The sequence below is a fragment of the Nakamurella sp. GG22 genome, assembly GCF_052976845.2.
The window spans coordinates 1-55,989 of sequence record NZ_JBRIIO020000030.1 but is presented as its reverse complement, the minus strand read 5'-3'; the positions used below and the strand labels follow the sequence as shown (position 1 = coordinate 55,989).

44 protein-coding genes and 2 pseudogenes are annotated in these 55,989 nt (G+C 68.9%); 25 read left to right on the top strand and 21 right to left on the bottom strand.

The window, feature by feature from the left end:
• On the bottom strand, positions 1 to 303 hold a 303-nt coding region (locus ACVBEQ_RS23450), incomplete at its 3' end, for a hypothetical protein (RefSeq protein WP_447155813.1).
• 18 nt (positions 304 to 321) lie between these two features.
• Here ACVBEQ_RS23450 and ACVBEQ_RS23445 point away from each other — a divergent pair.
• The 4 genes from ACVBEQ_RS23445 to ACVBEQ_RS23430 all read left to right on the top strand — a co-directional run bounded on the left by ACVBEQ_RS23445 (position 322) and on the right by ACVBEQ_RS23430 (position 5,877).
• Positions 322 to 1,494 carry a TetR/AcrR family transcriptional regulator gene (locus ACVBEQ_RS23445; RefSeq protein WP_447155812.1) on the top strand — a complete coding sequence of 391 codons (1,173 nt, stop codon included), beginning with the start codon at positions 322 to 324 and terminating at the stop codon, positions 1,492 to 1,494.
• Positions 1,495 to 1,497: 3 nt separating this feature from the next.
• Positions 1,498 to 2,172 carry a DNA alkylation repair protein gene (locus ACVBEQ_RS23440; RefSeq protein ID WP_447155811.1) on the top strand — a complete coding sequence of 225 codons (675 nt, stop codon included), beginning with the start codon at positions 1,498 to 1,500 and terminating at the stop codon, positions 2,170 to 2,172.
• 445 nt (positions 2,173 to 2,617) lie between these two features.
• A complete protein-coding gene (locus ACVBEQ_RS23435) occupies positions 2,618 to 3,304 on the top strand; it encodes a TIGR00266 family protein (RefSeq protein WP_447155810.1) in 687 nt (228 codons plus the stop codon).
• 110 nt (positions 3,305 to 3,414) lie between these two features.
• Positions 3,415 to 5,877 (top strand): protein kinase domain-containing protein, encoded by a 2,463-nt coding sequence (locus tag ACVBEQ_RS23430; RefSeq protein WP_447155809.1) that lies wholly within the window; start codon positions 3,415 to 3,417, stop codon positions 5,875 to 5,877.
• Between the two features lie 53 nt (positions 5,878 to 5,930).
• Here ACVBEQ_RS23430 and ACVBEQ_RS23425 read toward each other — a convergent pair whose 3' ends face one another.
• Positions 5,931 to 7,100, bottom strand: coding sequence for a thiolase family protein (locus tag ACVBEQ_RS23425; protein ID WP_447155808.1), 1,170 nt, complete (start codon positions 7,098 to 7,100; stop codon positions 5,931 to 5,933).
• Between the two features lie 446 nt (positions 7,101 to 7,546).
• On the opposite strand from ACVBEQ_RS23425, the gene rpsF reads away from it, so the two are divergent.
• The 4 genes from rpsF (at position 7,547) to rplI (ending at position 9,146) form a co-directional block, all read left to right on the top strand.
• Positions 7,547 to 7,855, top strand: a complete 309-nt coding sequence (rpsF, locus tag ACVBEQ_RS23420) for a 30S ribosomal protein S6 (RefSeq protein ID WP_447155807.1) — start codon at positions 7,547 to 7,549, stop codon at positions 7,853 to 7,855.
• 11 nt (positions 7,856 to 7,866) lie between these two features.
• Positions 7,867 to 8,376, top strand: coding sequence for a single-stranded DNA-binding protein (locus tag ACVBEQ_RS23415; protein ID WP_447155806.1), 510 nt, complete (start codon positions 7,867 to 7,869; stop codon positions 8,374 to 8,376).
• 62 nt (positions 8,377 to 8,438) lie between these two features.
• On the top strand, positions 8,439 to 8,675 hold the full coding sequence (rpsR, locus tag ACVBEQ_RS23410) for a 30S ribosomal protein S18 (protein ID WP_205261871.1): 237 nt from the start codon (positions 8,439 to 8,441) through the stop codon (positions 8,673 to 8,675).
• 15 nt (positions 8,676 to 8,690) lie between these two features.
• Entirely contained in the window at positions 8,691 to 9,146 is a 456-nt protein-coding gene (rplI, locus tag ACVBEQ_RS23405) for a 50S ribosomal protein L9 (RefSeq protein ID WP_447155805.1), read from the top strand.
• A gap of 37 nt (positions 9,147 to 9,183) precedes the next feature.
• Here rplI and ACVBEQ_RS23400 read toward each other — a convergent pair whose 3' ends face one another.
• Positions 9,184 to 10,215: a universal stress protein gene (locus tag ACVBEQ_RS23400; protein WP_447155804.1), complete on the bottom strand. Its 1,032-nt coding sequence runs from the start codon at positions 10,213 to 10,215 to the stop codon at positions 9,184 to 9,186.
• Complete coding sequence (locus ACVBEQ_RS23395; RefSeq protein ID WP_447155803.1) at positions 10,212 to 11,672, bottom strand: amino acid permease; 1,461 nt, start codon at positions 11,670 to 11,672, stop codon at positions 10,212 to 10,214. Before ACVBEQ_RS23395 ends, ACVBEQ_RS23400 begins: the two co-directional genes overlap by 4 nt.
• Positions 11,673 to 12,474: 802 nt before the next feature.
• Between ACVBEQ_RS23395 and dnaB the strand changes: the two genes are divergently transcribed.
• Positions 12,475 to 14,913 carry a replicative DNA helicase gene (gene dnaB / locus ACVBEQ_RS23390; protein ID WP_447155815.1) on the top strand — a complete coding sequence of 813 codons (2,439 nt, stop codon included), beginning with the start codon at positions 12,475 to 12,477 and terminating at the stop codon, positions 14,911 to 14,913.
• Here dnaB and ACVBEQ_RS23385 read toward each other — a convergent pair.
• Positions 14,883 to 16,091 (bottom strand): serine hydrolase domain-containing protein, encoded by a 1,209-nt coding sequence (locus tag ACVBEQ_RS23385; protein ID WP_447155802.1) that lies wholly within the window; start codon positions 16,089 to 16,091, stop codon positions 14,883 to 14,885. The genes dnaB and ACVBEQ_RS23385 overlap by 31 nt on opposite strands.
• Positions 16,092 to 16,179: 88 nt before the next feature.
• On the opposite strand from ACVBEQ_RS23385, the gene ACVBEQ_RS23380 reads away from it, so the two are divergent.
• On the top strand, positions 16,180 to 16,359 hold the full coding sequence (locus tag ACVBEQ_RS23380) for a hypothetical protein (protein WP_473163202.1): 180 nt from the start codon (positions 16,180 to 16,182) through the stop codon (positions 16,357 to 16,359).
• Positions 16,360 to 16,368: 9 nt separating this feature from the next.
• Here the strand turns inward: ACVBEQ_RS23380 and ACVBEQ_RS23375 are convergent, their stop codons facing one another.
• The 3 genes from ACVBEQ_RS23375 to ACVBEQ_RS23365 form a co-directional block, all read right to left on the bottom strand.
• On the bottom strand, positions 16,369 to 16,974 hold the full coding sequence (locus ACVBEQ_RS23375) for a hypothetical protein (protein WP_447155801.1): 606 nt from the start codon (positions 16,972 to 16,974) through the stop codon (positions 16,369 to 16,371).
• Positions 16,971 to 19,673: an ice-binding family protein gene (locus ACVBEQ_RS23370; protein WP_447155800.1), complete on the bottom strand. Its 2,703-nt coding sequence runs from the start codon at positions 19,671 to 19,673 to the stop codon at positions 16,971 to 16,973. Before ACVBEQ_RS23370 ends, ACVBEQ_RS23375 begins: the two co-directional genes overlap by 4 nt.
• 201 nt (positions 19,674 to 19,874) lie before the next feature.
• A complete protein-coding gene (locus ACVBEQ_RS23365; protein WP_447155799.1) occupies positions 19,875 to 20,351 on the bottom strand; it encodes a hypothetical protein in 477 nt (158 codons plus the stop codon).
• Between the two features lie 699 nt (positions 20,352 to 21,050).
• Between ACVBEQ_RS23365 and ACVBEQ_RS23360 the strand changes: the two genes are divergently transcribed.
• A complete protein-coding gene (locus ACVBEQ_RS23360; protein ID WP_447155798.1) occupies positions 21,051 to 21,443 on the top strand; it encodes an ArsR/SmtB family transcription factor in 393 nt (130 codons plus the stop codon).
• Complete coding sequence (locus tag ACVBEQ_RS23355) at positions 21,440 to 21,943, top strand: SRPBCC family protein (protein ID WP_447155797.1); 504 nt, start codon at positions 21,440 to 21,442, stop codon at positions 21,941 to 21,943. The genes ACVBEQ_RS23360 and ACVBEQ_RS23355 overlap by 4 nt, the downstream gene beginning before the upstream one ends.
• Before the next feature lie 66 nt (positions 21,944 to 22,009).
• Here ACVBEQ_RS23355 and ACVBEQ_RS23350 read toward each other — a convergent pair whose 3' ends face one another.
• The gene (locus tag ACVBEQ_RS23350) at positions 22,010 to 24,082 is read right to left on the bottom strand and encodes an MDR family MFS transporter (RefSeq protein ID WP_447155796.1); all 2,073 of its coding nucleotides are present in this window, start codon (positions 24,080 to 24,082) and stop codon (positions 22,010 to 22,012) included.
• Positions 24,083 to 24,181: 99 nt separating this feature from the next.
• Positions 24,182 to 24,532 carry an iron chaperone gene (locus tag ACVBEQ_RS23345; protein WP_447155795.1) on the bottom strand — a complete coding sequence of 117 codons (351 nt, stop codon included), beginning with the start codon at positions 24,530 to 24,532 and terminating at the stop codon, positions 24,182 to 24,184.
• 123 nt (positions 24,533 to 24,655) lie between these two features.
• Here ACVBEQ_RS23345 and ACVBEQ_RS23340 point away from each other — a divergent pair, with 123 nt between their 5' ends.
• Positions 24,656 to 28,186 (top strand): alpha-amylase family glycosyl hydrolase, encoded by a 3,531-nt coding sequence (locus ACVBEQ_RS23340; protein WP_447155794.1) that lies wholly within the window; start codon positions 24,656 to 24,658, stop codon positions 28,184 to 28,186.
• Positions 28,187 to 28,275: 89 nt separating this feature from the next.
• Here the strand turns inward: ACVBEQ_RS23340 and ACVBEQ_RS23335 are convergent, their stop codons facing one another.
• On the bottom strand, positions 28,276 to 28,638 hold the full coding sequence (locus ACVBEQ_RS23335; RefSeq protein WP_447155793.1) for a DUF3140 domain-containing protein: 363 nt from the start codon (positions 28,636 to 28,638) through the stop codon (positions 28,276 to 28,278).
• Between the two features lie 180 nt (positions 28,639 to 28,818).
• On the opposite strand from ACVBEQ_RS23335, the gene ACVBEQ_RS23330 reads away from it, so the two are divergent.
• Positions 28,819 to 30,897 (top strand): Ig-like domain-containing protein, encoded by a 2,079-nt coding sequence (locus ACVBEQ_RS23330; protein ID WP_447155792.1) that lies wholly within the window; start codon positions 28,819 to 28,821, stop codon positions 30,895 to 30,897.
• Positions 30,898 to 31,111: 214 nt separating this feature from the next.
• Here ACVBEQ_RS23330 and ACVBEQ_RS23325 read toward each other — a convergent pair whose 3' ends face one another.
• Positions 31,112 to 31,549, bottom strand: coding sequence for a hypothetical protein (locus ACVBEQ_RS23325; RefSeq protein ID WP_447155791.1), 438 nt, complete (start codon positions 31,547 to 31,549; stop codon positions 31,112 to 31,114).
• A gap of 95 nt (positions 31,550 to 31,644) precedes the next feature.
• Here ACVBEQ_RS23325 and ACVBEQ_RS23320 point away from each other — a divergent pair, with 95 nt between their 5' ends.
• Entirely contained in the window at positions 31,645 to 32,721 is a 1,077-nt protein-coding gene (locus ACVBEQ_RS23320; protein ID WP_447155790.1) for a magnesium and cobalt transport protein CorA, read from the top strand.
• Positions 32,722 to 32,723: 2 nt separating this feature from the next.
• On the opposite strand, the gene ACVBEQ_RS23315 is transcribed toward ACVBEQ_RS23320, so the two are convergent.
• The 6 genes from ACVBEQ_RS23315 to ACVBEQ_RS23290 are packed head-to-tail and all read right to left on the bottom strand — an operon-like array spanning position 32,724 to position 39,963.
• Entirely contained in the window at positions 32,724 to 33,389 is a 666-nt protein-coding gene (locus ACVBEQ_RS23315) for an HAD family hydrolase (protein ID WP_447155789.1), read from the bottom strand.
• Positions 33,390 to 33,408: 19 nt separating this feature from the next.
• Positions 33,409 to 34,035: an isochorismatase family protein gene (locus tag ACVBEQ_RS23310; protein ID WP_447155788.1), complete on the bottom strand. Its 627-nt coding sequence runs from the start codon at positions 34,033 to 34,035 to the stop codon at positions 33,409 to 33,411.
• A complete protein-coding gene (locus tag ACVBEQ_RS23305; protein ID WP_447155787.1) occupies positions 34,032 to 35,903 on the bottom strand; it encodes a hydantoinase B/oxoprolinase family protein in 1,872 nt (623 codons plus the stop codon). The genes ACVBEQ_RS23310 and ACVBEQ_RS23305 overlap by 4 nt, the downstream gene beginning before the upstream one ends.
• Positions 35,904 to 35,906: 3 nt before the next feature.
• On the bottom strand, positions 35,907 to 38,018 hold the full coding sequence (locus ACVBEQ_RS23300) for a hydantoinase/oxoprolinase family protein (RefSeq protein ID WP_447155786.1): 2,112 nt from the start codon (positions 38,016 to 38,018) through the stop codon (positions 35,907 to 35,909).
• A 53-nt stretch (positions 38,019 to 38,071) separates the two neighbouring features.
• A complete protein-coding gene (locus ACVBEQ_RS23295; RefSeq protein ID WP_447155785.1) occupies positions 38,072 to 39,307 on the bottom strand; it encodes a CaiB/BaiF CoA transferase family protein in 1,236 nt (411 codons plus the stop codon).
• Positions 39,304 to 39,963 carry a GntR family transcriptional regulator gene (locus ACVBEQ_RS23290; RefSeq protein WP_447155784.1) on the bottom strand — a complete coding sequence of 220 codons (660 nt, stop codon included), beginning with the start codon at positions 39,961 to 39,963 and terminating at the stop codon, positions 39,304 to 39,306. The genes ACVBEQ_RS23295 and ACVBEQ_RS23290 overlap by 4 nt, the downstream gene beginning before the upstream one ends.
• Before the next feature lie 112 nt (positions 39,964 to 40,075).
• On the opposite strand from ACVBEQ_RS23290, the gene ACVBEQ_RS23285 reads away from it, so the two are divergent.
• The 6 genes and pseudogenes from ACVBEQ_RS23285 (at position 40,076) to ACVBEQ_RS23260 (ending at position 46,499) form a co-directional block, all read left to right on the top strand.
• Entirely contained in the window at positions 40,076 to 40,978 is a 903-nt protein-coding gene (locus ACVBEQ_RS23285) for a hydroxymethylglutaryl-CoA lyase (protein ID WP_447155783.1), read from the top strand.
• A gap of 163 nt (positions 40,979 to 41,141) precedes the next feature.
• On the top strand, positions 41,142 to 42,581 hold the full coding sequence (locus ACVBEQ_RS23280; protein WP_447155814.1) for an FAD-linked oxidase C-terminal domain-containing protein: 1,440 nt from the start codon (positions 41,142 to 41,144) through the stop codon (positions 42,579 to 42,581).
• Positions 42,582 to 42,585: 4 nt separating this feature from the next.
• On the top strand, positions 42,586 to 43,776 hold the full coding sequence (locus ACVBEQ_RS23275; RefSeq protein ID WP_447155782.1) for an FAD-binding oxidoreductase: 1,191 nt from the start codon (positions 42,586 to 42,588) through the stop codon (positions 43,774 to 43,776).
• Between the two features lie 10 nt (positions 43,777 to 43,786).
• Positions 43,787 to 45,196: a (Fe-S)-binding protein gene (locus ACVBEQ_RS23270; protein WP_447155781.1), complete on the top strand. Its 1,410-nt coding sequence runs from the start codon at positions 43,787 to 43,789 to the stop codon at positions 45,194 to 45,196.
• Positions 45,197 to 45,220: 24 nt separating this feature from the next.
• Entirely contained in the window at positions 45,221 to 45,859 is a 639-nt protein-coding gene (locus tag ACVBEQ_RS23265) for an SIMPL domain-containing protein (protein WP_447155780.1), read from the top strand.
• A gap of 158 nt (positions 45,860 to 46,017) precedes the next feature.
• Positions 46,018 to 46,499: pseudogene (locus tag ACVBEQ_RS23260) on the top strand (nucleoside deaminase).
• Positions 46,500 to 46,556: 57 nt separating this feature from the next.
• Here ACVBEQ_RS23260 and ACVBEQ_RS23255 read toward each other — a convergent pair.
• The 3 genes from ACVBEQ_RS23255 to ACVBEQ_RS23245 are packed head-to-tail and all read right to left on the bottom strand — an operon-like array spanning position 46,557 to position 51,140.
• Entirely contained in the window at positions 46,557 to 49,640 is a 3,084-nt protein-coding gene (locus tag ACVBEQ_RS23255) for a bifunctional FdrA/YlbE family protein (protein ID WP_447155779.1), read from the bottom strand.
• A 4-nt stretch (positions 49,641 to 49,644) separates the two neighbouring features.
• The gene (locus tag ACVBEQ_RS23250; RefSeq protein WP_447155778.1) at positions 49,645 to 50,565 is read right to left on the bottom strand and encodes an oxamate carbamoyltransferase subunit AllH family protein; all 921 of its coding nucleotides are present in this window, start codon (positions 50,563 to 50,565) and stop codon (positions 49,645 to 49,647) included.
• Entirely contained in the window at positions 50,550 to 51,140 is a 591-nt protein-coding gene (locus ACVBEQ_RS23245) for a YdeI/OmpD-associated family protein (protein WP_447155777.1), read from the bottom strand. The genes ACVBEQ_RS23250 and ACVBEQ_RS23245 overlap by 16 nt, the downstream gene beginning before the upstream one ends.
• Positions 51,141 to 51,275: 135 nt before the next feature.
• On the opposite strand from ACVBEQ_RS23245, the gene ACVBEQ_RS23240 reads away from it, so the two are divergent.
• The 4 genes and pseudogenes from ACVBEQ_RS23240 to cutA form a co-directional block, all read left to right on the top strand.
• A complete protein-coding gene (locus tag ACVBEQ_RS23240) occupies positions 51,276 to 52,598 on the top strand; it encodes a threonine/serine exporter family protein (RefSeq protein ID WP_447155776.1) in 1,323 nt (440 codons plus the stop codon).
• Between the two features lie 139 nt (positions 52,599 to 52,737).
• Positions 52,738 to 53,598, top strand: a complete 861-nt coding sequence (locus tag ACVBEQ_RS23235; RefSeq protein WP_447155775.1) for an FAD binding domain-containing protein — start codon at positions 52,738 to 52,740, stop codon at positions 53,596 to 53,598.
• Positions 53,595 to 54,149 (top strand): (2Fe-2S)-binding protein, encoded by a 555-nt coding sequence (locus tag ACVBEQ_RS23230; RefSeq protein ID WP_447155774.1) that lies wholly within the window; start codon positions 53,595 to 53,597, stop codon positions 54,147 to 54,149. The genes ACVBEQ_RS23235 and ACVBEQ_RS23230 overlap by 4 nt, the downstream gene beginning before the upstream one ends.
• Positions 54,149 to 55,942 (top strand): annotated as a pseudogene (gene cutA / locus ACVBEQ_RS23225) (aerobic carbon-monoxide dehydrogenase large subunit); the annotation flags it as partial. The gene ACVBEQ_RS23230 and the pseudogene cutA, both read left to right, overlap by 1 nt.
• Positions 55,943 to 55,989 lie beyond the last annotated feature (47 nt).

Sequence of the window (55,989 nt, the reverse complement as noted above, 5' to 3'; positions counted from 1 at the left end):
GGGGGTGGTCCGGCCGCGGTGGGTGGTCCGGCCGCGGTGGGTGGTCCGGCCGCGGTGGGTGGCCTCGCTGCCGTCGCCGATCAGGCGGCCGTTGTTGATCAGGCTGGTGTCGCTGATCAGGCTGGTGTCGTTGATCAGGCTGGTGTCGTTGATCAGTCTGGTGTCGTTGATCAGGCTGCGGAGGACGCGCCCGCTGCCGGAGTCCGTCGGCCGCCCTACGGACGAAATCCGTCGCTGGCCGCGGTGGGGGTCCGTGCGCGAACGGAGATCGTCGACGCCGCCCGGGAGTTGTTCGCGCGGCACGGGTATCAGGCGACCACGGTGGAATCGATCGGCGAGGCGACCGGCCGGTCCGGCGCCGCCGTCTACCAGTACTTCGAGAACAAGGCGGGGATCTTCGCGATCTTCCTGCGCGAAGCGGGCAGCGGGCTCGCCGCTGCCGGAGACAGCTTTCCGGTCCTGAGCCACGACGAAGCGGGCCGTGACGCCCTGCAGGCCTGGCTCGGCGAGCTGATCGACGTGTTCAGCCAGAACCCGGGCACGTTCCTGCTGTGGGCCCAGGTGCAGTTCAATGAGCCGACCCTGGCCGCCGTGGGGCAGCGCAACCTGACGTCGTTCCAGAACACCGTCCTCGACCGGCTGGTCAGCGCCGGTGCTGTGTCGCCGGTGCCGGCCATCGCGCCGCTCGGCATCCTCTCGGTCGTGCAGTGGTCGTACTTCCTCTTCGTCGCCAGGTTCCCGCAGCTGGGCCGGCAACGGCTCGAACGCGCGCTCGCCGACATCCTGCTCGCCTACTTGTTCGCGCCACCGGCATCGACCCGGCCGCCGACCGCGATCGACCCGTCCGAGCTGCCGCAGATTCCCCTGCCGCAGATTCCGCTGGGCAACACGATGGGACTGCGTCGGCCGGTCACCGCGCGGGGAGCCGGCACGGTGCAGCGAATTCTGGTCGCGGCCGCCGACCGCCTGGGTGAATCGGGCTACCACGGCACGAGCCTGACGGACATCGCCGCCGCCGCCGGGGTCAGCCACGGCAGCGTCTACACCTACTGGACCGACCGCGAGGCGCTGTTCGGCACACTCGCGCGGGAAACCCTCGCCGCTGTCGAACTCCGGGTCGCCGCGCTCCCCGCCGCGGTCAGCTCCTCGGAGGGTCTCGGCGGCTGGCTGGACGACTGGGTGACGATGCTCGGCCAGCACGGCGCCGTGCTCTACGTGTGGACGCACGAGCTGGACAGCCCCGCGCTTGCCGACCTGACCTTCCGGATGAACGCATCGCTCGACGACGCGGCCGCGTTCATCGCATCGTCCGCCGGAACCCGCCCCGAGGATCCGTCGGCGGCGCATGTCGTGCTCAGGGCCGTCCTGACGGACGTTCCGTACGTGCTGTCCGCACAGCTCGGGATCCTCGAACGCGAGCACGCCTCGGCGTTCGTCGCCGACCTGCTGCGGGCCAGCGTGGGCGCACCCGCCCGGCGGCCCTCGCTGGACTGACCCGTGGCGGACCTTGTCGGCGTCGTTCGGGCGGAGCTGCGGGCCGCCGCCGACCCGACCCGGGCGCCGCAGATGCGGGCCTACATGAAATCCGCGATGCCCTACCTCGGCGTTCCGCTCCCGGTCACCCGGCGGATCGCCAGGACGGCCGCGAAGGACGACCCGCCGGCCGACCTGGGTGATCTGGTCGGGTCGGCCACCGCTCTGTGGCGTGCCGCCGAGTACCGCGAGGAGCGTTACGCCGCAACAGAACTGACCGGTCTACCGATGGCGGTCGGCAGGCTGGAACTCCTGCCGCTGTGTACGGAGATCATCGTCACCGGTGCCTGGTGGGACCACGTCGACGCGGTGTCGCACCGGATCGGCGCGATGCTGCTGGCCCATCCCGATGAGGTCGAGCCGCTGATCCGGGCCTGGTCGACCGACCCCGACTGCTGGCTCCGCCGGACGAGCATCATCTGCCAGTTGGCTTTCGGCGCTCGCACCGATACCGCGCTGCTCAGCGACGTCATCGTGCCCAACCTGCCGGACCGGGAGTTCTTCATCCGCAAGGGCATCGGCTGGGCCCTGCGGCAGTACGCCCGCACCGACCCGGACTGGGTGCGAGCCTTCGTGGCCGAGCACGCCGCCGAGATCAGCCCGCTGTCCCGCCGGGAGGCGCTGAAGCATCTGGGCTGAGGCCGGGCTGCGTCGGCGGGTGTTCGGGGCCTGGGCCTCGCCAAGGTGCCGGCTCCCGCAAAGTCGCGACCCGGCCACGGTCGCGGCCCGGCACGGCGCCCGGTCGAGTGTCGTTTCTGCAGGGACTTTCGGGTCTGGGAGCCCTCCGGACCCTGCTGGTGTGGCAGTGGGCGCGCGGGGTGGGCTGCGGTCGCCGCGCGGCGGCCGTTTCGGTGACCCCGGCGAAGGGTCGGGGCGACCTTCAGAGCCACTTGGGGTTTGAGGTCGAGTGTCGTCTCAGCAGGGACTTTCGGGTCTGGGAGCCCTCCGGACCCTGCTGGTGTGGCAGTGGGCGCGGCGCGGGCGGCGAAGTGCCCCGGCGTGATGGGTACTTTTCCCCGTTCTCGTGCCTCTTTGTCTCTATGGTGAGGGCGCTGTCCGTTGCCCCTTTCGTGCTGGAGGATCGATGCAGGTCGAATTGCGTCACAGCCCGTCCTACGCCGTCGCCAGGTTGCACCTTGCGCCCGGCGAGCAGTTCCAGGGCGAGGCCGGGGTGATGGTGATGCAGTCGTTCGGCGTGACCGTGCAGTCGCAGATGCAGGGCGGCTTCATGAAGGCGCTGAAACGTTCTGCGCTGGGCGGTGAGTCGTTCTTCGTCACCACCTTCATCGGTCACCCGCAGTCGCCGACCTGGGTCGACGTCGCGGCGCGACTGCCGGGTGACGCGACGGTGCTGGAGTGCAGCCCCGGCCGTGGTCTGGTCCTGACCCGGGGCGCGTGGCTCGCGTCCGAGGTGGGGGTCAACCTCGATACCAAGTGGGGCGGCGGCGCGATGCTGCTCGGCGGCGAGGGCGGTTTCGTCGTGCACTGCACCGGCCAGGGCAAGATCATCGCCGGCTCCTTCGGTGCGCTGGATCTGCTGGAACTGCCTGCCGGACAGGGCTTCACGATCGACACCGGGCATCTGGTCGCCTATGACGACGGCATGCAGGTGTCGGTGCGAAAGGTCGCGAAGGGCTGGATCCAGACCGGAAAATCCGGTGAGGGCCTGGTAATGGACATCCAGGGCCCCGGCCGGGTCTGGACGCAATCACGGAACGCCGGCGCGCTGGTCGACTGGCTGACCACAGTGTTGCCGTTCACCCGTGCCTGACACCGCGTTCGGGCAACAGGGCAGCGACACCGGCTGTCCTGTTGCCGCCGGTCACGATCTCCCTGCGCTGTTTGGGTTGATCACGACCGCCGACTGGCAGAATGCCTGGCATGTCGCTTCAGCCGGGTGAGGTTTTCGCCGGTTACACCGTCCAGCGCGAATTGGGCGCGGGCGGAATGGGCGCCGTCTACCTGGCGCACCATCCGAGGCTTCCACGAAATGACGCCCTGAAACTGCTGCGCCCCGAACTCTGCTCCGATCCGAGTTTCGTCGTCCGGTTCGAGCGGGAAGCGGACATGGTCGCCCAGCTCGACCACCCGAACATCGTCGCGGTGCACGACCGCGGTTCGCAGGACGGCCAGCTGTGGATCAGCATGCGGTTCATCGACGGCACCAATGCCGAGGCCGCGCTCCGCGAGTACCCGGCGGGGATGCCTCCGGCCCGGGCGGTGCGCATCATCGGCAAGGTGGCGTCGGCGCTGGATTACGCGCACAAGCACCGGCTGCTGCATCGTGACGTCAAACCGGCGAACATCCTGCTCACCCCCGGCCCCGATGACGACGAGGAGAACGAACGCGTCTTCCTGTCCGATTTCGGGGTCGCGAAGGCGATCGGTGAGGCTGCGGACAGTGTCTCGTCGCTGACCAGCACCGGAAGTGTTGTCGCAACGCTCGATTACGCCTCGCCCGAGCAGATCAAGGGCCAGCCACTCGATCACCGTTCGGACATCTACGCGCTCGGTTGCGTGCTCTACAAACTGCTGACCGGCAGCGTTCCGTACCCGGCCGATTCCGTTGTCGCCCGGGTCTATGGCCACCTGAACAAGGACATTCCGCGGCCGTCCGACTCGGTGCCGGGCCTCCCGCCCGCCTTCGACGAGGTGGTCGCGAAAGCCATGGCGAAGGAGCCCGACGACCGCTACCCCACCTGTCGCGCCCTCGCATTGGCGGCACGGGCGGCCCTGAGCAGCCCGGCGATGGAGACGGCCGCGCGCCCGGCCGAGGACGGGAGCCTGCCGACCACGGTGGTCCCACCTGATCAGGTGAGCCGCCCGATCGATCCGATGCCGGAGTGGTTGGGACACAGCGGTGCGCAGGAGTTGAGCCCGGCTCCAGCCGCGGGATCGGCGCCGGCCGACCCGCACGGTCCCGGCCCGGGTGAGTGGCCCGGGCCCGGTCAGCAGGGAACGTACGGTGCTCGCGCCGGCGACGGCGGGACCAGAGCCGAGTACCTGGCGGGAGTGTCGGGGCAGCACGGGCCGCCCTCGAATCCCGGTCCCGTGCACCAGCCGCCGGCCGACCGACCACCGGGCACCAGCCAGGGAGCCGGCCAGGGCACGGGGCCGGGCACGGGCCAGGGTGGACCACCAGCAGGCAACCGCGGCGGACCCACCTCACCACCGCCTTCGGTCCCGGCGCCCGCGGCTGCCTCCCCGGCGGCGGGAAAGCCTCCTCGACGGATGGCGATCCTGGCCGCGGTGATCGGAGGCATCGTGTTGATCGGCGCGGTGACCGCGGCGCTGCTGCTGCGGGGTGGCGTCGCCGGAACCGCGAGCCCGGGCGCGCAGACCAGCCGGGCCTCGACAGGCGGGCCGGCTTCCAGCCCTGCGGCCTCGAGCGCCGATACGGCGGCGAGCAGCTCCGCGGACGCCAGCACCGAGCCTGGACCGGTGCCAGGACTGCCGCATTCCGATCCGCTGCCGGAAGAGGTGCTGATCGCCCCCAGGGTGGTGGACGGAACCCCGAACCTGTTCCTGATGGACGCCTCCACCGGTGCCGTCGGAGAGCAGGTCACCGATGGGCCGGGCATCAAGAATGTGGTGCTCTCACCCGACCGCGGCTCGATGATCTACCTGCAGGCCGCCGACGGGGCGCCGGACGAGCTGCGCACCGCATCCGTCGCCGGAACCGACGACAGACCACTGTTCGAGACCATGCCCGACGGTTGTGACAGCTTCGAACGGCCGGGCTGGAATCCCGTCGATCCGACCGAGATAGCGCTGCCCTGCACAGGTTCCGACGGCACGGTGACACTTCACCGGCTGACCATCGACGGCACCGACAAGGGCGTGATCCCCACCGAACTCCCGGCGATCGACGATGTCACCTACGCGCCCGACGGCGCGATCGTCGCCTTCTGGGGCCGCGACGAATCTGGGGCGGCACGGATCTACACCCAACCGTCCGACGGCAGTGAACCACCGACGCCGGTCACCGATCCGCCGGATGATGCCGGCGACGTCGACCCGGTCTTCTCGCCGGACGGCAGCACCATCACCTTCAGCCGATCCCAGAAGGACAGCGACGGCAAGTCCACCAGCCAGCTGTTCTCCGTCGGCGTCGACGGCTCAGATCTCACTCAGCTGACGGACGAGCCGAGCGGCGGTAATCAGGGACCGATCTACTCACCGGACGGCCAGAGCATCGCCTTCAAGAGCAACCGGCCGAATGCCGCCGGCACGGCGAACAGCCAGATCTGGGTCATCGACGCCGACGGCGGGAACCCGCGCGAACTCGGCATCGGCGACCCCGGCTTCGTCCAGGCCGGTTCACCGGCGTGGGGTCACCGCTGAGTCGTTCGGCCAGGCCCGCCCGCAGCCGGCCGTATTCGCGAGCCCGGAAAGCTTCAGAGCAATTCGAGAATGGTGGCGTTCGCCTGCCCGCCGCCCTCGCACATCGTCTGCAACCCGTAGCGGATCCCGGCAGAGCGCTGGTGGTGCACCATCGTGGTCATCAACCGTGCGCCCGACGCGCCGAGCGGGTGGCCGAGGGCAATGGCTCCTCCGTTGGGGTTGAGCGACTTCTCCAGCGCCAGGTCGCCGCCGCCGATGTCGGCCAGCCAGCCGAGCGGCACGGTGGCGAACGCTTCGTTGACCTCGAACACGCCGATCTCGTCCAGTCGAAGTCCACTGCGCAGCAACGCCTTCCGGGTGGCCGGGATCGGTGCGGTCAACATGATCACCGGATCGGCCGCGGCGAGAACGGCGGTGTGGATCCTGGCGATCGGCGTCAGGCCGAGTTCGGCGGCCTTCTCCGACGTCATCATGAGCAGTGCGGCGGAGCCGTCGGAGATCTGGCTGGAATTCCCCGCGGTGACGACGCCGTTCTCGGCGAACGCGGGTCGTAGCCCGGCCATCGCGGTCATGGTTCCGCCGCGGCGCACACCCTCGTCCACCGTCGCGGCCTGGCCGCCGGTCAGCTCGGCCGGCACCGGCACCAGCTGGCTGTCGAAGAGCCCGGCATCCTGTGCGGCGGCTGCCTTCTCGTGCGAGAAGAGGCTGTACTCGTCGAGCTGCTGACGGCTGAGACCCCAGCGCTGCGCCATCATCTCGGCGCCGACACCCTGGTGCGGCATCACCTTCCCGTACCGCCCCGTCCAACCGCTCGCCGTGAACGGGTTGCCGGCGACCTGGATCGAGGACCCCATCGGCACCCTGGACATCGATTCGACGCCGCCGGCGACGACGACGTCGTACTGACCCGCGATCAGCCCGGCCGCGGCGAAGTGCACGGATTGCTGCGACGAGCCGCACTGGCGGTCGACCGTCACCCCGGGAACGGACTCCGGCCAGCCGGCGGCCAGCACGGCATTGCGTGCGAGGTCGAACGTCTGCTCACCGACCTGGCCGACGCACCCCCAGATCACGTCGTCGACCAGCGCGGGATCGACGCCCGACCGGTCGGCGAGCGCCCGGAGGACATGGGCCGAAAGGTCGACGGGGTGCACACCGGACAGCGCGCCGTTCCGCTTGCCGATCGGTGTCCGGACCGCCTCGACGATGACTGCGTCGCGCATCAGGTCGCTCCTCTGCTTCTCGCCGAACTCGTGCGTCCAGCGTACGGGCGCGGTGGCGATTCCGTGCCCGGTGGCTCTCCATTCCGGACGATTCACGGGTGAGGGGGTACTCCAGGCTCAGCGACTCACCGAGAAGCCGTGTGGAGCGTCCACTGCCACGTCAGCAGGGACTTTTCTGCCGTGGCGGCCCCGGGACCCTGCTGTGATGGCAGTCGACGCGCAGCAGCCGGGTCCGGAGCAGCAGTCCGGGGCAGTCGCCGCCGCCCGGGGCAGTCGCCGCCGCCCGGAGGCTGAGATCGACAGGTCAGAGCCACCCTCCCCGCGCTGGTAGCATCGGGTGGTTGTCCAACGCCCGCCGAGTCCTGCAGAACAGGTCCGGCGGGTGCATCATGTTCCACCCTCCTGCCGCGGAACGACCGCGGCCGACAAGCCCATAGGAGGTGCACGTGAGCGTTTCCACCGCTCCACGTCACTACGAATTGCTGCTCATCCTCGATCCCAACCTCGACGAGCGCACGGTCGCGCCGTCGATCGACACGTTCCTGAACGTGATCCGCCAGGGCGGCGGAACCGTCGAGAACGTCGACATCTGGGGCAAGCGTCGTCTTGCATTCGAGATCAGGAAGAACCCCGAGGGCATCTACGCCGTCATCAAGGTGACGTGCCCATCCGCCGTGGTGTCCGAGCTGGATCGTCAGTTGAACCTGAACGAGTCCGTGCTCCGCACCAAGATCACCCGTCCCGACGCCAAGTAGGGCAGGCAGACATGGCTGGCGACACCATCATGACCGTGATCGGCAACCTCACCGCCGATCCCGAGCTGCGGTTCACCGCTTCCGGCGCTGCCGTCGCGAACTTCACCGTCGCGTCGACCCCCCGCACCTTCGACCGCGCGTCGGGGGAGTGGAAGGACGGCGAGGCGCTGTTCCTGCGCTGCAACATCTGGCGTCAGCCGGCCGAGAACGTGGCCGAGTCGCTGACCCGCGGATCCCGGGTGATCGTGTCCGGGCGCCTCAAGCAGCGTTCCTTCGAAACGAAGGAAGGCGAGAAGCGCACCGTCATCGAGCTGGAGGTCGACGAGATCGGCCCGTCGCTGCGGTACGCGACCGCCAAGGTCAACCGGGCCCAGCGGTCCGACAGCTCCGGTGGCGGCGGCGGTTACGGCGGCAGCGGATCGGGCGGCTCGTCACGCCCGAGCGCACCCGCCGACGATCCGTGGGGTTCGGCACCGGCAGCCGGCTCGGCCGGCGGCTACTCGGACGAACCGCCGTTCTGATCGGCGCCCATTCCTGATCTCTTTTCCTGACATCGCCCTGATCACAGCTACGAGGACAATTCATGCCTAAGCCCCCCGTCCGCAAGCCGAAGAAGAAGGTCTGCGCGTTCTGCAAGGAGAACGCCCAGCCGATCGACTACAAGGACACCACCCTGCTCCGCCGCTTCATCTCCGATCGCGGCAAGATCCGCGCTCGCCGGGTGACCGGCAACTGCACCCAGCACCAGCGGGACATCGCCACCGCGGTCAAGAACGCCCGCGAAGTTGCCCTGCTGCCCTACACCTCCACCGCTCGCTAAGGAAGGGGATCAGACGTGAAGCTCATCCTGACCACCGACGTCCCCGGCCTGGGCGGACCCGGCGACATCGTCGAGGTGCGTGACGGCTACGGCCGGAACTTCCTGCTGCCGCAGGACAAGGCCATCGTCGCCACCAAGGGCGCCGAGAAGCAGGTCGCGACCATCAAGCGCGCCCAGCTGGCCCGCGAGATCCGCGGCACCGAGCACGCCAACGAGGTCAAGCAGGCGCTGGAGAAGCTCGGCGAGAAGCTGACCATCACCGCCCGCACCACCGGTGACGGCACCAAGCTGTTCGGCTCCATCACCGCGGTCGACGTCGCCGACGCCATCAAGAACGCCGGCGGCCCGGTCCTCGACCGGCGCACGATCGACACCGGCGGGCACATCAAGACCGTCGGATCGCATCCGGTCGCCGTCAAGCTGCACCCTGGCGTCACCGCCGCGCTGACCGTGCGGGTCACCGCCGGCTGACAATCGCTGGCTGACAACTGGCACGCTGCACGACCTCTCAGGCCGTCACGGGATCCGCTCCGGATCCGGTGGCGGCCTGTGTCGTTCCCGGCGGCGCGGTGTCGGTGGGGGCGTGAACCGTTGCGACCCTTGCGGCTTCGCTCTCCGCCGTCTCCGCCCTGGCGGCGGCGATCCCGGCCGGCACGACGACCACCGGGACAGGGGAGTAGCGGACGATCTTGATCGCCTTCGATCCCAGGAACACCCGGGCGAAGGCACCCACCGGAGACGAGCCGACGACGAGCACCTCACCGGGGATCCAGTCGAGCTCGTCCATCGCCTCCGACCAGCCCGCGCCGGCGGCGAAGGCGGTGGTGGTGTTCTCCGGCAGCAGGCCGTGAAAGCGCAGCCGTGCCAGCGCCTCCGACTGATCGGAGAGGACCTGGTCCTTCCACTGCTCGAGGATCAGGTCCTCGGCGTGCAGTCCGACCTCCGGCGGGTACATGGTGCGTCCGCGGACCCCGAAGGTCACTATCCGCAGGGCACCGCCGACCCGCAGGCTCATCTGGGCGGTTGCGACCAGCAGGTCCTCGGACTCCTTGGTGCCCGAGAAGGCGCAGGTCAGGCGGGTGACGCTGGCGCCCTTCGGGGCGCGGTAGCCGCGCGGGGCGATCGCGATCGGCACCCCGGACGAGTGCAGCAGCGGTTCCGAGGTGGACCCGACGACGACCTGCCCGGCGCGCCCGTCGGATGACGACCCGACGACGAGCAGATCGCCGCCGAGCTGTTCGCACGCGTCGAGCAGCGCCGACGAAACCGATCGGCCCTCCACCCGGTGCAGGGTCACCTTGACGTCGGGCGCCCGTTCGGTCAGGTACGCCGATGCCTGCCGCAGGTTCGCCTCGCCCTGCTCGTGCGCCCAGCCGGCGAACTCCGCGTCCACCTTGGCCATCGACGGCGTCGCCCAGTGCCGGGGGACGACGGTGGTCACCGCCACCGTTTCGCTGCGTCCGGATCGCGCCAGCAGCGCGGCCAGTTCCAGCGACGCCCGGCCGCCCTTGGCCGGCAGGTAGCCGACGATGATGGTCATTTCCGTCCTTCCCCGGCCCGGCCGTCACGGCCTCGCTGCACATCCAGGTTGAGGACGGAATGCTTTCTGCCCCAGAGGAAGTAGAACGCCAGCACGACTGCCAGCCACAGCAGGAACCACGCGTAGGTGGTCCAATCCAGCCCGGACAGCACATAGGCACAGGCAATCACCGAGAGCACCGGGGTGACGGGATAACCGGGGACCCGGAAGCCGCGGGGGAGGTCCGGTTCGATACGACGCAGGATGATCACCCCGACGGAGACCACGATGAACGCCACGAGGGTGCCGATCGACACCAGGTCGGCGAGCCGGTCCAGCGGGACGAGCGCGGCCAGCACCGACACCACGATGGCGACGACAACAGTGTTGAAGACAGGGGTCTGGCTGCGCGGATTGACCGAGGCGAAGCGCTTCGGGAGCATGCCGTCGCGGCCCATCGCGAACAGGATGCGGGTCTGGCCGTAGAGCGTCACCAGGGTCACCGAGAAGATCGAGATGACGGCGCCCGCCGCGACGACGGTGCCCGGCCAGCTGCTGCCGACGATGTTCTCCAGGATCTGCGACAGGCCCGCCTCCTGGCCCTCGAATTCCGGCCAGGGCTGGGCGCCCGCCGCCACCACGGCGACCAGCACATACACGGTGACGACGGTCAGCAGGGCGAAAATCAATGCGCGCGGCATGGTGCGCTGCGGATCTTTCACCTCCTCGCCCGCGGTGGACACCGCATCCAGGCCGATGAACGAGAAGAAGATCGTCCCGGCCGCAGCGCCGATTCCCGCAACGCCGAATGGCGCGAAGTCCTGCAGATTGCCGGAGTCGAATGCGGTGAACCCGACCACGATGAACATCACCAGGACCGAAAGCTTGATGACGACCATCACGGCATTCACGGCCGCGGATTCGCTGGCTCCGCGGATCAGCAGGATCGCGCACATCGCGATCAGGATCACGGCCGGCAGGTTCAGTGCGCCGGGGTCGTCGTCGAACGGTGCGGCCGAGAGTGCCTGGGGGAGCTGGAATCCGAAGAGGTTATCGAGCAGTTTGTTGAGGTACTGGCTCCATCCGACGGCCACCGCAGCGGTGGAGACGCCATATTCGAGCAGCAGGCAGGCGGCCACGCCCATCGCCACCAACTCGCCGAGGGCGGCATATGCGTAGGAGTAGGTGGAACCCGAGACCGGAATGGTCGACGCCAATTCGGCGTAGCACAGCGCAGCGAGTCCGGCCGCAATACCGGCTATGACGAAGGAGACGACCACTGCAGGCCCGGATTTCGGAACCGCCTCGGAGAGGACAAAGAAAATGCCGGTACCGACGGTCGCACCGACCCCGAACATTGTGAGTTGAAATGTCCCGATCGACCTTTTCAGGTCACCCCCGTGCTGCTCGCCCCGCGGTCTGTCCACAGGCTTACGCCGGAACAATTGGGTCGAAAGGCCGATTCCTACCGTCGTCATCAGCAACTCCGCGAGGTGCAGCCGTTGCCTGCTGCGCTCCCCGACTGAGCACCCAGGTGACACGGATGGCGCGAAACCAATCACGTCATGATCATTTCGTCAAGCAAGGCCGGTCGGGGATGGTCTGGTCGGCGTGGTAGCGCCGTCGGAGCCGGCGACGATGGCCCCCTGCGTCGGACAGCTATCTTACTTTCTGTAGTCATGCGAGAGATGTGCCAACGTGGTGCGCGAGGCTCGAGTCGGCCTGCGGCGAACCGTGTTGGCCGACCGGCCGGCGGAGTCGAACGAACCCAAAAGATCACGATGCGGTCACGGCTCGATGACGATCGATCGAACGCCGGACGACTGCAACACGCCGGTACGCGACGCGCCGATAGCCGTCCACCAATAGTTGTCCACAGACGCACATCCTGAAGACAGGTCGCTGAACTGGGAGAACAGCATTTCGGCGGGGACTTCTCCCCACGTTGTCCCCACTGTGTAAAGGTGCTGCCGTGCGTGCTGGGCAGAGTTCTCCACAGGTTGTTCAAGTCGTTGTGCACAACCTGGTTTGGTCTCTGGAGATTGCCGCTCTAACGTGCCCTGGTGCCTCCCCGAGCGTTGCCACCAAGGTTTGCAGCAGGAACATGATTGGCCACACTCGGTGACCAGCACCGGGTCTTCAGCAGTCGTGCAGGCGCCGCCGAACGACCCGGAGCTTCATCCGGAACGGGCTGTCGGTGGTCGGCTGTAAACAGAACATATGTCCACAGCAACGGCCGGGTCGGTCAGTCCCAGCAACGCACGGGGAGGCGGTTCGGCAATGGTCGTGGTGGACGAGAGATGGCCGGGAGCTCCCGCACGGTCGCCCGCACCCACCACCTTCGATCGCCAGCCGCCGCAGGACCTCGCTGCGGAGCAGTCCGTGCTCGGCGGCATGCTGCTGTCGAAGGACGCCATCGCCGACGTCATCGAGTCGCTGAGCACCGCCGATTTCTACAAGCCCGCCCACGCCCTGGTCTTCGAGGCCGTGCTGGACCTCTATTCGCGCGGCGAACCGGCGGACACCATCACCGTTGCCGCCGAGCTCGACAAGAACGGTTCGCTGAGCCGCGTCGGCGGCGCTGTCTACCTGCACACGCTGATGGCCACGGTGCCGACGGCGGCCAATGCCGCCTACTACGCCCAGATCGTCGCGGAGAAGGCGATCCTGCGCAGGCTGGTCGAGGCCGGCACCAGGATCGTCCAGCTGGGTTACGGCGGGAGTGAGGGCAGCGTCGGCGGGGGTGAGGTCGACGAGATCGTCGACCGGGCGCAGGCCGAGATCTACGACGTCACCGAGCGCCGGACCTCCGAGGACTATGTGGTCCTGGAAGAGCTGCTGCAGCCGACGATGGACGAGATCGACGCGATCGCCCAGCAGGGTGGCCGGGCGGCCGGGGTGCCGACGGGCTTTGCGGATCTGGACAACCTCACCAACGGTCTGCACCCGGGGCAGATGATCATCGTCGCTGCCCGTCCCGGCATCGGGAAGGCGCTGGCGCTGGACACTCCGCTGATCACGCCGACCGGCTGGACCACGATGGGTGCGGTGTCCGTCGGCGACGAGCTGATCGGGGCGGACGGCCGCCCGACCAGAGTGGTTGCGGCAACGGATGTCCTGGTCGATCGGCCCTGCTATCAGGTGGAGTTCTCCGACGGCGAGGTCATCGTCGCCGACGCCGAGCACCAGTGGCTCACCTGGGACGCGGCCGCACGGCGTGTCCTGGACGGCGCGTCCAGCGGCGCCCGTGGCTGGCCGGCGGCCGGCAGGTGGACCGGCGGAGAGGCGGCGCCGCGCTGTCGCACCACCGCGGAACTGGCAACCGGTCTGTACGACGAGGCGGAGCTGAACCACTCGGTGCCGACCTGCTCCCCGGTCGAGACGGACGAGCTGGACCTCCCGGTGAACCCGTGGGTGCTCGGGTTCCTACTGGGCGCGGGCGATCTCGACGGCACGGGCCGGGTGATCTGCGAGCAGCGTGACCGGGAATGGGCGATGAAGGAGTTCGACCGGCTCGGCTACCAGGTCACGACGGGCGCGACCGCAAGCGAGTTCGTCGTGCACGGCGTGCAGGAGAGCTGGCGGCAGCTGGGGCTGCACCGTGGTCGGCAGGTGCCCGCGGCTTACCGGCGCAGCGCCGTCGAACAGCGCACCGCGCTGGTGCAGGGGTTGATGGACAGTGACGGAGATGTGGATGACCATGGCCGGTACCGGCTCAGCACGACGGACGTCGAGCTTGCGCAGTCACTGCGGGAAGTGTTGGCCTCGCTGGGATGCGCTTCCCGGCTGCAGCGCAGGTACCTGAGTCATGAGGGTCATCCCCGGCCGCCGGTGTGGGAGATCGTGGTCCGTTCCCGCAGTGCGCTTGCGCGATTGCCCCGCAAGGCATGTTCGGTCGGCAGCGACTGGCACCGCGACCACGAGAGCCATCACATCGTCGATGTGCGCCAGCTGCCGAGCGTGCCGGTCCGATGCGTCCAGGTCGACAATGCGGATCGGTTGTACCTCGCCGGGCGGTCGATGATCCCGACGCACAACTCGACCCTGGCGCTGGACGTGGCCCGGCACGCGGCGGTGAAGCACCACCAGGCTTCGGTGATCTTCTCGCTGGAGATGAGCAAGACCGAGATCACCATGCGGCTGCTGTCGGCGGAGGCCGGTATCCGGCTCTCGCACATGCGGGCCGGCACGATGGGCGAGCAGGACTGGCAGAAGATCGTCCGGCGGATGACCGAGATCTCCGACGCCCCACTGTTCATCGACGACTCACCGAACATGACGATGATGGAGATCCGGGCCAAAGCCCGCCGGCTCAAGCAGCGCCACGACCTGAAGCTGATCGTCGTGGACTACCTGCAGCTGATGACGTCCGGCAAGCGGGTCGAGTCCCGGCAGCAGGAGGTCAGCGAGTTCTCCCGGCAGATGAAGCTGCTGGCCAAGGAGCTCGAGGTGCCCGTCATCGCGCTCAGCCAGCTCAACCGTGGTCCCGAACAGCGCACCGACAAGCGGCCAATGCTGTCGGATCTGCGTGAGTCCGGATCACTGGAGCAGGACGCCGACATGGTGATCCTGGTGCACCGGCCCGACGCGTGGGAGGCCGACGACCCGCGGGCGGGTGAGGCCGACCTGATCGTCGCCAAGCACCGGAACGGGCCGACCGCAACCGTCGCTGTGGCGCACCAGTTGCACTACTCGAGGTTCGCCGACCTGGCCGGCTGATCTCCCGGCCGAAGCGCATCGGATGCGCCGGCCACCGCGGCCCAGAACGGCTCGAAAAGGTCTGCCGCGCCCTCGATGCCGCGTTGGGTCAGCAGGATCGAGACGGTGTCCCGCACAGGGTCGACATAGGCGATGGTCCCGGTCCCGCCTGCCCATCCCCACCGACCCACTGACTTCCACTGCTCCGTCGCATCGATGTCCACGCCGGTGCCCAGTCCCCAGGATTCACCCGGGCCGAGCAGCGGAACGCCCGATGCGCGTTGGGTTTCGGTCAGCGCGTCGGACGTCATCTCGGCGACCGACTCTGCCGTGAGAACCGGACCGCCACCGTCCGCCATGGCGCAGAAGAAGCGCAGCAGATCGCCGATCGTGCTCAGCAACCCGGAGGCCAGCGCTTCGTAGGTCGGGGCCCCGCCGGCCGAACGTGCGGTGAAGTGCCCGTCTGGCATGTCCAGGACCCGGACCTCCCCCGGTTTGCCCTCGTAGGCGACAGGCAGCCTATCGACCTCCGCTGTCCAGAACACGGTCGACTCCATGCCGAGCGGGCCGGTCACCCGCTCGGCGAGCAGGTCTGGCAATGATTGTCCGGACGCCCTGACCAGCAAAACCCCGAGCAGGTCCATGCCGGTGTGATACAGCCAGCCGGCACCGGGTTGGAAGGCGAGCGGCAATGCCGTCACCCGGGCGACGAACTCGTCGGCGGTGACGTCGGGGGTGATCGCGCCCGGGTAGACACCCAGCTCGATCATCCTTCGTTGCAGCGCATTCTCGGCCAACACGGCACCCCAGCCGGAGGTGCCGGCGGGCAGATCCCGGACGGTGATCGGCCGGTCAACGGCAACCGTGGAATCCAGCACACCGTCGGGCTCCTGAAGAACCCGCGGATGGGCTGCTTCCGGGATCCACCGGGCAATCGGATCGTCCAACGCCACAGTGCCGTCCTGGATGAGGGTGAGGGCGAGGGCCGCACCGATGGGTTTGGTCAACGAGGCAATTCGGAACAGCGCCCGATCGCTCACCGGTGCGCTGCCCGCGTCGAACGACATCCGGCCGCCGACTCTGGTCGCCACCCGGCCGCCGATCCGGACCGCCGCGGCGTAGCCGGGTAGCCGCCCGTCGGTGACCTGCGCCTCCGGCACCGCCCAGATGGGATCAAAAAGGTCGCCGCCGTCTGCCATCCCGCCTCCTCGCGTCAGGAACAAGACTCCTCGGCTCACCGTGACTCATCGCCGGGTCGAGTCGCTGTCCGACCCCGGCAGAACCAGAATGTCCATCGTGCCGTGCGGCGTTCCGTCACCCCGCGCGGCAATCGGGGCGCACCCGCACGAGTACGTGAAGTTGGGGAAGTCCGACGGCGTCGTCGGGCATTGCGAGATGGCCGGTCGAGAGGTGTTTCCCCACGCGCTGTTCCGATGGCTGGACCGGGTACTCGACCGAACGGGGTGACAGCTGCCGTCAGGTCGGGTTGGCCGTATACAGCAGGTGGACGGTGGCCCCCTTGCAGGTGTCCTGGTTGGTGGACTTGTTGCTGAAGCCGATGGACGCCCCGGCAAAGGTGATGGAGCCACCGGGTGCCAGGGTCCGGCCAACCGGCATCCGTGAGTCGACCAGGAGATAGTCGCTGGCGTCGCAGCCTCCCGCTGCGGATCCCGGTTCCGTTGTCACTCCGGTGATCTCGACGTGTATGGCCATGAGTTCTACAACGTCAGTGCTGTTGTTCGTCACGACGCCGGTGATTGCCACCGGGCCGACACCCGGCGCCAGCCCCTCCAACACCGACGTCTGGGTGAAGGTCAGCGAGTCGTGACCCGGGGGGCAGTCGGGTGTCCTTGCCTCCGCGGAAATGCCGAGGTTGATCGACATCGCCGCACCGCCGAGCAGAAGGACGAGGAGTGTCACGCTGAGCACCCTGCGCCGACGCCGGGCGAGAAGCAGTAACACCGCCCCGGCAAGAAGGCAGCTGACGGCCACCGTGAGCAGCAGGCCGACTGGCAGTCCGGTGTAGGCGATCGGTCCGGAATTCCCGGGACGGCCGGAGTCTGCGACTGGTTCACACGTCATGGCGTGGCCACCGCCGTCGAGGCGGACGGAATGCCGCTGGTCGGTGCGGGAGGGGATTCGGGCGAGGATTCCGGCAGTGTTTCCGGGTGGTCGAGTGCCTGCTCGGTCGACGTGATCGGGGCGCTCGAGACGAGCATTGTCCGGGCGCACGCCGACGGGGGTGTGCTCGTCGGCGTCACGTCCGGGGTGGTTTCCGTGGGCGGCAAGGCTGCTGGGGATGTCGGTGGTGGTGTCTCCGTCGTTGCCTGGGCGCAGGGGTCCGCCAGGGGTGTCGTCTCCGGCGTTGCTTCCGCGGCACTTTGCGTGGATTCCGGCGTCACGTCGGGGGTTGTCTCCGCTGTGAGGACCGCACTCTGCGATGTCGTCCCAGGCGGCGGGGGCGTTGTCCCGGGCGGCGCCGGGGTCGTCTCGCTGGAGGAGACGGTGACAGTTGCCGGGTCCGTCGGGGGTAAGGGGGTCTGGTCAGTGGTGCCGGGGGATGCGCTGTCGTCTGCACTGTGAAGCACCGCTCGCATGCGGGCGAAGCCGGCCAGAACTGGCACGGTGATGGGGTTGCCGGCCAGGGTGACGGCGCCCCGTGACAGAGCCCTTCCGGCCAGCACCGTGCCTGCGCCGAGGGTGATGGCGCCGCGGGCGAGAATGGTGCCCGACATCGAGCTGGTTGCCCCGGTCCCGGCGGCGCCCGCGACGACCCAGTAGACGTTGGCGGCCTGCGCTCCGTTGGCCAGGACGACGCTGCTGCTCGCGGCGGTGTCGAATGCGGCGTCGGTCTGGAAGACGAAGATCGCGTCCGGGTTGCCTTCCGCATCGAGTGTCACGGTGCCGGTCAGGGCCATGGCGGCGGTTTGGTGGTGGATCCCGAGGTGGAAGGTCCGACCCGCCAGGTTTCCGGTGATCTGGGTATGCGGAGTACGTGCCGCGAGCTCGTTGATGACGGTGAGCAGATCGACCTGCGCAGCTGCGGCGGTGGGGTTGTCGACGTGCATCGCTCCGTTGACGACGCCGGGCGGGAATCCGTCGACGACGACCCCGGGACTCTCGCCCAGGTCGCCGTCCAGCACGGTCGCGCCGGTGCTCACGATGGAGGTCGCTGCCAGCACCGCGAAGGCTCTCGCGGTCTGCAGGTTCACCGGGGCAGGGTTCACCTCGACCGTCAGTTGCTGGGTCGCGGCGGCTCCGTTGCCGGCGGCGTCACGCACTCGTGCCACCACGGCGAACGTGCCGGCGGCGAGCGTCGCTGCTGTGACAGTCCACGCGCCGCTGCCGGTGACGGCCGTGGAAAGCACCTGCCCCGCAACGCTCACGGTGACCGGGCTCGATGGTGGTGCGCTGCTCGTCCCGGCGATGATCGGCGCGGTGTCCTTGGTGAAGGCGGCGCTTCCGCCGGTGATGCTGATCGTGGGAGGCACGGCGAGGGTGAACCGGACCGTGCTGGACGCAAGCGTGACGGCGTCACGGGAAAGGGCTCGTCCGATCAGAACAGTTCCAGCGCCCAATGTGATCGCGCCCTTGGCGAGGATGCTGCCGGACAGCGCCGCGCCGGCGCCCGTGCCTGCCGCGCCCAGGGCGACCCAGTAGACGTTGGCGGCCCGGGCCCCGTTGGTCAGGACGACAGCACTGGCGGCGGCGGTGTCGAAGGCGGCATTGATCTGGAAGACGAAGACCGCGTTGGTATCGCCGCCACCGTCGAGCGTAACGGTGCCGGTCAACGCAAGCGCGGCCCCGCTGTAATACACCCCCGGCAGGAAGGTGAGACCGTTCAAGTCACCGCCGATGGCTCTCGTCGGCGGCAGAGCGGTGAGTGTGTCGTTGGCGGCCAGCAGCGCGGCCTGGGCGGCCACAGCGGCCGCGTCGTTGACGTGGCTGTCGCCACCCACCGAGCCGGCGGGAAAGCCGGTGATGGACACCCCTGTGCTGACGCCGACGTCCCCGCTCACGGTTGTCGCAGCCCCGACGTTCACCACCGCCGTGCCCGCGAGAACCGAGAAGCTCTGCGCAGCACCGAGAGTCGGTGGGGGCGACACGGTGAACGGCGCGCTTGCGTCGGAGGTCAGTCCCGGACTGGTGGCCGTCAAAACGTAGCCGACCCCCGACTTGCTGATGGAGAGGTTGTTGAAGGTGGCCACACCGAAGGCATCGGTCACGGCGGTGGTGACTCCGGCGAGCACGCCGCCGACCGGGTTGACGACGATGGCGATGGTGACGGTGATTCCGGCCCGCTGGGACCTTTCACCGCCGGCTGTCCGCAGGGTGACGGTCACTGCCGGCGTGACCGGTGTGTTCACCGTGGTGTCGGTCGGCTGGGCGAGAAAGGTCACCGCTACGGCGTTCTCGACGGTCACAGGCCCGCTGGGAAGGCTCCGCGCCGTCCAAGACCTGTAGACGGCCGTGACGAGGTAGGTGAAAGTTCCCTCGGATACGGCGGAGTCGGTGCAGGACGTGGTCAGGATCAGCGATGTCGGGCCGGTGCCGCACGCGGCTGCGGTCGTCGTCCCGTCGTACCGGGTGACGAAGTACCCGGCGGGAATGACGCCGGCGCTCGCGGTCCAGCTGACTGGGACGTCCGGGACTGCGGCAACGGGCGCCGTGACCGCGGTTGGAGGGGCCAGCGTTGCGGTGAGTGCCAGAGCGGATCCGGATCCGGTTCCGGTCCAGAAAGCCAGGGCGGGCGTGGCGGCGGCCGTAGCGATGACCGCCATGCAGGTCATGAGACTGATGAGAATGCCGGCCCTGCGCTTGACGCGAGACTCGGGGTGAGCCCGAGTTCCCGTGCAGGGCATGATCATTGCGGGGCAGCAATCTGTAGGTGTGGCGAAGGAGTCATCCGCGGACCGCGGGCCGGGGCGCTGAGGAGCGCTCCGGGAGGCCGCCTGAAGGCAGCCCTCCGGAGCAGTCTCGAGCTAGAGAGGTAGTTCGGCGGAAGACGCCTCGAAATACAGCGGGACTGTCTGGCCCTGGCAGTCATCCTGGCTCACGGCAGTATTCGCCAACGTCACCGTCGCCTCACCTACGACGAAGGCTGCCGCAGCCAGCTGGATGGGATCGGGCGCGTCGCTGATGGTTGCGGTGTAGTCGTCGAAGTTGCAAGCGCCGGTCGGCACCCATTGAATGCCGTTCGCCGTGGCCAGACGGACCGTGACCGAACTGAAAAGCAGCGTTCCTGGACCGGGGTTGGTCACCGTGAAGTCAATCGTCTGACCGGGACTACCCGGCGAGATCTCGCCCACAGCGTCCTCGCTGGTGATAGTGAACACGGCTTCCTGCCCGGTTTGCGCCTCACCCACACCAGTCCCGGTGGAGGTCCAGTAAGCAAACGCCACACCGGCCCCGCCGATGGTCAACGCCGCTACTGACGCGATGACGATGGTCTTTTTCATGCGGGACATTCGCTGGGCCATGATGGCCTTCCTTGCCGGAGTTCAAAAAGGGCATGCGGCCACAGCAAAATAGTCGATGGACCGTCCCCCGAATGGGGCTACCGATCGAAAGATAGCATGGCAAATCATGGAACCGCGTAATTCCGGGGGTGGGAGCACGATGCGAGAAACAGTCGCGAGTCACGCTCTGTCGAAAAGAAAAGTCTCCCGCCCGATCCCTGCTCGGTAGTACCCTTCGCGAACAGAAGCGCTACCTAGGGTGAGACTTGTCAGTCCGCGTTCACACCCTCTCGGGTTGCGCACCAGCATGTTTCACCCACCACTGCGTCAGATTTACGGATCGAGACCGCCGCCCCGCGCAGATGGACCAAAAGTTGTCAACCCTGATCGATGCCCCCGGTGGACGCGGGCTGACCAGAGTTGAGGCGGCAGTCACCTGCCACTTGACGGCTCAGTTCGAATTTGCACTGACGACCGTGCTCGAAAGTTGAGCGAACCCGCAGAATGATGATGGCTCAGAATTTGAAACTCGGAACGACCATTGAACGATGCAGATCTATGGCCGGCAGAAACCGCCGACGCATTACGCCGGCGAGCTGAATAAATGATGTGTCAACCTGTCATCCGCCAGTTGGCGGCCTCGTCGGTGGCCGAGGTCGCGGCCTGGCCAATTGGTAAGGGACCTGTTACCATTGGCCGATGGACGCCTTCGCCGCTCTCGCCGACCCGGTCCGCCGGGATCTGCTCGTCGCGGTCGCCGGCGGCCCGATGCGGGTGGTCGATCTGGCTGCAGGCCGGCCCATCACCCGGCCGGCGGTCAGCCGTCATCTGCGATTGCTGGTCGAGGCGGGGTTGGTACAGGCCGAGGACCGTGGGCGGGAGCGTCATTACCGTTTGCAGCCACAGGCCCTGGGCGAGGTACACACATTCCTGGATCGGTTGCGGCAGAACAGCTATCCCGCGCCGCTGACGGCCAACGCGCTGGACGCACTGGACACCGAAGTTCGCCGGACCGAGCGCGACCGGCGCACATCAGCAGACGCTCCTCCGGCACGGCCGAAGGCAAACCCCCCACGAGAGGACATCGCATGAGCGTGAATCCCACCGGTCGGATCGAACGGACCCCCGAGGGCAGTGCGGTTCTCGTCGTGACGAGGGACTTCAGCAGCGGGCCAGATGTGGTGTGGGCGGCCATCACCGAATCCGACCGGCTGGCGCGCTGGATCGGGACCTACTCCGGCGACCCGGCCAGCGGTCGCGTCCTCCTCCAGATGAACGCAGAGGGCGAGGCGCCGGCCGAAGAGGTGGACATCGACGAGTGCGATCCGCCGCGACTGCTCGCGGTGACATCCCACTCCGGAAGCAATGTCTGGAAGCTCCGGCTGGCGTTGACCGCCATCGACGGCGGCACCCGCCTGACCTTCACCCAGCCCGACATCGACCCCGTGGAGGCCGAGAGCGTCGGTCCGGGCTGGGAGTTCTACCTCGACCGCCTGGTCGCCGCGGAGATTGGCGGCGATGTCGCCGCCATCGACTTCGACCGGGACTACTACCCGGCCATGCTCGAGTACTACCGCGCCCAACTCAGCTGACGACGGCTCAGCCGAAGACGGCTCAACCGAAAGGGCTCAGCTGACGTCGGTTCAACCGACGACGGCTCAGCGGCCCTCGGCCGGCGCGGACTCGACCTCGTCCTCCCGCACCAGCCGGACCACCATCCGGTCGACGGCTGCGTTGATCCTGGCCGCCTGGGTCGGGTCGTCGACGGTGCGTCCGGACTCGATGGCGGGCAGGGACTCTTCCAGTTCGCGCAGCAGCCAGCTACGCCAGGCGGTGACGATCCTGTCGACCTCGACCTGCCCGGATCCGGTGAGCCGCAGAACGTCACCACTGCGGGTGAGGTAACCGGCCGTGACGATCTCGTCGAAGAACGAGCGCAGCACCCCCGGGGGCACCCCGACACTCCGTTCGATGGAGGACTGGGTGGCCCCGCCTGTGATGGCGTCGCGCAGGTAGACGCCCATCACGCCCCACGAGGTCGGCAGGTCCAGCGCGGTGCCCGATGCGGCAAGGACCTCTGGGGCGGCCGACGCCCCCTTCTTCCGCAGCACCTGCCCGATGACGTTCTCCAGCTGAGTGTCGGACTCTGAACCCTCGGGAATGGCGAATCCCTCACCGGTCCCGGAGGCACGGTCGGTGCCGCGCAACGTCACCTGGGGCAGGAAGAACGCCACGACCAGTGCGAGGAGCGCCACCGGGACGGCCCAGAGGAAGACGTTGTGCAGTGATGCCGCGTAGGCCTCGACCACCGGCGCGCGGGTTGCCTCCGGCAGGGCCCACAGTGCCTCGGGGCTCGTCGCGACCTGCGGTGACACCCCGGGCGCCTCGACCAGGGCGACCGGCAGTCGGTCGGCCAGGTTGTTCGAGTAGATGCTGCCCAGGACGGCCGCGCCGAACGATCCACCGAGTGTCCGGAAGAAGGTGACACCAGAGGTTGCCGTGCCGAGATCCCGGTAGTCGGTGGTGTTCTGGACGATCAGGGTCAGGATCTGCATGATCAGGCCGATTCCGGCGCCGAGGACGAAGAAGTACACCGACTCCACCAGCAAGGGCGTGTCCTGGTCCAGCAGGGACATCAGATACAGCCCGAGCGCGGTGACGGCCGCGCCCGCAATGGGGAACATGCGGTAGCGACCGGTGCGGCCGACGGCGTTGCCGCTGGCGATCGCCGTCAGGAGCAGGCCGATCACCATCGGGAGCATCCGCAGTCCGGAGGAGGTGGCTGACGCGCCGCTCACGTACTGCAGGAACGTGGGCAGGAAGGTGATCGATCCCATCATCGCGAAGCCCACGACGAAGCTCAGGATCGAGGCCACCGTGAACACCCGCCCGCGGAACAACCGCATCGGCAGGATGGGCTCCTCGGCACGGATCTCGACCCAGACGAAGATGGCGAGCGAGATCAGCGAGGCCCCGAAGAGGCCGATGATGGTGGCCGATCCCCACGGGTACTGCGTGCCGCCCCAGGAGGTCGCCAGGATGAGTCCGCTGGCCCCCAGCGACACGAACAGCACGCCCAGGTAGTCGATCTTCGGCCGCCGCCCGCCTCGCCCTCCGGGGATGGTGCGGGCGGCGAGCAGGATGACGATGATCGCGATCGGCACGTTGACGTAGAAGGCCCACCGCCACGACAGGTGGTCGGTGAACAACCCACCGAGCAGCGGCCCGAGCACGGTCGTGACGCCGAACACGGCGCCGAGAGCGCCTTGATACTTGCCTCTTTCCCGCAGGGGGATGACTTCACCGATCAATGCGGTGGCCGTGACGGCGAGCCCGCCGCCGCCGATGCCCTGCACCCCGCGGAAGATGATCAACGTCGTCATGTCCTCGGCGAGCCCGCAGAAGAACGACCCGACGATGAAGATCAACACGCTGAGCTGGAAGATCCTCTTTCGACCGAAGAGGTCACCGAACTTGCCCGCGAGCACCGTGGAGATGGTCTCGGCGAGCATGTAGGACGTGACGACCCAGCTCATATGGGCTCCGCCGCCCAGGTCGCTGACGATGGTCGGCAGGGCCGTCGAGACGATCGTCTGGTCCAACGCCGACAGTAGCATTCCCAGCAGGATCGTCAGGAAGACGACATTCATCTGCGCCTTGGACATCCGCGGCGGCGTCACCCCGGACGCCGCCCCGGACGCTGCTCCGGACATGGTGGTGACGTCGCTCATCCGCACGGCCCCCATCGATCACCCGCATGAACCCCTCGCGGCAGCGTAGGCCATAGCATCAACAGAGTGCGATCAAACAGTCACTAATTGTGAAATCGATCAGGTAACGGAATCGATCTGCCGCACCCTGAACAACACCAGATCGGTGAGCACGTCGTCAGGGATGGGAGCGGCAGGGGAGAATCGGACGGTGCCTTTCGACAGCGAGAACCCGGCGAGCCGGTCCCGCACCGCGTCGATGGCCGCCGGGCTGAACGGGAACACGCTGAGGTGGTTCTTCGCTGCTGTGAACCCCAGCAGTGGCTTGCCTCGGTGCTTCAGCGCAGGCATGCCGTAGCTGACGCCTTCCGTCACATCCGGGACCGCAGCGGTGACCAACGCCCGGACATGCTCCAGGGCGCTTCTTTCAGGTTCGCCGACTCCGGCGAGGTAATCGTCCACTGGGGTCACGGCTCGAATCCTATTCGGACGCATTCATCCGATCCATCCGAAAAGAGACGGTTGTTAGCACTCGGTAGGTGTGGTTAGGGTCACATTCCATCCCCGGCACCCACTCCCACCTGGAGCCGTCGCATGTCCGTTCTGCAGTCTCGTTCCCGCGTCCTTGCCCTTGCCGGGACGGTGATTGTCCTCGGTTCCCTGGCAGTGGCGACTCCGGCGGCGGCCGACCACACGCCGGCCCCGGTCCGGGTCACCCTGATGGGCAGCCTGATGAGCGAGCTCGGTTGTGAGGCGGATTGGAGCGAGAGCTGCAGCGCCACCGATCTTCTCCCGGTGCGCGGTTCCGAGACGCTGTATTCCCGCACCTTCACCGTCCCGGCCGGTGATCCAGTCGAGCCCTACGACTACGTCTACAAGGTGCGGCTGAACGGAGCCTGGGCGGAGAACTACGGCGACGCCACCTTCGGCCTGCCCGACGGCAACATCCCGCTGGCCATCGACGAGCCCACCGAACTGCGGTTCACCTACGACCATGCGACGCACCGGGTTTCAGTGGGCCCGGCGAAACCGGCGGGTGGGCTGACCGCCGCCGACCGCAGGCTCGCCGGCAGCAGCCTGCGCAAGGACCTGACGCGGGAGAATTTCTATTTCGTCATGGCCGACCGTTTCCGGAACGGCAACCCCTACAACGACACGGCGGGTATCGCGGGCGACCGCCTCGATCACGGTTTCGACCCCACCGACCAGGCGTTCTTCCACGGCGGCGACCTCAAGGGCCTGACCAAGAAGCTCGACTACATCCAGGGTCTGGGCACCACCGCGATCTGGATGACGCCGTCCTTCAAGAACAAGCCGGTTCAGGGCGCGGAAGGAACGGAATCGGCCGGGTACCACGGGTACTGGATCACCGATTTCACCCAGATCGATCCGCACCTCGGAACGAATCAGGAACTCAAGACCCTAATCGACCTCGCCCACAAGCGCGGGATGAAGGTGTTCTTCGACATCATCACCAATCACACCGCGGACGTCCTGGACTACGAGGACTCGGCGTACGACGCCACCGGGCAGGTGCCGTACAAGACGAAGGCAGAAGCGCCGTACAAGGACGCCGAAGGAAATCCGTTCGACGACCGCGACTTCACCTTCATCGGTGACGATTTTCCCGATGTCGACCCTGAGGTTTCCTTCCCCTACGTCCCCACCTTCCGCACCCCGCAGGACAGCACCGTGAAGGTCCCGAACTGGTTGAACGATCCGACGATGTACCACAACCGCGGAACCTCGACGTTCTCCGGCGAGAACAGCGAGTACGGGGATTTCCCTTCGGGTAATCGCTCCGCCCTGGACGATCTGTGGACCGAGCGTCCCGAGGTGGTCAAGGGCATGATCGACATCTACAAGACCTGGGTGAGGGACTCCGGAGTCGACGGCTTCCGGATCGACACCGTCAAGCACGTGAACATGGACTTCTGGAAGCAGTTCGGTCCCGAACTGCAGGGGTATGCCGCGTCGCAGGGCAACAAGGACTTCTTCATGTTCGGCGAGGTCTACGACGCCGATCCGCGGTTCATGTCGCAGTACACGACGGAGGGGCGCCTGCAGGCGACGGTGGACTTCGGCTTCCAGGGCAGCGGGGTCAATTTCGCGAAGGGCAAGGCCACAACGGAATTGCGAGACTTCTACGCCCTGGACGACTACTTCACCGACGCCGATTCCAACGCGTATTCGCTGCCCACGTTCCTGGGCAATCACGACATGGGCCGGGTCGGCAGCTTCCTGCGGCAGGAACCGTTCTCCGAGAACGAACTGCTCGAACGCGACGAATTGGCTCACTCGTTGATGTACCTGACCCGCGGTCAGCCGGTCGTCTACTACGGCGACGAGCAGGGGTTCTCCGCGCCGAAGGATGTTCCCGGAGGAATCGGCGACCAGCGTGCGCGCGAGGACATGTTCGCGAGCCAGGTCGAACTGCACAACGACACCTTCGACCTGATCGGCACCGACGCCACAACGGCCGACAACAACTTCGATACCCGCCACCCGCTGTACAGGCACATCGCCGGATTGGCCGACCTCAGGGAGAAGCACCCGGCGCTGGCCGACGGCGCCCAGGTCCACCGGTTCGCCACCGACGGTCCCGGGATCTTCGCGTTCAGCAGGATGGACGCGAAACAGCAGGTCGAGTACGTGGTCGCGATCAACAATGCAGCGACCGAACAGACCGCGACGTTCGAGACCTACCAGTCGGCTCGGAGCACCCTCAAAGGCATCTGGCCGAAGTCGGTCCGGCGCGATCGCGTGCGCACCGATGCCGAGGGCAGGGTCACCGTGTCCGTCCCGCCGCTGTCGGCGGTGGTCTACAAGGCCAACTCGGCGCTCCGCCCTGACCGGATCGCCCCGAAGCCGGAGTTCGTGACGCCGGGCCCGACCGGCATCGTCACCGGCCGCGCCGAGATCGGTGTCACGGTCCCCGGCAACGACTTCACCCAGGTCACCTTCGCCTGGCGGCCGGTCGGGACCACGGATTGGCAGCTGCTGGGCACCGACGACAACGCCCCCTACCGGGTCTTCCACGACGTCGACGCGCTCCCGCAGGGCACCCCCGTCGAGTACCGGGCCATCGCCCGCGATCACGACCGCGACTTCGGGGTGGTCTCCACCAGCGCCGTGGTCGGACAGCCGCAGCCGTCCGCGGACCCGGGGATCGTGCTGGGGCCGATCACCCAGCCCGATGCGGTGTCCGTGCCGGGCAGCCACGGCAGCGAGATCGGTTGTGCGGCCGACTGGGACCCGCCGTGCGACCAGATCCAGTTGACCCTCGACGACGACGGTGTCTGGAAGGGCACCTTCTCGCCGCAAGCCGGGCAGTACGCGTTCAAGGCGGCCACCAACCGGTCGTGGGACGAGAACTACGGCGCGGGCGGCAACCTCAACGGCTCGGACATCCCGTACACCACCGATGGCGGGCAGGTCAGCTTCTACTACGACCACCGCACCCACTGGGTGACGAACACCGAGCTGAACCCGATCCTGGTCGCGACGGGGGATTTCCAGTCCGAACTGGGCTGTGCAGCCGACAACGATGTCAGCTGCATGCGGTCCTGGTTGCAGGATCCCGATGGGGATGGGTCGTACTCGTTCACCACGATCGACATTCCGGCCGGTACCTATTCGGTGAGCGTCGGTGATGGGACTCCGGTGAGCTTCACGGTCGAGGAGGGCCTGGCGACCACCATTGCCTACCAGGCCTCGACCAAGACCATCGCGGTGTCGGCCTTCGCTCCCGACCTCGGGCCGGATCTGTCCGCCGCACGCGGAGGTTGGCTGGCCGCCGACACCATCGCCTGGAACCTGCCCGAGGATCGGCGAGGCTGGACCTACCGGCTGCACTGGGGGCCGGCGGATTCGTTGCAGGTGGACGCCGAAACCATCGGCGGGTCATCGCTGCCCCTGACCCTGGACCGGCGAGGGCTGCCGGCCAGGCTGGTTCAGCAGTACCCCGAATACGAGGGCTACGAGTCGCTCCGGCTCAGCAAGAAGGACGCAAGGGCGGCCATGCGGATCGCGACGGCCGGCCAGGTCGCGGTCGCCGCGTATGACGACCTGGGCAGGCTGGTGCAGGCGACCAACGTCGAGGTCATCGGCAGGCTCGGCAGGTAGGCAGCGGCGGACCTCCTGATCGAACCAGGAGGGCGGCCCTCCTGATCAGTGCAGGAGGGCCGCGCCGCCGCGACCGCTGTTGTGCCGCATCACTTCTTGAGCGGATCGTTTCCCCAGTTCATCAGCGAGTACCGCCAGCGCGAATGCTCGACATCGGACGACGGTCCCTGGGCCAGGTGCCGGTGCACGTAACCGACCACCTTGTGCATCCACTGCACGTCGTCGTCGGTCAGGTCGGCCTTCTTGGTCCGGAGTATCTCGACGATCCGCCTTCCTGAATGGTGACCGACGGACTCACCGCCACCCTTCTTGTCACCGACGGATTGCGATTCCTCGGTGTCGAGCCACTTCTCGATCTCCGATGCCGTCATGTTGACCGCGTCATTCCAGTCGTCCCAGACGCTGTCGACGTCTGCCCCGTCGTTGGCTCTGCCGCTGTTCTTGTCTGCCATGGCGGATCTGTTTCCCGACGGGCGGGAACCGAATCGACCTGCCCGGAACAGCAGGCTGCTTGACCAAACCCTGACGAATTGCTGAGAGGCAGCATCAGGTGCCACCCCTACCGTCAGCCCAGTACCGATTCGCGCGGCACGTCACGTGTCTCGAACACCATGCGATGCAAGGGGAACACCGTGCCTTCCAGCAATCTGGCCACCGAGCGCCACCGATCCGCCAGCAAGCATTTGATGGTGGGTGTGCTGGTGCCGGCTGTGGTCGCGCTCGTCGCGTTCGCCGCTCCGGCAGCCGCAGCCCCCGTCGCCACCGTCCCGACGGGTTCGGTTCTCGTGTCCGAATCGTTCACCGGTGCGACCGTGTCCGACGGCTCGTGGCGCGCGCTGGGCGACGGCTGCCTGACCCGTGCAACCGCGGCCCCGGTATCCGCCTCGTCGTTGGGCGCGTGTGCCCTCCGCGTCGGATCGCCGTCCGTCAAGTCTCAGACGGGGTACCTGCAGCTGACCGACGCCACCGCCAACCGCAAGGGCGGCGCGGTCTACACGAAGCCGTCTGCATCGGCTCTCGGCCTCGACGTGACGTTCGACCAGTGGCAGTACGGCACCGCCAATTACGGGGGCGACGGGCTGAGCTTCTTTCTCGCCGACGGTGCCGCCGGCATCACCGCGCCGGGCGGACCGGGCAGCTCGCTCGGCTACGCGCAGAACACGAACATGCCAACCGCACCCAACGGCATCGCCGGCGCGTACCTCGGCGTGGGCCTCGATGCGCATGGCGCGTTTGCGAGCTCCGGCGACGGTCACGGCACCGGCTGCGCAACCAGGGAGTCAGCGGCTTTCCAGGCCAATTCGGTGGTTCTCCGCGGGCCGGGTTCGGGCAAGTCCGGCTACTGCTATCTGGCATCGACCAACCTGTCGACCGCTTCGCAGAAGCTTCACCTCACGGTCGCCGACCCTAGCGTCGTCACGCCCGCGATGGCGCGCACATTCCGGGTGACGGTCTCGCCCGGTCGCTTTCCGACAGTGACCGTCTACGCGGCCTTCTCACCCGACGCCGACCTCAAGCAGGTCCTGCAGTACACGATGACCGACGCCGCGCCGGCGACCTACCAGTTCGGCTTCACCGCAGCGTCGGGGTCCGTCGTCGGCACGCACCTGATCGGAAACCTGTCCGCCGCAACCGTCACGCCGATCAAGACCACGCCGTCCATCACCGTCAACGGCGGCGCGACGGCTTTCACCAACCAGGCCAAGCCCACCATCAGCGGAACATCGACGGCGGTCGCCGGGCGCACCGCCACCGTCTCGGTCGGTGGCCAGAATCTCACCAGCCTCATCTCGCCGACGGGTGGCTGGAGCGTCGTCCCGACAACGCTCACCCAGGGGAGTCACCAGGTTGTCGTCAAGGTCTCTGCGTCGAACGGCGCCACGGTGACCTCGTCGCAAACCCTCACGGTCGACACGATCCCTCCGGCGGTCGTGATCAACGGGGGTTCCGCGGTGTCAACCCAGTCGGCCACCCCGACGATCAGCGGGCGGGTCAACGTCGCGGCCGGCAGCAAGATCAAGGTCGCCGTCGACGGAATCACTTCTGACGTTGTCGTGTCGTCGACGCGCACCTGGTCGGTGACGTCGACGCGACTCACGGCCGGTGTGCACAGCGTTGTCGTCTCCGCCACCGACCCCGCCGGGAACGTCGGCACCCAGAAGCAGCGCCTCACGGTGATCCCGGTCCTGTCGATCGATGGTGGGGTGGCCCGGCTGACCAGGGACGCGGCTCCGACCATCAGCGGCCGGACGGACGCCCCGTCCGGCACTGTCATCACCGTGCTGGTGGCCGGTCAGACGCTCACCGGCACGGTCACCGCGGCGGGCGCCTGGTCCGTGACGTCCCGCTCGCTCCAGTCCACCACGTACACGGTCAAGGCGACAGTGCGTGACGCCGCCGGCAACCTGCGCACCGCCTGGCAGAAGCTCACGGTCGACACGATCGCTCCGTCGATCGTGATCAACGGGGGTTCTGTCGCGTCGACAAAAACAACTACCCCGACGATCAGTGGGCGGGTCAACGTGCCGGCCGGCAGCATCATGAGTGTTGCCGTGGACGGGATCCCGCGCGCCGTCGTCGTGTCGTCGACGCGCACCTGGTCGGTGGCGTGGCCGACCCTCAAGGCCGGCGCGCACACCGTCGCCGTCTCGGCCACCGATGCCGCCGGGAACGTCCGAACGCAGAAGCAGCGCCTCACCGTCATCGGGTGAGCGTGCGGTCCTGTGGTGCGACGGCACCCGATGCTCGCGCCGCCCACGCCCCGCTCATGATCCAGTGTGAGCGGGGCAGGCCTCACTCTCGCCGTGTACGCGGCGCTCCTGTTGCAGCATGAGCAAGGCGTGGGCGGGGAGAGTGACGCACCAATTCGCGAGTGACGCCAGGCCGACGCCCGGTGGGGCAACTCAGGTGTGCTGAGGGAAGCGGTCAGTCGGTGTTGGTGATCGGCGACTCCGCCAGCGCGGCATCGATTACCAATCCGGCGCCGATGCCGACCAGGAAGATGTCCTTGGCCAGCCCGGCGCCCTCCTGGGTGGGGCGGTAGTGCTTGTCGTGGACACCGGGCGTACGCGCGTACAGCCCGAGCAGCGCCGCACCGAACCCGGCCAGCGCCAGACCCGCGAGCCCGGCCGGCACGACCGGCAGCAACAGAGCCGACCCGACGATGATCTCGCCCGCAGCGAGCACCTGGGTGAACACCTTCGGCTCGACCCGCTTGACGACCGGGTACGCACCGGCGGCCATGCCGTGGATGCCCTCGGCGCCGGCGTCACCGGCGCTGAGCTTCCCGATCCCGGAGTTCACAATGTAGGCACCGGTGGCCAGCCGGAGCGGTGCGCGACGAAGTTTCCCTGCGAGCGACATCCCGGGCTCCTTAGTTATCAGTAGTCATTGGTTTCAGCGTGGGTTCCCAGCCGGCGACACGGTTAACCGCAACTTCGGCCGGGAACCACGGGCTGGTGATCGTGGACTGTGCGGTGTACCGGGATGGTCGTCGGGAGCGGGTCGAGGCGCTGACGCTGACCGAGGCGGCGGCGCAGCGGGAGGCCGGTGCGTTCGTCTGGTTGGGCACGGTGGATCCGGCGCCGGAGGAGCTGGCCGAGATCAAGGAAATGTTCGGCCTGCACGAGATGGCCGTCGAGGACGTACAGGAGTTCCACCTCCGGCCGAAGGTCGAGCAGTTCGACGACGGAGTGCAGCTGGTCATCCTGCGGACCGCCCGGTACGACGACGAGCGCGAGGAGATCGACTTCGGTGAGATCAGCGTGTTCGTCGCCCCGGAGTTCGTGATCACCGTCCGGCAGGGCATCGCCAGCGAGTTGCGCGGTGCCCGAGCGCGTCTCGAGCACCGCCCGGAGTTGTTGCGGGCCGGCAGCACGTCCGCGTTGTGGGCGATCCTGGATCAGGTGGTCGACGGGTACGCGCCCGTCATCGGCGAGGTGGACCGTGACATCGAACAGCTGGAGGGGACCGTTTTCTCGGGAGCCGTGGCGCCCACCGAACGGATCTATTTCCTGCGCCGCGAGGTCAGCAACTTCTACCGGGCGGTGCATCCGCTGCTGGCCGTGATCGCCACGGTGGAGCGCGGCGCGCCAGAACGGCTACTGCCGTACCTGCACGACGTGCACGACAACCTGGCGCTGGTCAACGAGGAGGTTTCCGCCCAGCGTGACCTGTTGACGACGGTGCTGGAGGCGAACATCGCCGTCATCTCCGTCGAGCAGACCAAGGTCAGCGTGCAGCAGAACGCCACCATCGAACAGCTGACGAAGCTCTCGACGATCTTCCTGCCGCTGACCTTCGTCACCGGGTTCTTCGGTCAGAACTTCGGCTGGCTGGTCGACCACATCGGCAGCCTCGAGACGTTCCTGGTCTTCGGCCTCGGCGCCCTCGTCATACCGTGTGCGCTGCTGCTCACCTGGTTCAGGGTCTCTGCACGGCGCCGGGCGAGGGCGGTGCCCGGCGGCGGCCCACCCGTACCCGGTGGCGGCCTACCCGGTGGCGCGGTGGCGACCACCGCGATCACCCGCGCCTGACGTCAGGACCCGGCCGGCTCGCGCAACGGTGTGTTGTCCAGGTCCCGATGGAGTTCTTCGACCGAGTCGTACACGCCGATCGCGCCGGCCCCGCGCAGTTCTTCGACGGAGAACCCGCCGGTCCGGACGGCGATGGTGGGGACGTCGAGCTTGCCGGCGGCGATGCTGTCGTAGGTCGAATCGCCGACCATCACCCCGGTCGCGCCGTGCACCCTGTCCAGCGCGGCCTGCACGATGTCCGGTGCTGGTTTGCTGGTCTCGGCGTCGTCCGAGGTGGTCCAGGCGTCCGCGAGGTCCTTCCCGCCGAACAGACCGAGGAACGTCTCGACGTGCTGGGACTTCCCGGAACTGGCCAGCACGAGCCGGAACCCCCGGCCCTTCACCTCCTCCAGCAGCCTCCGGGTGCCGGCGAACGGCTGGACCTCGTCGATCAGCTGGTCGAACTCCTCGACCCAGGCATCCCGCAGCTGATCACCATGCTCGCGTTCGACGTCCTTGCCGGCGAGGTGCTCGACGTAGAGGTCACCGCCCATCCCGATGCCGCGGTGCAGGCGCCACATCGGCAGGGTGATGTCATACCGGCGGAACGCCCGGAACCACGCGAGTGCGTGCTGGTAGTTGCTGTCGACGAGCGTCCCGTCGACGTCGAAGATCGCGGTATCGGGCACAAACCGACAGGTTTCCTGCTCAGCCACCGCCCAAACGGCGCAGCGCCTCGCTGCCATCCACCACGTCGGCGTATTTCGCGTCCAGGTCGCGGAGATTCGAGCGGTGCAGTTCATCGGTGCGGTCGGCGCAGGCATCGCGGACGACGATCGGCCGGAAGCCGTGCTGGAGGGCGTCCGTCGCGCTCGCCCGGATGCAGCCGGACGTGGAAACCCCTGCCATCACAACGGTGTCGACGTCCATTGCGCGGAGCGTCGAGGCCAGCGATGTGCCGAAGAAGGCGGACGCGTACTGCTTGATGATCACCACCTCGCCGGGCAGCGGCTCCACCTGCGGCATGAATTCCCGCAGCCCGCCGGGTGCATCGTCGGCGAGCAACGCGAGCGCGGCGACCTTGCGGACGAAATGCCCTGCGTCCGCCGCTCCGGCCCGGTAGTGCACCGCCGTGTGGACCACGGGAACCCGTTGCGTGCGCGCCTTCGCCAGCAATGCGGATGCAGTCTCCAGCGCCGCTGTCGACCCGAGATCCAGCGGACTCCCGGCGGTGAAGTACGCGCGCATCAGGTCGATCAGCACCAGTGCGGGTCGCTCGCCCCAGCCGATCCGGCCGCCGAACGTGCCGCCAGGCTGCGCTCCCGGGACCGTCACCGCCAGACCGGCGCTTTGGGCGCCGGCAGTCCCGTCTCCTCCTCGCACCGCTCGAGCAGCTGCTCGAGGCCCGGTCCCATGTCGAACACCGGGAGTTCGCCGACCCGCGCGGAGGTGATCTCCGAGCGCAGCGACCCGGTGGCCGCCGCATCCAGGTGCCCAGCGCCGTCGACCACCACGCCGTAGCGGCGCGCGCCCGCGGCGCTGACCAGCCCGCGTCGGACTTCGAGCGCAACCAAGTCCGGATCCCGCTGCAGTGCGTCACCCCAGCCGCCGCCACCCCAGGTGACGAAGTGCAGGACATCACCGGGCACCACCGGGACGTCGTGGCACTTGCTCGGCAGTACCTGGTGGCTGCCGTCGGCGCGGTCGAGCCACTTGGTGCCGCGGGTGCCCGGCTCGCCGCCGTTCACCCCCCACGGGTAGGTGAGCCAACGGTCGTCGTGGATGGCGATGGTGCCCGGCTCGAGGAACCGGTAGGCGACGTCAACCCCGTTGCCGCCGCGGTGCAGGCCGGAACCGCCGGTGTCGGCGATGGTCTCCCATTTCTCGATCCGCAGCGGGTAATAGGACTCGAGGAATTCGCACGGGATGTTGACGAAGCTCGGCCACAGCGAATGCCCGTCCGGCCCATCACCGAGCGGCCGGCCGGGAATCCCGCCGAAGCCGATGGAGTACAGCTGGAACCATTCGCCCTTGCGGTCACCCGTCGAGTAATTGCCGGAATACATGAAGTGCGGTGACGAGGAGAATCCGGCCGCGTTGAGCAGGGCTGGGTTGGTCTGCCCGAGCAGTCCACCGAAGAGGTCGAAAACCCTTCCGATGCCGTGGTTCCGGGCGTTCAAGGCGGCCGGGTGTTTCGGCTTCCAGAAGGACCCGTCCGGGATCGTGACGTCGACCAGCGGGTAGAAACCGTCGTTCCAGAGAATCTGCGGGTCGGCCACGGTGATCATGTAGATCCCGAAGAACATCCGCACCAGGTTCTCGTTGATGTAGTAATTGATCGGTCCCTGCGCCTGCGGGGAGGAGCCGGTGAAGTCCAGGTGCACCGTGTCTCCGGTGCGGGTCAGTGACAGCTTCAGCTCGTACGGGCCGAAACCGACGCCGTCGTCGCAGATGTAGTCGGTGAAGGAGAGGGTCCGGCCCTCCTCGAACACCAGGTGCAGCAGGATCTTCATCGCGTCGTAGTTGCGTTGCAGCAGCGCATCGAGCGCCGAGAGGTAGGTGGCGGTGCCGAACCGCGCGCACATCTCCTGCACCCGGCGGCTCGCGGTCCGGCAGGCCGCGACCAGTCCGTTCAGATCGGCCCGGTTCCAGTCCGGGACCCGCACCTGATTCAGGATGATCCGCAGCGCGTCCTCGTTGATCTTCCCGGCCTCGTACAGCTTGAAGGGCGGGATGACGACACCCTCCTCGTAGATCGTCCTTGCGTCTGTCGGCATCGACGAGGGTGTCTTGCCGCCGACATCGGACATGTGCCCGAACATCGCGGCCCAGCCGACCAGTCGGCCCTCGACGAAGATAGGCGTCACCACCAGCCAGTCGTTGGCGTGGCTGATGGCCGCCCCGCAGGCGTACGGGTCGGAGGTGAGAAGCACGTCACCCTCGCCGATGTCGCCTTCGAAGCCGTCCAGGAAGTGCGGAATGGACAGCCCGAACTGGCCGACGACCATCTTCCCGGTCGGGTCGGCGATCAGCGGGAACTCGTCGTGCTGTTCCCGGATGCCCGGCGACAGTGCGGTTCGGAACAGCACCTCGTCCATCTCGTACCTGGCGTTGCGCAGGCCGTTCTCGATCAGGTCGAGGGTGACCGGATCGACGTTCGCACCGGGCAGCGGCGCGGTGGTCGTCTCGATGACGCGTGCCATGTCTCAGCCCTCGTTCAGTGCGTCGGTACCGGTGGTCCGCCGACTGCCGGACGGCCCGGCGTCGGGGGTGATCAGCAGGCTGCCCGACGGATGCGTCGTGGCGGTGTGCCCGGGCAGCACCAGCGTTGTCGAATCCATCTCGGCGACGATCGCCGGCCCGCTGATCACATCGCCGGCCCGCAGCAGCAGCCGGTCGTAGATCGCGGCATCGGCGAACCCGCCCTGCACGTACACCTTGGTCGTGCCCGACTGGGCGGCGGCCGGGTTGCCGTCACCCTCCTCGAGCAGGGTGGGGGCGATCTCGGGCCGCGGGCCGCTGACCGCGGCGCGGGCGTTGACCAGCTCGTGGTCGGTGCCCAGCAGGAACGAGAACAGCCGCTCGTGCTCGGTGTCGAAGGACGCCCCGAGATCCGGCAGCAGCGTGTCCAGACTGTCCAGCCGGGCGGCGTCCACGGTGATCGGGATCTCGAAACCCTGCCCGAAGTAACGGATGTCGACCTCGTAGTCGATCCGCTGCTCGGCCGGGTCGAGGCCTTGCGCCACCAGCCGCTCGGACGCCGCGTCGGACAGGCCGGTCAGGATGTCGCGCAGTTCAGCGCCGGTCAGGTCGGCGAACCGGCGCAGGCAGGTCCGGGCCGATTCGTCCCGTACCGACGTGGTGGCGTCGCCGAGAGCACAGAGCACCCCGGGTGACGGCGGCACGATCACCGGCCAGGCACCGGTCAGCACGCCCATCGCGTTGGCGTGCAGAGGTCCGGCGCCGCCGAAGGCGACGAGCGCGAAGTCGCGGGGGTCGAAGCCCTGCTGGACGCTGACGAGTCGCAGGCCGCCGAGCATGTTCTCGTTGACGATGTCGATGATCCCGGCGGCCGCCGCCTCGACGCTGGGCAGGCCCATCGCCTCGGCGACGGTCGCCACCGCCGCCCTGGAGGCCTCGACATCCAGGGTGATCTCGCCGCCGGCCAGCGCTGTCGGCAGATAGCCGAGGACGACGTTGGCGTCGGTCACGGTGGGCGCGGTGCCGCCCAGCCCGTAGCCGGCAGGTCCGGGGACGGCTCCGGCGGACTGCGGACCGACCCGCAGCGCCTTGGTCAGTTCGGGAACGTGCGCGATCGATCCGCCGCCGGCGCCGACCGTCCGGACGTCGACCGATGAGGCCCTGACGACCAGGTCGCCGATCTTGGTCTCCCGCCCGGTGCGCGGCTTGAGGCCCTGCACGAGGGCGACATCGGTGGAGGTGCCGCCCATGTCGAAGGTGAGCAGGTCGCGGTTGCCGGTCTGGCCGGCCATCCACACCGCACCGGTGACACCACCTGCCGGACCCGACATCAGCATGGTGACCGGCGAGTCCGCCGCCACGTCGGCGGCAGCCAATCCGCCGTCACTGCGCAGGATCGACAGGCCGGCCGAGAGTCCCTGCTGTGCCAGTTGTTCGGACAGGTTGCGGACATAGCGGGCGACCTGCGGCTGGACGTAGCTGTTGGCGACGGTGGTCAGCGCCCGCTCGTACTCGCGCATCTCGGGAAGCACGATGCTCGAGCGGGAGATCGGGATGCCGGGCAGTTCCTCGGCGGCGATCTTGGCGATGCGTTCCTCGTGCTCGCCGTTGGCGAAGGCGTTGATCAGCGAGATCGCGAGCGCCTGGATGCCGTTCTCGCGCAGTGCCCGCAGCCGTCTGCGGGTTTCGTCCTCGTCGAGCGGAGTGATCACCGATCCGTCGCTGGCGATGCGCTCCGGTACCTCGATGGTGTTCTCCAGCGCGGCCAGCGGCTCCGGCTTGGGCCAGATGATCCAGCCCGCCAGACCGCCGGGCACGAAGGACCGGGCGATCTGCAGCACCTGGCGGAATCCCTGGGTGGTGACCAGGCCGACCACTGCGCCCTTCCCCTCCAGGATCGCGTTCGTGCCGACGGTTGTGCCGTGCAGCACCTGGGCGATCCCGGTCTGCGCGATACCGGCGTCCGCGCAGACCTTCTCGATCCCGCGCAGCACACCGACCGACTGGTCCTGCGGGGTCGATGCGGTCTTGGTGCGCCACGTCTCGCCGCTGTCCGAGTCCACCAGCAGGACATCGGTGAACGTTCCTCCGACATCGACGCCGAGCCTGTAACTCATCAGTCCTCCAGTGCGCTGGTCGGTTCGACCCGCCGGTCCTGACCCGTGTGGGGTCACAGAACCGATTGGTCCGTGTAGTGCTCGATCTGTTCCGGCGTCAGGCCCAGCAGGCCCTGCCAGATCTCGGTGTTGTGCTCGCCCAGCGCCGGCCCTGCGGTGCGCACCCTGCCGGGGGTACCGGAGAGCTTCGGCGTGACGTTCTGCATCGGCAGCTCGCCGAGCTCGGGATGGACCACCCGGACGATCGCCTCCCGGGCGGCGAAGTGCGGGTCGGTGAACATGTCCCTTGCGCGGAAGATCCGGCCGGCCGGGACACCACCGGCGTGCAGCGCGTCGAGCAGGTCGTCGGCGGTCCTGGTGGTCGTCCACTCGGCGATCAGCGTGTCCAGCTCGGTCATCGTGGCGCCGCGGGCGGAATGGGTCGCGTACCGCTCGTCGTCGGCGAGTTCCGGCCGGCCCATCACCTCGACGAGCCGCCTGAACACGGTGTCCTGATTCGCGGCGATCAGCACCAGGTCGCCGTCGGCGGTGGGATAGACGTTGCTGGGCGAGACGTTCGGCAGCACGGCACCGGTGCGTTCCCGTTGGTAGCCGGCGACGGCCCACTCCGGCAGCAGCGATTCCATCATCGCGAGCACGGCCTCGTAGATAGCCGAGTCGACAACCTGCCCTTTGCCCGTGCGGTGCCGGTTGTGCACCGCGACCAGGGTGCCGAGGCAGGCGAACGTCGCGGCCAGTGAATCACCCAACGAGATACCGGCTCTGGCCGGCGGCTGGTCGGGATTGCCGGTGACGTAACGGATCCCGCCCATCGCCTCGCCGATGCTGCCGAACCCGGCCCGCGGTGCGTACGGACCGGTCTGGCCGTATCCGGTGACCCTGGTGACGATCAGCCCGGGATTGGTCTTCCACAGCTCGTCCGGTCCCAGGCCCCAGCGTTCGAGTGTGCCCGGGCGGAAGTTCTCGACCAGGATGTCGGCGGTGTCGATCAGTCTGCGGAGCAACTGCTGACCCTGTGCCGAGCGGAGATTGCACGTCACGGATTTCTTGTTCCGGGCGACAACCGGCCACCAGAGCGACTTCCCGTGCGGTTTCTCCCTGCCCCACTGCCGCATCGGGTCGCCGCGGCCCGGGTCCTCGACCTTGATCACCTCGGCGCCGAAGTCGCCGAGCAGTTGCCCGCAGAACGGTCCGGCAAGCAACTGGCCCAGCTCGACCACCCTGAGGTCGTCCAGCGGCAGTGCGGTCCCGCTCGATGAATCGGTGCGTGCGACGTGTGGTGCGGTCACGGTTGATCCCGCCGTTCGCGTTCGGCCGGCAACATGGTCGCCCTGGCGTTGTAGAGATGCGAGCGCATGACGCTGTTGGCCCAGTCCGCATTGCCGGCCCTGGCCGCCGCGACGATCTCGACGTGGTGGGCAAGGCTCCTTGCCAGCGCCTCCGGCGAGTAGTTGTGGAAGTTCTGGTTGACCACCGACGCGTGCGTGACGGCGAGCAGCGCGCTGGCCAGTGCCGGGTTGGCCGCCCTGGTGATCAGGGTGCGGTGGAACTGCCTGTTCAGGTGCACGATGCCGTCGAGATCCTGGCTGCGGCCGGGCTTTCCGAATGCCTGCATGCGGCGCGCCAGGTCTTCGAGGTCGTCCAGGTCGGAGTCGGTCAGCCGCGGCACGGCCAGGCCGACCGCGTACGGCTCCAGCCGCAGCCGCAGTTCGAAGATCTGCTGCAGGTCCTCCTGCGACCAGCGGGCCACCCGTGCCCCGCGGTTCGGCACCAGCTCGACCAGTCCCTCGGCCGCCAACCGGGACAACGCCTCCCGGACCGGGGTCCGGCTGACGTCGAGACGCGTAGCGAGCTCGGCCTCACCGAGCTTGGACCCGGCCGGCAGCGCGCCGGCCAGGATCATCTCGCGCAGCAGCACTGCCGCGTTCTTCGAGGCATGAGCCACGGAACTCCTCACCGGTCGCTGATTGCATGGAATGCTGGCACGGAGGTAGCAACCGCACAAGACTTACGAGCGCCGACTTCCGGAACTGGCGCCGCAGTTGTATACATATGGCGTGCAGATCGTCGAGGTGTCGCCGCGGGACGGATTGCAGAACGAAGCCGCGGTGCTCTCGACCGACGCCAAGCTGTCCCTGATCGGTGGCCTTGTTGCCGCCGGCGTCCGCCGCATCGAGGCCACCAGCTTCGTTCACCCGAGGCTGGTCCCGCAGATGGCCGACGCGGAAGCGGTGGCCGGGCGGCTGCCGCGGGGCGCGGTGTCCTGGATCGGGCTGGTGCTCAACGACCGCGGTCTGGACCGGGCGATCGCGTCCGGCATGGACGAGGTGAACGTCGTGGTGGTGGCGAGCGAGACCTTCAGTGCGCGCAACCAGGGCATGACGGTCGGCGATGCCATAGCGTCATGGCACCGGCTGGCCCGGCGGGCGGGGGCCGCCGGGCTACGCACCACGTTGACGGTCGCGGCCGCGTTCGGCTGCCCATTCGAGGGTGAGGTACGCCCGGAGACCGTCCTCGACGTGATCATCCGGAGCCTGGAGGAGCCGCCCGACGAATTGGCGCTGGCCGACACGATCGGTGTCGGGGTGCCGGCGCAGGTGCATGCCCTCGCGGACGTCGCCGGACAGGCCGCCGCATCCATCCCGTTGCGCTGGCACTTCCACAACACCCGCAACACCGGCTATGCGAATGCACAAGCGGCGCTGGATCGCGGTGCCGCGGCCCTGGACGCCAGTGTCGGCGGGATCGGTGGCTGCCCCTTCGCGCCGGCCGCGACCGGCAACATCGCGACCGAGGACCTGCTCTACCTGCTGCACCGCGCCGGTGTCTCGACCGGAATCGACCCGGATCTGCTGACTGCCGTGCTGCCTGCACTCGCCGCTGAAATCGGGCATCCGGTGTCGGGCCAGCTGAGCCGGGCCGGCTGGTTCCCACCGCGGGTCGAGTCAGACATCGGCTGAGCCTCACCGGGCCGGTCGAACACTGGACCGGCCACGGCCGAAAATCGCTGCGATGCCAGCCATTTGCACCGAGCACGGTTGATGGCGGATCGGTTACGGTTCGGCGATGGCGGCAGCGGCGACATCCGGGGGGAACGGATCCGCCACGCCCCGGTTCGCCGCAATGGCGGCGGACTTCCGGCGCATGATGTCCCCGGACCGGGTGATCACCGACGCCACCCGGCTGCGGACGTACGAGTGTGACGGCATCACCGGCTACCGGGTGGTGCCGGCGCTGGTGGTCCTCCCTGAGTCGACCGCTGAGGTATCGCTGGTGGTCACCGCCTGTGCGGCCGCCGGGGTGCCGTTCGTTGCCCGTGGCGCCGGCACCGGCCTGTCCGGTGGCGCCCTGCCGGTGGCGGACGGGATCGTGATCAGCCTGGCCCGGATGCGCCGGGTGATCGACATCGACGTGCCGAACCAGCGGATGACGGTCGAGCCGGGCGTCACCAACGCGGACATCAGCAAGGCTGTCACCGCCCACGACCTGTACTTCGCCCCCGACCCGTCGAGCCAGACGGTGTGCACGATCGGCGGCAACATTGCCGAGAACTCCGGTGGTGCGCACTGTCTCAAGTACGGCTTCACTACCCACCATGTGTATGCGATGACGGTGGTGCTGCCCGACGGCGAGGTCGTCGAGCTCGGCGGCGCCGGCCTGGACCAGCCCGGCCCCGACCTTCGCGGGGCGTTCATCGGATCGGAGGGCACGCTCGGGATCGCCACCTCGATCACGGTCCGGCTGCTCCGCCGGCCCGAAGCGGTGCGCACCCTGGTCGCCGACTTCGACAGCGCCGAGGCGGCCGGCGACGCGGTCAGCGGCATCATCGCGGCGGGCGTCATCCCGGCGGCCGTCGAGATGCTGGACGCCCTCGCCATCGCGGCCAGTGAGGCCGCGGTGCATGCGGGGTACTCCCTGGACACAGCGGCCGCCCTGGTCGTCGAACTTGACGGACCCCGCGCCGAGGTCGACGAGGGGTTCGCCCGCGTCGAGGAGATCTGCCGCGAGGCGGGCACCACGCACATCCGGTTCGCCGACGACCCGGCGGAGCGCGCGCTGGTCTGGAAGGGCCGGAAGGCAGCTTTCGCGGCGATGGGCCGCATCAGCCCGGACTACTACGTGCAGGACGGCGTCATCCCGCGGACCCGGCTCGGCGAGGTGTTGGCCCGGATCGAGGCGATGGCGAACGACGCCGGCCTGCGGGTCGCCAACGTGTTCCACGCCGGCGACGGCAACCTGCACCCGCTGGTGCTCTACAACGCCGCGGTGGCCGGCGAGTCCGAACGCGGCGAGAAGCTCTCGACCGCCATCGCCGAATTGTGCGTCGAACTGGGCGGTTCCATCACCGGTGAGCACGGCGTCGGCGCCGACAAGGCCTGCTCGATGCCGACGATGTTCAGCGACGACGACCTGGCGGTGATGAAGCGGTTGCGGACCGCGTTCGACCCCGCGGGCATCTGCAACCCCGGCAAAATCTTCCCGACGCCCCGGCTGTGCGGCGAACGGCCCGGCCCGTACCGCGCGCACCCGCTGGAGGCCAGCGGCCTGATCGAGCGGGTGTGAGGCAGTGAGCGGCGGGATAGCCGTGCGCACCGAGCGGCCCGGGTCGCTTCGGGAGACCGCTGATCTGATCCGCGACACCGAGGGGCCGATGCTGTTCCGTGGCGGCGGCACCAAGTTCGGCTGGGGAGGCGCGGTCGACCAACCGGACACGGTGATCGAGACATCCCGGCTGTCGGGTCTGCTCACCCACAACGCCGCCGACCTCACCGCGTCGGCCCGCGCGGGCACCACCCTCAGCGAACTCCAGGAGACGCTGGCCGCCGCCGGGCAGTGGCTGGCCGTCGATCCGGCCGGCGAGGAGGCCGGCGCCACCATCGGCGGAGTGCTGGCCACCGCCGATTCGGGTCCGTCCCGGCTCCGCTACGGCAGCCTGCGCGACCTCGTCATCGGGGTGACGATCGTCGTCGCTGACGGAACGGTCGCCCGGTCCGGCGGACACGTCATCAAGAACGTCGCCGGCTACGACCTGGCGAAGCTGTTATACGGATCGCTGGGGTCGCTGGCTCTCATCGCCGAGGTGGTCTTCCGGTTGCATCCCCGCGCGGTGGAGTCCAGAACGATCATCGGTACCGCGGACGCTTCGAACGCCCTGGACGCCACCCTCCGGCTGACGTCCTCCGTCGCCGAACCGGCGGCGGTGGAATGGATCCAGGACGGTGAGTCCGGTCGCATCGCCGTCCGCGCCGACGGCACTCCCCGGACGGTCGAGGCCGCCGCGCGGGAGATGTCCGGGCAGCTCGCCGCAGCCGGAATCCGCTCGGAGGTCGTCGACCCTGAAGCGGCGGCGGCGTTCTGGCGACAGCACCAGGCGGGGATCCTCGGAACCGCCGGCGACACCGTGCTGCGGGTCGCCACGCTGCCCGACCAACTGGTCGACACCCTGGGCGCACTGGACGCCGCCGCGGTGAGCAGGAGCGTTCGCACGCAGGTGGTCTCGAGCACGGCCCTCGGGCTGCACACCATCCGGCTCAGCGGCGGATCCGGCCGGGCGACCGCCGACCTGGTCGCCGACTTCCGGAGGCACGCCGCCCGCCGCGGCGGCAGCACGGTCCTGCGATCCCGTCCGCCCGAGGTGGACCGGCTCGTCGACGCGCTCGGCCCGGTGCCGTCGACGGTGGGCGTGCTCCGCCGGGCCAAGGCGGCGTTCGATCCGGCGAACCGCTGCGCACCCGGCCGTTTCCGGCCCTGGTACTGAGGAGACCGCGATGACCGCTGCGCACGCCCCGGGTGATTCGGTGTCCCCACCGCAGCCTGCCGGGAAACCGCTGCCGGATTCCGAGACTGCAGCGGACAACGGTGTTTTCGACCTGTTGCGACCGCCGAGCGACGAGCAGATCGACGACTGCGTGCACTGCGGGTTCTGCCTCCCGACGTGCCCCACCTACGTGCTCGAGGGCAACGAGACCAACTCGCCGCGCGGCCGCATCTATCTGATGAAGATGGGCAAGGCCGGCGAGGTGCCGATGGATCGGGAGTTCGTGAAGAACTTCGATGCCTGCCTCGGGTGCATGGCCTGCGTGACGGCCTGCCCGTCCGGCGTCAAGTACGACGAGTTGATCGAGGCGGTGCGGCCGCAGATCGAACGGAACTGGGAGCGCACCCGGTCCGACCGCGCCTTCCGGTCGCTGATCTTCGGGCTGTTCCCGTACCCGGCGCGGCTCCGGGTGGCGGCCGTCCTCGGCACGGCCTACCAGCGGCTCGGGATCCGCCGCGTAGCTGGGCGGCTCGGCCTTCTCGACCGGCTCCCGCCCAGGTTGCGGGCGATGGACGAGCTGTTGCCGCCGCTCTCGGTGAAAGCCGCTGCATCCCGTCAGGCGGTGTTCACCCCGGCGAAAGGCACTGCACGACAGCGGGTCGGGCTGCTGTCGGGGTGTGTACAGCGGGTGTTCTTCGGCGACGTCAACGCGGCGACGACGCGGGTACTCGCCGCTGAGGGCTGCGACGTGATCGCACCGCGGGATCAACAATGTTGCGGCGCACTGTCCGGCCACGCGGGCCGCGAAGAGGAGGCGATGGACCGGGCGCGCCGGCTGATCGACTGCTTCGAAGCGGCCGGCGTGCACAGCATCGTGGCGAACGTCGCCGGCTGCGGGTCGGCGATGAAGGAATACGGGCACCTGCTGCGGGACGATCCGGCCTACGCCGACAAAGCGGCCGCGTTCGCCGGCAAGGTGCGGGACATCTCCGAGTTGCTGGCCGAACTCGGGCCCCTCGCGCCGCGACACCCGATCAGCGCCCGGGTCGCGTACCACAGCGCCTGTCACCTCGGGCACGCCCAGGGTGTGCTCGATCAGCCCCGGGCAGTCCTGCGGGCGATCCCGCAGCTCACCGTCCTGGAAATTCCTGAGGTCGAGATCTGTTGCGGTTCAGCGGGTATCTATAATCTGGTGCAGCCAGAGGCCGCCGCCGAACTGGGCCGGCGCAAGGCCGCCAACATCTCGTCGGTGATGCCGGACGCGGTGGTGACCTCGAACGCCGGCTGCCTGCTGCAGGTCCGGCGGTACCTGGACGCCGGGGTGCCGCTGTTCCACCCGATCCAGCTCATCGACGCGTCCATCCGCGGGGTCGACCCGATCGGAGCGGCGCCCGCCGGACCGCCGCGACCAGTGCTGTGACGCCCCCCGGTGCAGACTGAACCGGTGAACGACACTCAGCTGACCGGCGTCACCGTGGTGGGAACCGGGTCGTCCTTCGCGGCCGTCGACCGGGTCTCGATCTCACTCGCCGTCGAGGTGCTGCGCGCTGAACCCGGCGAGGCCTTCGCGATGGCTGCGGCAACCGCCACCAGGCTTCTCGCGATCCTGGCCGACGACGGCGTCGACGCCCGCTCCGTGCGGACCTCCGACCTGACCCTCGGCCCGCACCTGGAATACAACAACGGCCGTCAACAGGTGCTCGGTTACCAGGCGGGCCAGCGGCTGACCGTGCTCCGGGAGGGGCTGCACGGCATCGAGCGACTGCTGACCGACGTCGCCGCACTGGGCGGGGAGGGCGTCCGGATCGATGGCGTCCTGCTCACCCCCGGTCATCCCGACGAAGCCCTCGTCATCGCCCGGCGGGCCGCCTTCGCCAATGCAGAGTCGAAGGCTCGGCAGTTTGCCGAGTTGGCGGGCCGTTCTCTCGGCAGGGTCGTGTGGATCGACGAGCGCCCGTCCGGCGGCGGTCGGGCCGTTGGCTTGGGGATGGCGCGCGCGATGGCCGCCGAGTCGATGCCGGTCGCCACCGGTGACGCCGAGGTCGGGGTCGACGTGACGGTGCACTGGGAGTTCGCGGACTGACGCGCTTCTTCCGGCGGTTGCGCTGATGGCCGGTCGTCAGGCGCGCTCGCCCGGGAGCGTCTGGGTCGAGTGCCACACCTGCAGGGTTTCTGGGCCTCCGGAGGGGGTTCTTCCCTGCACAGACGTCAGTGGGCGTGCCCGCCCCGGGTCCTGCAACCATGTCGGGCATGCTAGAGCCCTTGCTGCTGAAAGCCGTCGCCGTCGCACAGAGCGCCAGGGACAACGGCAACCATCCGTTCGGCGCCCTGCTCGCGGACGGCAGTGGAGAGGTACTGCTGTCCGCGGAGAACACGGTCGTCACCGAGTCCGATGCGACAGGGCACGCCGAGACCATCTCGTACGGCTCGCGACCGCCCGGTACTCGACGGCTGAGCTCCGCGAGATGACGCTCTACACCAGTACCGAACCCTGCGCGATGTGCTCGGGCGCCATCTACTGGTCGGGGATCGGCACCGTCGTCTTCGCGCTTTCCGAGGAGGAACTGCGCGCCGTGACGGGTGACGATCCGGAGAACCCGACGCTGGAACTGCCGTGCCGCACCGTGTTTGCCGCCGGCCAGCGAGTCGTGGTGGTCGAGGGGCCCTTCGACATCGCGGAGGCCCGGAACGTGCACGAGGGGTTCTGGCGCCCCGCTACGTGATCGGGACCGCCCTGACCGGGAAATCATCATGGTGGACGGCGCCCACCGGGCGGCGCGTCATCCGGCTGCGGCGGCCAGCCCCTGGATCGCGGCGGTGAAGCACTCCATCGGCGGCGTCACCAGCCCCGCGCCCACCTGACCGGTCCCGGGCACCCGGCCGGCCATCCCGGTGTTGATCTGTGGCAGGATCCCCGTGCGCAGTACCCGGGTGACGTCGATACCGGTTGGTGCGCCACGGAACTCGAGGATGGGGACTGCGAAGGCCGGGTTCTCCGCCTCGGTGATCTCGTACATCCGGCCGGTCACGGCGAGTGCGTCGGGCACCGATCCACCGACGAAGCGAACGATCGCGGGTGCGGTGGCCATCACCATCCCGCCGATGCCCATGGTCTCGGCGATGGCGGAGTCACCGATGTCGGGGTTGGCGTCATCGGGTCCGAATCCGGCGAGGAACAAGCCGTCGGGGTACAGGGCCGGGCCGGTGAACCACTGGTCGCCGGTGCCCGACACCCTGATGCCGAAGTCGGTGCCGTTGCGGCACATGGCCGTCACCACCGTGCTCCCCGGGACGCCTGCGGCGGCGTCGCCCATCAGCTTCCCCGCGGGCATCACCAGGTTGAGGAAGAAGTGATCGTTGCCGGCGACGAACCGGGCCACCTCGGCGACATCCGTTGCGGGCAGCCCGGACGCGATCAGGTGGGGCAGGATCTCGCGCAGGAACATCAAGGTCCCGGCCCTGTTGCGGTTGTGCCCCTCGTCGCCCATCTGCACCATCTGGCCGATGATCGCGGTGATGTCGATCGGCCCGGCGGCGCGAACAGCAAGCGCGAGTGCCGGCCCGAGGACGTCGGCCATCCAGCGCAGCCTGGCGATGACCTCGGCGGAGTAGGCGCCGTACCGCAGCACCTTCCCGAGCCCCTCGTTCAGCGAGCACCAGGACCGCGCACCGGTCTTCTCGTCGGCCAGCTCGAACAGCCACATCGACGGAGAGATGACCCCGGCCATCGGCCCGACGGCGTGCCGGTCGTGGCACGGTCCGAACGAGATCCCCTCACCTGACGACAGTTTCGCCGTCGCCTCGGCCTCGTCCCCGGCGAGTCCCTCGAAGATCATCGCGCCGATCAGCGCCCCGCGCAGCGGCCCCGAAGCCCGATCGAAGGTGATCGGCGGACCGGCGTGGCAGAACTCCCCGGGCCGCAGGCCGAGCGCCTCCGACGCGGGCCGGACGTCGACCAGCTGGGCCCGAACGGCGAGCATCCGCTCGGCAGCCAGTGCGTTCGCCGCCGGCCGGCGAGGATCCGCCAGGACCACCCTGAGAGCGTCCGGGACGGCGTCGGCGTCGGCCGTCGCGAGCGCGGTGGGCCGGTAGTCCACCGTGACAGCGTCGACCGCCTGGGTGCGCAGTGCGTCGGCGAGCAGGTCGATGCCCGCGCAGATCACCGCCGGGACATCGATCGGCAGCTCCGGCATCGGGCCGCTGATCGGTTCCGGCCCGGTGGCGATGGACAGCGCCGGTTCGGCGGGTGGCTCCTGCTTCCGAAAACCGCGCCACGGCAGGGCGTCCGGTCCGCCGGACCCGGTGGCCAGTGCCGCTGCAGCCCGGGCGGCCGCGGCGTTGGACGCGAACACCCACGCACCGGCCGCGGTGAACGCATCAGCCTGTGCCTCACGGTTCTGCGGATCGGCTCGCGTTCCGCAGAGTGCGATGACGACGGACAGATTTCGTCCGCTGTCGGCGGCGAGGCCGATCGCGTTCCGGATGGCAGGGGCCAGGCTCGCGGCCGGGTCGGGGTCGGCGGCGTGTCCCAGCACCACGTCCATCAGCACGACCGCCACGTCCAGATCGGCCGCCTGCTCCGCCAGCAGGGCCAGCCGCACGGACGGGTCGATCATCGGGTGCGGCCGTCCCGCGGTGAAGGCGTCATCGCCGAGATCGACGACGGCGCTGCCGAGACCCGTCAGGTCCGGCCGCCCGGTGCGGGACCGTGCAGGCGGCAGCGCAAGCTCGGGCCGCAACGGGATGTTGGAACGGATGTCGCCGAGCGCGGTCTCCGCCACGACCATCGCCTCGTCGGCCAGGGTGCCGCCGGAGAACAGTCCCCGCAGGACCCCGGGACGGGACGGGCCGGGCCTGCCGTCGCCGGTCCGGGAGGCGCCAGGGACGACCGGCGGCCGGGCCGGCCAGTGGTGTGCAGGCGCGCCGAGTGCCTCGATGATCTGCTCCGCGCCGCGGGTGATGTCCGGCTGCCCGGGTCCCATCAGCAGGAAGGTCACCGGCGTCCGGAGCTCGTCGGCGATGCGGCGGACGACGGCGGCGGTCTCCAGGTCCGGCGGTTTGGAGATCAGCACGATGTGATCGGTGCCCGGGTCGGCGTCCAGCATCCGCAGGGCGGTGATCGCGCTGCGGCCACCGACCGCGGCGGACAGGTCGCGACCGCCGACCCCGAGGATGTGCGAGACGGCAATCCCGGCGTCGTCGAGCAGGCACGTCAGGTGCTGGGCTCCGGTGCCCGAGGCCGCGACCACACCCACACTCGGCCCGTCGGTGGCGGTCAGCACGTTGGTGAACCCGAGGCCGACTCCGCCGATCAGTGCTGTGCCGCAGTCCGGTCCCATCACCAGCACGCCGGCCGCCGTCGCCGCGTCCTTCATGGCGATCTCGTCGGAGACCGGGACATTGTCGGAGAAGATCATCACCTGCCGCCCGGCCTCGACGGCGTCCAAGGCTTCCCCGAGCACGGCCGCTCCAGGCACGGACAGCAGCACCAAGGGGGCCTCCGGATGCGCTGCGCAGGCGGCCCGAACGGTGCGCGGCCGGACCCCGGCCCCGGTCGGACCGGCGGGGTCCGGCACCGCACGCCGGGCCAGCGCCGCCTCGACCTCGGCCAGGGCGGCCTCCAGCGCCGCGGGCTCGCCGTGCAGCGCGATGAGCAGGTCATTCGGGCCGGCTCCCTCCGGCACCGCGAAACCGAGACCTGATGCGAGCTCGGTGTTCAGCGGGGTGGCCATCGCGACCTGCACCGCGGTGATCCCCGGGATCGACGCCGCGCTCTGGGAGACCCGGAGCAGCGTCACCGAGTCGTGGTAGACCCCGTTGCGAATCGAGACATGCTGCCGCGCAGCACCCTTCACGTCGTTCATCCCATCACCTGACCGTCGGCGTTGCTGAAAGGGCGAGGGCACCGGCCCGGGCGGCTTCATCGCGAACCCGAATGCCCGCGAACCCGAATCCCCGCGAACTCGAATTCCGCGGACTGGAATCCCCGAACTGGAATCCCGCCGCCATTCCCGTTGCCAGGTCGGCGCCGCTGGTGTGACCGATGGACAGTAACCGGCCGACGGCGCGCGCCGCCGGGCCCCTGTCGGCCGATGTCGTCGAACGCAGCACACCCAGGGCCTCCAGGCAGGCGTGCCCGTCGACCGCGAGCCGCAACAGGTCGGCGGACAACGTGGTGGTGCGACCGTCGAGACCCTGCAGCCGGGATCGGACGCGGTCGACGACGTCCTGGCGTCCCAGGGCATGCAGCGCACCGAGCAACCCGGCGATGACGTCGTCCCCACCGGGAGTGAGTCCCCGGCCGAGGCCAACCAGGCCGTCGATCGCGTCGCCGAGCGCGCTGTCCGGGTGCTGCTCGGAACGGCAATCGTTCGCGGCAAGCGCCCTGCGCAGGGCCTCGACGGGCCGGTCCTCCACGCCTCGGTCCGCCCTGGCTGCGGCCATGCGGAGCGCCGCCACCTGCGCGTGCACCGGGCGGATCCGCTGCACCCGGCTGTCCCAGTACCGGGTCACCCGAATGTCGACGCCGTCCAGCTGGACGCTGCCGTTGCCCACCAGTGCGGGGGCTCCCGGGGAAGGCTGCGGCAGGGGGTTGGCGCCGGCGACCCGCACTCCGGTGGGGACGCCCGCGGCGCGGGCGGTCAGCAGGGACATCACCCGCGGGCCGGTCGCGGTCGGAACTCCGATGATGACGGCGTGGGTGAAGCTGCCGAGCACGGCACCCCGCAGCGCTGGGCCGGTGATCAGCGGGCGCACCCCTGCGGCGGCCGCCGCTAGCTGCGCGGCCATGCGTTCGCGCGCTGCCCGAGCGCGGCCTTTGCCGCTGTCTCCGTGATCCGTTTCGCGCGGGTCGGTGCGGTCTTCGCCTGCACGATCCATTCCAGGATGCCGCGGCGGGCCGACGGTGGGAATCCGTCCCAGTTCTCCCGCGAGCCGGGCACGGCGTCGAAGGCCACCGCGAGATCGTCCGGGACCACGCAGTTCTCGACGTCGTCGAGCAGCGACCAGGCGCCGTTCTCCATGGCGGTCGCCACCGCCGCGCGGCCCGCAGGCAGCATCCGGCCCTCGCGTTCGAGCAGTTCGATCCGTTCCTTGTTCGGGCGCGACCAACCGCTCGTCGGCCGGCGCTGGGCGAACCAGAGCATGCTGCGCGCGTCGTCGATCCTGAGCTGCACACTGTCCACCCAACCCACCGCCAACGCCTCGATGACGGCCGCTTCGTAGCTGAATCGTGGCCGCCCGGTCGCCGCTCGCCAGGACACCAACCAGACGCCGTCGGTCTGTTGGTGGTTGGCGATGAGCCAGTCGCGCCAGTCCTCGACCGTTTCGGGGTGCACCCGCTCCCGGTCCCGGTGAGCGACCACGCCGGCCTCCGATCTCCAGCTTCGGGGACTGCCGGTCCCGACCAGTACCGGCCCGGCTCCAGTTGAACACGAACGGGCGACAGTGCACAGGGTGTCCCCGCGCAGCCGTGCACGGCGGTGTGGTGAAGTCGCGAGGTGAGCACACAGTCGTCCGCACCAGGCAGCGACGGCAGTACCGGCAACGGCAGTACCGGCAACCGCAGCGACGGCGGTCCCGGCAACAGCGGTGGCGACGAGGACGGCTGGCCCGAACTCGCCAGTGCCATCGGTGACCTCGGCACGGCACTGCTCGACGCCGGCTACGCGGTGACCGACGTCCAGCGCTCGCTGTGTGCTGTCGCCGATGCGTACGGCGGGCGGGACATCACGATCGGGGTGCTGCCGGGTGCGATCCTGATCGACGACGGCACCGCCGCCCGGACCCGGCTGGTCAATGCGACCGGCGAGCTGATGAGCTTCCGCCAGGTCGCCGACGTGGCCTGTATCGCCCGGGACGCCGAGACCGCCGTCGTCCCCACGCCCACCGTCCGCGAGCGGCTCCGGGAGATCCGCGCGTTGCCGGCGCTGTTCCCCAGACCCGTCGCGGTGCTCGGCAGCGGGCTGATGTCCGCCGGGATCGCGGTGGTGTTCCGGACCACCTGGTGGGCGGTGGCGCTGGACTTTCTGCTCGCGCTGCTGGTCGGCGCGGCACTGATCTACGGCGGCAGGATTCCCGGGCTGCTCACCGTGCTGCCCTTCGTTGCGGCGTTCGGTGTGTCCGCCGCCGTCTACGGCCTCGCGCCCCAACTGCAGACCGGTGCGGTCACCCTGTTCGTCGTCTGCGCGCCGCTGGTCATCCTGATCCCGGGAGCCACCATCACCACCGGCGTGGTGGAACTGGCCGCCGGTGACGTGGTGTCCGGCGGGGGCCGGTTCGCCTCCGGCCTGATCATGTGGGCCACCCTCGCCGTCGGGATCGCCGCCGGTGCCGCGGTGTTCGGCAGCTCCGTCGGTGACGCATCGGGGACGCCCGCCTACGTCGTGCCCGGATGGGCCGTGCTGCCCGCGGTCGTCGTGCTGGCCGTCGGGGTCGGACTGTTCTTCGACGCGGCGTGGTCGCTGACGGCCGTGCTGATCGTCGTGCTGACCGCAACCTACGGCCTCGTCGCGGCCGCGCAGACCGTCACCCTCGCACCGGTCGCCAGCGGGATCGCCGCTGCCGTGATGCTGCCCCTGCTGCGGCTGCTCGAGCTGCGATTCCCGCGGTGGCCGGCCGCGGTGACGTTCCGTCCGGCTTTCTGGCTGCTGGTCCCCGGATCGCTCGGGCTGGTCGCCATCACCCAGGTGTCCGCGGACGGCACCGCCCCCTCCGGGCAGGCGCTGCTCGGCAGTGTGGTCGCCACCGTCGTCGCGATCGCGGTCGGTGTGCAGATCGGCGCCGTGCTGAGTTCCGCCGCCGCGTCCGGGTCCCGGGCGTAGCCTCGGCACTCTTGCACCGCGAACAACCGCCGCAGCAACGCACCGCAGCACAGCAGCACAGCAGCACAGCAGCACGCCACCGCACGACCAGCACCTAGCACGCCGAGACAGTCCGCCCGACGCAGGGAAGGATCATGGAATGAAGCCGGCGCCCTTTCACTGGCACGGACCCGAGTCCGTCGCCGAGGCGGTTGCGGTGCTGGCCGAGCACGGCGACACGGCGAAGGTGCTGGCCGGCGGGCAGTCGCTGATCCCGGTGCTGGCCATGCGGCTGGCGTCGCCGGCGCACATCGTGGACATCAACCGGATCGCCGCTCTCGACGCCGTCCGCGCCGACGCCGCGGGTGTGACCGTCGGAGCGCTCGCCCGGCACTCAGCGGTGGAGCGGGACGGCGGAGCCCGGCGCGTGGTGCCGCTGCTCGCGCAGGCGCTGCAGCTGGTGGCCCACCCCACGATCCGCAACCGCGGGACGACCGTCGGCTCGCTCGCGCACGCCGACCCGGCCGGCGAGATGACGACGGTGCTCGCGTTGTGCGACGGCACGGTCACCGCGGAATCGGCGGTCGGTCGCCGGACCATCGCGGTCACTGACTTCTTCCGCGGCCCGCTGGAGTCCGCGTTGCGCCCGGACGAACTGGCCGTCGAGGCGTTCTTCCCCGCTCTCCCCGCAGCAGCGGGCACCGCATTCGTCGAGATCGCCCGCAGACACGGTGATTACGCGCTCTGCGGGGTGGGCGCCGTCGTCGAACTCGACAATTCTGGAACGGTGACCCGCCTGCGCTGCGGGTACCTGTCCGTCACCGACACTCCACTGGTCTTGGACCTCACCGACGCCTGGGCCGCCGGTGAGCAGGACGCCGCCGATGCCGCGCGGCGGGCGGTCGATCCGGAGACCGACCTGCACGCGACGGCCGACTACCGGCGGCATCTGGCCGGGGTGCTGACCGTCAGGGCGGTGCGTCAGGCGATCGCGGCGGCGGGGGAGAGGCAGGCGGCATGACAGACGGAACGGGTGTGGTCGACGATCTCGACGACGCCGGGGCTCTCGAGGAGCGGCACGAGGTCGCACTGACGGTCAACGGCCGGAACCACGCCGCACGGGTGGTGGCGCGGCGGACCCTGTCGGACTTCCTGCGGCACGACCTCGGGCTCACCGGCACACATGTCGGCTGCGAGCACGGGGTGTGCGGGGCGTGCACGGTGCTGCTGGACGGGGCCCCGGTCCGGTCCTGCCTGGTGTTCGCGGTGTCGGTCGCCGGTCACGAGGTCACGACTGTCGAGGGACTGGCCGGGGCGGGTGACGGAGACAGCGGGCTCTCGCCGGTGCAGCAGGCGTTCCGCGAATGCCACGCCCTGCAATGCGGGTTCTGCACGCCGGGATTCCTCACCACCATCACCGCCTGCCTGGCCGACAACCCGACGCCCACCCGGGCGGACGCCGTCGAGATGGTCGCCGGGAACCTCTGCCGCTGCACCGGTTATCAGAACATCGTGGACGCCGTCCTCCGCGCCGCCGAGCTGACCGCGGGCACGAATCGGGGGACCGACTGATGGCCACCCGGTACGTCGGCCGGGCGGTACGCCGGGTGGAGGACCTGCGGCTGATCACTGGTCAGGGCCGGTACACCGACGACATCGGTGCAGCGGGAGCGGCTCTCGAGGTGGCGTTCGTGCGGTCGCCGCACGCCCACGCCCGGATCGGTGACATCGACGTCCTCGGAGCGCTCGACATCGAGGGCGTCGTCGCCATCTACAGCCACGAAGACCTGGAAGGTGCCGCGGCCGAACCACTCCCGGTGCTGATCCCGCACCCGGCGCTGCACGCCCCACGGACCGGGTATGCCCTGGCCAAGGACGTGGTGAACCACGTCGGCGAGCCGATCGTCATGGTCGTCGCCGAGAACCGCTACCTCGCCGAGGACGCCGCGGCGCGGATCGTGGTCCAGTACGAGGTGCTGCCCGCGGTGGTCGGTGTCGCGGCCGCGCGGGCGGCGGAACACGCGGTGCATCAGGACATCCCGGACAACATCGCCGCCAATCTGGTGCAGCAGGTCGGTGATGTCGATGCCGCGATGGCGACAGCGCCGCACCGGCTCGAGTTCGACCTGACCATCGAGCGGTCCTGCTCGATGCCGTTGGAGGGCAAGGGGGTGCACGCGCGCTGGGATCCGGACGACCGCAGTCTGCGGGTGTACTCCTCGACCCAGGCGGCCACCTCGGTGCGGGCCGCGATCGCCGCCAAGCTCGGCATCCCGCTGCCCAAGGTCGAGGTCATCGCGCCGGATGTCGGCGGCGGCTTCGGCGTCAAGATCATGCATCCGTGGCCGGAGGAGATCCTGGTACCGATGGCGGCGGTCCGGCTCGGACGCCCGGTCAAGTGGACCGAGGACCGGCGTGAACACTTCATCTCCTCCGCCCACGAGCGCGGCCAGGAGCAGCACATCAGCGTCGGATTCGATGACGCCGGAAGGATTCTCGCTCTCGACGTGACGTTCTGGCACGACAACGGCGCGTACACCCCGTACGGGATCATCTGCCCGATCGTCACCTCGACGCAGCTGCTCGGCCCGTACAAGCCGGGCGCCTACCGGGTGGAGTTCTTCTCGCTGTACACGACCACCGTGATCGTCACCCCGTACCGCGGCGCAGGTCGCCCGCAGGGCGTCTTTGCGATGGAACGCACGATGGACCGGATCGCCGAGACCCTCGGGCTGGACCGGACAGCGGTGCGCGCAGCCAACTTCATCCAGCCGGACGAGTTCCCGTACGACCACCACCTGATCTTCCAGGACGGCCGGCCGCTGATCTACGACTCGGGTAACTACCCCGCCCAGCTCGAAATGATCAAGGACATGGTCGGCTGGGACGACTTCGAGCGGATCCGGCAGGAGGCCGCCGCGCAGGGCCGGATCCTCGGCATCGGCATGGGCTGTTACGTCGAGGGCACCGGCCCCGGCCCCTACGAGGGCGCGCACATCCAGGTCCTCGGCGACGGCTCCGTCGAGGTGGCGATCGGGCTGACCTCGCAGGGCCAGGGTCATCAGACGGTGTTCGCGCAGATCGTCGCCGACGAGCTCGGGGTGCCGTTCGAATCGGTCCGGGTGACGACCGGCGACACCCGCCGATTCGGTTACGCGGTCGGCACTTTCGCCTCCCGCGCCGCCGTGATGTCCGGCTCCGCTGTGGCACTGGCGGCGCGCGCGGTGAAAGCCAAGGCGCTGCGGGTGGCATCCGACGCCCTGGAGTGCGCCGCAGACGACCTGCTGATCACCGACGGCATCGTCGCGGTGAAGGGCAACCCGACGGCGTCGATCCCGCTCGGCCAGGTCGCGGTGCTGTCATCGATTCGTGCTCGATGAACCGGGCGCTTAATAGCTTAATCACCGACTGC

What these genes read in the sequence shown, in the direction of transcription:
- ACVBEQ_RS23435 (WP_447155810.1), top strand. Translation starts at nt 2,618, where the DNA reads ATGCAGGTCGAATTGCGTCACAGCCCGTCCTACGCCGTCGCCAGGTTG.
- ACVBEQ_RS23430 (WP_447155809.1), top strand. Translation starts at nt 3,415, where the DNA reads ATGTCGCTTCAGCCGGGTGAGGTTTTCGCCGGTTACACCGTCCAGCGC.
- ACVBEQ_RS23425 (WP_447155808.1), bottom strand. Translation starts at nt 7,100, where the DNA reads ATGCGCGACGCAGTCATCGTCGAGGCGGTCCGGACACCGATCGGCAAG.
- ACVBEQ_RS23415 (WP_447155806.1), top strand. Translation starts at nt 7,867, where the DNA reads ATGGCTGGCGACACCATCATGACCGTGATCGGCAACCTCACCGCCGAT.
- rpsR (WP_205261871.1), top strand. Translation starts at nt 8,439, where the DNA reads ATGCCTAAGCCCCCCGTCCGCAAGCCGAAGAAGAAGGTCTGCGCGTTC.
- ACVBEQ_RS23400 (WP_447155804.1), bottom strand. Translation starts at nt 10,215, where the DNA reads ATGACCATCATCGTCGGCTACCTGCCGGCCAAGGGCGGCCGGGCGTCG.
- ACVBEQ_RS23395 (WP_447155803.1), bottom strand. Translation starts at nt 11,672, where the DNA reads ATGACGACGGTAGGAATCGGCCTTTCGACCCAATTGTTCCGGCGTAAG.
- dnaB (WP_447155815.1), top strand. Translation starts at nt 12,475, where the DNA reads ATGGTCGTGGTGGACGAGAGATGGCCGGGAGCTCCCGCACGGTCGCCC.
- ACVBEQ_RS23385 (WP_447155802.1), bottom strand. Translation starts at nt 16,091, where the DNA reads ATGGCAGACGGCGGCGACCTTTTTGATCCCATCTGGGCGGTGCCGGAG.
- ACVBEQ_RS23380 (WP_473163202.1), top strand. Translation starts at nt 16,180, where the DNA reads ATGTCCATCGTGCCGTGCGGCGTTCCGTCACCCCGCGCGGCAATCGGG.
- ACVBEQ_RS23375 (WP_447155801.1), bottom strand. Translation starts at nt 16,974, where the DNA reads ATGACGTGTGAACCAGTCGCAGACTCCGGCCGTCCCGGGAATTCCGGA.
- ACVBEQ_RS23370 (WP_447155800.1), bottom strand. Translation starts at nt 19,673, where the DNA reads ATGGCGGTCATCGCTACGGCCGCCGCCACGCCCGCCCTGGCTTTCTGG.
- ACVBEQ_RS23365 (WP_447155799.1), bottom strand. Translation starts at nt 20,351, where the DNA reads ATGAAAAAGACCATCGTCATCGCGTCAGTAGCGGCGTTGACCATCGGC.
- ACVBEQ_RS23360 (WP_447155798.1), top strand. Translation starts at nt 21,051, where the DNA reads ATGGACGCCTTCGCCGCTCTCGCCGACCCGGTCCGCCGGGATCTGCTC.
- ACVBEQ_RS23355 (WP_447155797.1), top strand. Translation starts at nt 21,440, where the DNA reads ATGAGCGTGAATCCCACCGGTCGGATCGAACGGACCCCCGAGGGCAGT.
- ACVBEQ_RS23350 (WP_447155796.1), bottom strand. Translation starts at nt 24,082, where the DNA reads ATGAGCGACGTCACCACCATGTCCGGAGCAGCGTCCGGGGCGGCGTCC.
- ACVBEQ_RS23340 (WP_447155794.1), top strand. Translation starts at nt 24,656, where the DNA reads ATGTCCGTTCTGCAGTCTCGTTCCCGCGTCCTTGCCCTTGCCGGGACG.
- ACVBEQ_RS23335 (WP_447155793.1), bottom strand. Translation starts at nt 28,638, where the DNA reads ATGGCAGACAAGAACAGCGGCAGAGCCAACGACGGGGCAGACGTCGAC.
- ACVBEQ_RS23325 (WP_447155791.1), bottom strand. Translation starts at nt 31,549, where the DNA reads ATGTCGCTCGCAGGGAAACTTCGTCGCGCACCGCTCCGGCTGGCCACC.
- ACVBEQ_RS23305 (WP_447155787.1), bottom strand. Translation starts at nt 35,903, where the DNA reads ATGGCACGCGTCATCGAGACGACCACCGCGCCGCTGCCCGGTGCGAAC.
- ACVBEQ_RS23300 (WP_447155786.1), bottom strand. Translation starts at nt 38,018, where the DNA reads ATGAGTTACAGGCTCGGCGTCGATGTCGGAGGAACGTTCACCGATGTC.
- ACVBEQ_RS23280 (WP_447155814.1), top strand. Translation starts at nt 41,142, where the DNA reads ATGGCGGCGGACTTCCGGCGCATGATGTCCCCGGACCGGGTGATCACC.
- ACVBEQ_RS23270 (WP_447155781.1), top strand. Translation starts at nt 43,787, where the DNA reads ATGACCGCTGCGCACGCCCCGGGTGATTCGGTGTCCCCACCGCAGCCT.
- ACVBEQ_RS23255 (WP_447155779.1), bottom strand. Translation starts at nt 49,640, where the DNA reads ATGAACGACGTGAAGGGTGCTGCGCGGCAGCATGTCTCGATTCGCAAC.
- ACVBEQ_RS23250 (WP_447155778.1), bottom strand. Translation starts at nt 50,565, where the DNA reads ATGGCCGCGCAGCTAGCGGCGGCCGCCGCAGGGGTGCGCCCGCTGATC.
- ACVBEQ_RS23235 (WP_447155775.1), top strand. Translation starts at nt 52,738, where the DNA reads ATGAAGCCGGCGCCCTTTCACTGGCACGGACCCGAGTCCGTCGCCGAG.
- ACVBEQ_RS23230 (WP_447155774.1), top strand. Translation starts at nt 53,595, where the DNA reads ATGACAGACGGAACGGGTGTGGTCGACGATCTCGACGACGCCGGGGCT.